Source organism: Flavobacterium sp., assembly GCF_030146175.1.
Classification (GTDB): domain Bacteria; phylum Bacteroidota; class Bacteroidia; order Flavobacteriales; family Flavobacteriaceae; genus Flavobacterium.
On sequence record NZ_JASLCE010000110.1, the window covers coordinates 1 to 46,327 of the forward strand.

The following is a 46,327-nucleotide window of genomic DNA, read 5'->3' on the forward strand; positions in this document are numbered from 1 at the left end:
CGCAACTGAATAGCGCATCTGATTACGGCTCAGAAGGTTACAGGTTTGAATCCTGTCGAGGTCACAACATCAGCTCATCTTTATGATGAGCTTTTTTTTTATTCAAATCAAACTTTTGTTGTGAAATAATGAGTATTTTGCAATTTTTATAATTCATTTATTCACATTTTTTATAAATTTATAAAGTTTTAACACCCATCCCAAAGGCAACTCCAATGAATCTGGATAAAAAAATTACAATTCTCATCAGTTGGTTTTTATCAAGACCAAAAACGACTGGGATATTGGTCTTTACACTCCTCTTTTTAGTTTCGAATTTAATTCTTTTTTTACGCTATCAAATTATAAAAGAAAGCGAGCAACGTGAAATGAGCAGCATCCTAAACGTGGTGCACCAAAACATCGAACAATCGCTAAAAAACAGCCATATCAGCACGCTGACACTAGCCATGACCATTGACGACAATGGAAACCCTAGTAATTTTGACGAAATCGGCAAACAACTGGTAGACTCCAATCCGAATATTGATGCGGTAGAATTGGTTCCAAACGGAGTAATCAAATATGTTTATCCGTTAAAAGGCAACGAACCCGTTGTAAACTTCGACGTCCTAAATTCTCCTAAAGCCCGAAAATCGGCGATGAAAGCCATCAAAAACCGAAAAATATACTATGCCGGACCATTGGAATTAAAACAAGGCGGCAAAGGCATCGTAGGTTGGTTCCCGGTATTCAAGTCCAATAAATTCTGGGGATTCTGTACCGTTGTAATCAAGTTTAATACTTTTTTGGAAACGTCCGGAATTAAAACCTTTTCGACCGACAAATATTATTTTCAGTTTTCCAAAACGAATCCGGAAACCGGAAAAGAAGAATTTTTCCTTCCCAACAAAAAGAACTTCGCAAATAAAACCCATTTAACCGTTTCATTCCCCGACGGCGACTGGAAATTATACCTGATAACCACGAACAACTATTACCTGATCAAACAATTAATTCCGATTGCTATTTTAGCGATTGTGTTGTCACTGATTTGCGGGTTGTTTACCACAAGTTTATTAAAACGACCATCCGAATTACAACGTTTGGTACATTCACAAGCGCTTCGTTTGATGAAGAGCGAAATTAAATTCAAATCCATTTTCGAACAGGCCGCCATCGGAATTGCGCATATCGATTCCAACTCCGGTACTTTTATAGAAGCCAACGAGCGGTTTTGCCAGATGCTTGGTTACGAAACCAACGAAATCAGCAAAATGGATTATATGATGATTACGCATCCGAACGATCTGGAAAACGATTTCAAAAAAATGCGTCTTTTAAAAAGAGGTGTCATCCGCGAATTCGGACTTGAAAAACGTTTCTTCCACAAAGACGGCAATATCGTTTGGGCCAGTGTAACCATTACACCACTATGGTCGGTCGGTGAAAAACCAACGTCACATATCGGAATCATCGAAGACATTACCGACAAAAAAGAGGCGCAGGATCGTATCAAACGAAGTGAAAAACGTTTTAAAAGTTTATTTAACAACTCGCCGATTCCATTATGGGAAGAAGATTTTTCGGAAGTCAAAAAATACCTGACGGAATTAGGTCTGATAGATATGCCGAGAGAAGAAGTCGAAGCCTATCTGAAAAACAACATCGACGTAATCCGCAAATGTTTGTCATTGGTAAAAGTGATTGACGTGAACAACATGTGTCTTGCGTTACATTCGGTAAAAGACAAAAACATTTTAAAAGGCAAACTGAGTACCATTTTCGACGACGAATCCATTCCGATTTTCTCGAAACAACTTATTGCCATTACGCAACGACAAAACCATATTACAGGCGACTCCCAGATCAAATTCATGGACAACCAGTACAAACACATCCATTTCCGTTGGAGTGTGGTTCCGGAATATGAAAAAACACTGGAACGCGTTCTGGTTTCGACCGAAGACATTACGGAGCGTAAAAACTCCGAAGAAGTTATCTTAAAATCACAGCAGAAGATCGAATCTTTGATCAACACCATTGACGGTATTGTTTGGGAAGGCGATCCAAATACGTTTGATTTCACCTTTATCAGCCGAAAAGTTGAAGACATCCTTGGTTATACACCGGAAGAATGGCTCGGAACTCCATCTTTCTGGATCAATCATGTACATCCGGACGACAAAGAATGGGTTATTGCCTTTATGTCGCGTTACACCTACGAAAAAAGACAACACGATTTCGAATACCGTATGATCCGTAAAGATGGAGAAATCGTATGGTTACGCGATATCGTAAGCGTGGTAGTCGAAAACGATATAGCCGTAAACCTACGCGGTATTATGATCGACATCACAAAAGCCAAAATTGCAGAAATCGAACTCAACAACACGCTACACCTGGTAACCGAGCAAAACAAACGTTTGCTGAATTTCTCGTATATCGTTTCCCATAACCTGCGTTCACACACCAGTAACATCCAATCGATTTCCAACCTGATCGAATCGGCCGATACCGACGAAGAACGCGATGAAATGATTCAGTTGCTAAAATCGGTTTCTTCGGTGCTCAACGAAACGATGAACAACCTGAACGAGGTGGTAACCATCCAGACCAACATCAACCTGATTATAGAACCCTTAAATTTAAAAAAATACATTAACAAGACGCTGGACGTACTTCGGGAGCAATTAGTGAAAAACGATGTGATTATTCACAATGACGTCAACAAAGAAATCGAAGTTAAATACAATCCTGCTTATTTAGAAAGTATATTACTTAACTTTATATCGAATGCCATTCGATACGGACATGCCGAGAGGCAAACCGTAATTGATCTGAAATCCTACCAGGAAGACGGTAAAACCGTTTTGGAAATTTCCGATAACGGAATTGGAATTGATTTGGAGAAAAATGGAGAAAAACTATTCGGAATGTACAAAACATTTACCAACCACGCCGATGCAAGAGGAATAGGATTATTCATTTCAAAAAACCAGATCGATGCTATGGGAGGAAAAATAGTCGTTAAAAGTACAATAGACGAAGGAACAACTTTTAAAATATATTTCAGATGAACGCCCCAAAAAGTATCTGTATAATTGATGATGACCCCATTTATCAATTAATTACAAAGAAAATAATTGAGAAAAGTCAATTATTTAGTCAGATTCTGAGTTACAAAAATGGAAAAGTTGCTATCGACTCACTAAAAGCCATTCAAAGCGCCGAGGAATTTCCCGATGTTATCCTACTCGACATCGATATGCCGGAAATGGACGGCTGGGCTTTTATGAATGAGTTACAACGGATAGATTTCGGGTTTGGAAAAAAGCCTGCAATCTATATAGCCAGTTCCTCCATTGCTAACGAAGATCGTGAAAAAGCAAACAGTTTTCCCGAAATTGTAGGCTATTTATGCAAGCCTATCGATCGGGATATACTCGAACGAATTCATTTAGAAAACCCAAAAGACTAGCCCATGAACAAAAACCTACTTAAACACTAAATTTTTAAATGACCCACAGCGATTTTATATTTAACACCCCTTTTACCAACCAGCTTTTTTCCGAAAGCGAAATCAAATACAAAGAATTCGAAGAATGCACTTTTACCGATTGCGATTTTAGCAATTGTAATTTTTCGGGTGTGGTTTTTACCGATTGTATTTTTTACAACTGCAATTTTAAGGAAGCGCAAATCAATTATGTCGGTTTGCGAAATGCTGTTTTTAACCACTGCGATTTTACCGATGTAAATTTTGCCATGACCGATCAGCTGTTATTTGAATTTCACTTTAACGATTGTGTTTTGGATTACGCCAAATTTTATGCTTTAAAGCTCAAAAAAATGACGTTTACCAATTGCAGTATGATCGCAGTTGATTTTATGGCAACCAATTTAACGGAAGTTTTATTCGACAACTGTAATCTGCATCAGGCTGTTTTTACCGACGCTATTGCCGAAAAAGCCGATTTCCTGACCAGCTACAATTTTACCATCGACCCGGAAAAAACCAAACTGCGCAAAGCTCAGTTTTCAAAAGAAGGATTAAAAGGATTATTACAAAAATACGAAATCATTGTCCGGTAAAATCAGTACAATAATTTTACCTCTTTAATATCAAAAGTAGTAATGGAATCGTCCTCAAGGAGTACTTCAAGCTTACCGTTTGAAGTTACTCCCTGGATAATTCCCATAAAATGCGAACCATTATTTGCTTCAAAAGGCATGGGTATCCCCTTTTTAAACAACCTGTTGTCATACGACTGCCATAACAACGCATATTCTTTAGCCTGCAAAAGCGACAGGTTTCGTTTCAGATTTCTCAGTATAGCCAACATGACTGCCTCTTTGTCAAAAACCCTTCCGCAGATCGCGTAGAGCGATGAAGCCTTTGGTAGGTTCTCAAAATGCTCCTGATTTACATTCAATCCGATGCCTACTATCGAAAAAATCTCACCATTTCGTTTGATACTGTTCTCGATAAGTATGCCACTGATCTTTTTACTCTCTGCCAAAATGTCGTTTGGCCATTTAATCGCCAATCCGCCAATAGCAAATTCTTCCAGTCCTTCGATTATGCTAACCGCCACCGCTACATTCAAATGAAAAATAGCCTGAATATCCAATAGCAAATCCCGAACTAAAACACTAAAAGTCAAATTCTTACCCGATTCCACATTCCATTCGGCGCCCATTTGCCCCTTCCCTTTTGTCTGATGTTCTGCCACAACCACGGTAAAGTTTTCTACAAATTGTTTTGTCAGTAAATCTTTTAAAAAATCATTTGTGGAACTTGTGGCACCGAGTTTGATAATATTCATATAAATAAATAACTTTACTATCGCTAATCTTGTGTTAAGGTTCAAAAATAAAGACAAAATTTGATAACTTTGCGAAAATATATAAAATAATAAATGGCAAAAAAGGATAATATTAACAATGATGATCTGTTAGCTAACATCATTAAGGGAGTTGAAGAAGTAAAAGGTAATGATATAGATATTCTGGATCTAAGAGCAATCGAAAATACCGTATGTGATTATTTTGTAATTTGTAACGGTAATTCCAATACACAGGTTAACGCCATTGCCAATTCCGTACAAAAAATTGTTTCCAAGGAACTTAAAGACAAACCTTGGCATGTTGAAGGTGCCGAAAACGGAGAATGGATTCTTATGGACTACGTAACGATCGTGGTACATGTATTCCAGAAACACATCCGTGAGTACTACAACATCGAAAGCCTTTGGGGTGATGCAAAAATCACTTCTATCCAAAACAAATACTAAACATCCACATTTAACATGTCAAAAGATAAAAAACCAAATCCTTCTAAGATCAGAATTAGCCCATGGGTTATTTATGGGGCCGTACTTTTGATTTTAATTGCGATTCAACTTGTTTCAAGCGGAACGAATTTCCAGGAAGTAAAACCTACCTCGTTATCCCGTTTTTACCAATACCTTGACTCCGGTCAGGTCGAAAAAGTCGTTTTCAACAAAAGTACGGCTCAGGTATACTTGAACAAAGAAGCACTTAACAGCAAAACCCACGAAAAAATTGAGAAGAAAAACCTGTTAGGCAAAGACAATACAGGTCCTCATTATACGCTGGACATCGGTACCAACAGTGAACTTTTCCAAAAGAAACTGGAGGAAGCCCGTCTGGAAGGTAAATTAAAAGACTATTCCTCAGAGCCGGAAAGCAATTGGGGCGATATCTTGATCAACTTCCTGCCTATTATTTTGATCATTGCCTTCTGGTTATTTATGTTCCGAAGAATGTCAGGTGGCGGATCCGGAGGTGGTGGCGGACAGATTTTCTCAATCGGAAAATCCAAAGCACGTCTTTTTGACGAGAAAAACGACATCAAGGTAACGTTTAAAGACGTAGCCGGACTGGAAGGAGCCAAAGAAGAAATCCAGGAGATCGTTGAATTCCTTAAAAATCCTGAAAAATACACCAGTATCGGTGGTAAAATCCCGAAAGGAGCCTTATTGGTAGGACCTCCGGGAACCGGTAAAACCCTTTTGGCTAAAGCCGTAGCCGGCGAAGCACAAGTACCGTTCTTCTCATTATCCGGTTCGGATTTCGTAGAAATGTTCGTAGGGGTTGGGGCATCACGTGTACGGGATTTGTTTAAACAGGCTAAAGAAAAATCGCCTTCGATTATTTTTATCGACGAGATTGATGCCGTAGGTAGAGCCCGTGGAAAAAACAATTTCTCCGGATCGAACGACGAACGTGAAAATACCCTAAACCAGTTATTAACCGAAATGGATGGTTTTGGTACGAATACACACGTAATCGTATTGGCTGCAACAAACCGCGCCGACGTACTGGACAAAGCTTTAATGCGTGCCGGACGTTTTGACAGACAGATTTATGTAGACCTTCCGGACATCCGTGAGCGTAAAGAAATATTTGAAGTACACTTAAAACCGTTGAAAAAATCGGAAGAGCTGGATACCGAGTTTCTAGCCAAACAAACACCAGGATTTTCCGGTGCCGATATTGCCAACGTATGTAACGAATCGGCTCTTATTGCTGCCCGAAAAGGGAAAAAAGCAGTCGACAAACAGGACTTTCTGGATGCTGTAGACCGAATTGTAGGTGGACTTGAAAAGAAAAACAAAATCGTTACCCCGGAAGAAAAACGCGCTATTGCGATTCACGAAGCGGGTCACGCTACTGTAAGCTGGATGTTAGAACACGCAGCACCATTGGTAAAAGTAACTATCGTACCAAGAGGTCAGAGTCTTGGAGCGGCCTGGTATTTACCGGAAGAACGTCTGATTGTACGTCCGGAACAAATGCTGGACGAGATGTGTGCTACTATGGGTGGACGTGCTGCTGAAAAAGTAATTTTCAATAAAATTTCGACCGGAGCTTTAAGCGACCTTGAAAAGGTAACCAAACAAGCCCGTGCTATGGTAACCGTATACGGATTAAACGATAAATTAGGAAACATCACCTACTACGATTCATCGGGTCAGAGTGAATATAATTTCTCCAAACCATACTCGGAAGAAACGGCTAAAGTTATAGACAAAGAGATCTCCGATCTGATCGAATCCCAGTACAACAGAGCGATTCAGATCCTGAATGAAAACAAGGAGAAACTAAACCAACTTGCCGACATTCTGATCGAAAAAGAAGTAATTTTCAAAGACGACCTGGAAGCCATATTTGGACAGCGTCCGCATGAAAAAACAGAAAATGAAGTAGTTACTGAATCCTAAGAAAAATAATTATAACATTTTATACAAAAATCTTAATTCGATTGTAAAATTGAATTAAGATTTTTTTATCTTTGATTGATTTCAAGTGCAAAAAACAAAGATCTGACCTACTTTTATGAGTCTTTTTAAAAAACTTTTCGGCAGTGCGAATGATGCTTCAAAAGAGGAGAGAGAACCCGAATTGAGCCAATATCATCCAGAGATTGAGATGCCAATAGATGAGCAATTTACTTTCAATTTCAAAAAAAATGGAGGTAAGTTTTTGTATTGTGAAAATTTAACCGAAGTACACGAACAATTTGAGAATATTTTGGTAGAAAACGATTGGTTTGAAAGCGATGTCATTTGTTTAGAACCAAAACTCTACAGTCTGCTTGACGAAAATAAACTCAACTACAACAGTCCTAAAAATCCCAAGTTTTTATTTGCTTCCTGCGAAAACCTGATTGCCGACGAAGGTTCCATCCTTTTTTCATCCAATCAGTTACGCCAGAACAAACCCAACGATTTACCGTCGAATATCATTATTCTGGCTACAACCAGTCAGATTTTAGCGAATAAAAGCGATGGTCTACGGGAAATCAAACGCAAATACGATAAAGAATACCCAACCAATATCACCACTTTTAAATATTTCGAAAAAGCAAAAGAAGAAGATTTTCTACAGTATGGCAGTTGCCCTAAAAATCTGTATTTATTGCTTTTAGAAGATTTGTAGCATGCGGGAAAGTAGTATCAGGGCCCTTTCGGGGTTTATCTATATCGTCTTATTACTAACAGCTACTCTGTTTTCTGAAGTGAGCTTTACGTTGCTCTTCGGTATATTCTTATTGATTGCGGTAGTCGAATTCTGCAAACTAATCCACCTTAAAAACGGTTTACCAATTGTATTAGGACTTGGCGCCTATATTCTCTTTATTGTATTCCGCATCAATTCCTTTTATACCGATATTGCGATTTGCCTGGCAACACTGTTTGTTTCGGTAAATTTAATGATCGATTTATTCGGATCGGCACAACCGGTTCGCAGCGACAAATCGGCCAAATATGTAAAACTCTTCGGTTATATCATATTGCCGTTTATTTTGTTGATGAAAGCACCTTTTATTACCGGTAGCTTCACGCCCAATATCATTATCGGAATTTTTATCCTGATCTGGACCAATGACACTTTTGCCTATATCGTGGGCAAATCTTTTGGAAAAACCAAACTATTCGAACGCATATCGCCTAAAAAAACGATTGAAGGCTTTGTTGGCGGATTGGTTTTCACCATGATCGGAAGTTATATTATCAGTCAGTTTTTTACATTCTTCTCCCCTGTCACCTGGATCATAACCGGTTTAATCGTAGGCTTTTTCGGCACTATCGGCGATTTGGTTGAATCCAAATTTAAACGCACAGCCGGAGTAAAAGACAGTGGAAAAATTATGCCGGGACACGGTGGTATTTTAGATCGACTGGATAGTGTTATATTTGCAATACCGTTTCTTTATTTGTTTTATCAAATTTTAAATTATGTTTCATAAAGAAGGCTCAAAAATTATCTTAATCACAACCTTTTTGGTTGCTTTGACAGCTGTTTTAGCTGATGAATTTATCAGTATCCTATGGTTACAAAAAGTGGTGCAACTGTTAGGATTGGTTGTATTAGTACTTGTACTGCAATTTTTCAGAAACCCGAAAAGAATTGTAGACATCAACGACAATCACATTATTGCTCCGGTAGACGGAAAAGTAGTGGTTATCGAAGAAGTATACGAGCCGGAATATTTTAAAGACAAACGTCTTATGGTATCGATTTTTATGTCTCCGATTAACGTACACGTAACGCGTTATGCCGTAAACGGAGAAGTAAAATACAGCAAATACCATCCGGGTAAATACCTGGTGGCATGGCATCCGAAAGCCAGTGAAGAAAACGAAAGAACTACCGTTGTAGTAGAAAACCGTATTTTCGGAGAAATCCTGTACCGTCAGATTGCCGGTGCATTGGCACGACGAATTGTAAACTATGCTCAGGAAGGAATGCGCGTCGTTCAGGGAACTGATGCCGGATTTATTAAATTTGGATCGAGGGTGGATTTATACTTACCTTTAGGTACCGAAGTGACTGTAAAATTAAATGAGAAGGCTGTAGGCGGCAAAACGATCATTGCAAAAAAATAATAATGTCCGATTCTAATTTAGATACGCAATTCCAGGAAGCCTTTGAAAAAGCTTCCAATATGACGGAGAATTTACCTCAGGATGTCATGTTGCGTCTCTATGCCTATTACAAACAGGCGCTATCCGGAACCAACAGACTCAAGCAACATCAGGAACCTCAGGATTTAAGGGATGCTTTTAAAATGAATGCCTGGATGCAGGTACGTCATTTATCGCCCGATGATGCTAAAAAATTGTATATAGAAACCGTAAATTCAATAATTAATAAGCCATGAAAAATTCTAAAATCCTTATTGCCGGTTTCCTTTTTTCGACCTTGCTTTTTTCTTGTAAAGATAAAAACAAGCTGGAAGAGGTAGTTGAAATCCCGGATCCGGTAGAACAGACAAAAACGGCAACACCGGTAGGTAATCCTGCGGATGTAAAAGCCGATCCCGGAACGTTCCAAATGAAAGGACTTCCGTATGCATATGATGCCTTAGCACCTTATATCGACGCTAAAACCGTTGAAATACACTATTCCAAACACCATGTTGGGTATGCAAACAACCTGAATAAGGCGATTGCAGGTACCGCACTGGAAAAACAAACCATTGAAGATATCCTGACCAAATTGGATATGGAAAACAAAGCGGTGCGCAACAATGCCGGTGGTTATTACAACCACAACCTGTATTGGGAAATTATGGCTCCAAAAGCCGGCGGTGAACCCAAAGGTGCCATAGCCGATGCGATTACCAAAACGTTCGGTTCGTTCGAAAACTTTAAAACACAATTTTCGGATGCCGGTGCCAAACAATTCGGTTCCGGATGGGCATGGTTGGTTGTAGACAAAGCTGGTAATCTTGTCGTAGGCAGTACGCCAAACCAGGACAATCCTTTAATGCCTAATGTAGGTATTTCCGGAACACCAATTTTAGGAATGGATGTATGGGAACATGCTTACTACCTAAACTATCAAAACAAAAGAGCCGATTATATCACAGCGTTCTTTAACCTGATTAATTGGGATGCCGTTTCAAAAAAATACGACGACGCGCAAGCTAAAATCAAAAAATAAAGTAAAAATCCGCTACACAGCGGATTTTTTAATTCCACACAAAACGGAATCATTCGTATGACAAAATTACCACTGAAATACAGTAACCGGAAAGAAGAAATTACCCTTGAATTTATCAATCAGGTCGATCGTCATATTGATAGCATTCTGGAAGGCCATAGCGACGTTATGTTCGAAATTAAAGACATCGCGTCCCTTATGTGTATTCATCCGGTACATCTTAGCACTACCATCAAACTGCAAACCGGTAAATCGCCCTGTTATTTCTTCGAAAAACGGATCATGGACGAATCCAAACGTTTGTTGGCCATTCCGGATAAAACCATAGCCGAAATTGCCGCACTACTCACCTTTGATCCTTCGAATTTTACCAAGTTTTTTAAACGGTTTGAAAACATCACCCCGTCGCAATACCGCAATACCCTAAAAGCAATCGCACAGGATTAATCGTCGATACCCTTTCCCCTATAGATATTCGGCAGGTATTTTTCAATTCGCGCTTCTCTTGTTTTGGATTGTTTTGCCTGAGAAAAATAAAACAAATAGGCCCGTTGACGTCCCGGAGTTAAGGCCTCAAACGCACTTTTTAAAATCGGATCCTCATCCAGTCGCTGTTGAAATTCTTCCGGTACTGCATAATCCGTTGTTTCTTTTAATACCACCTTTGCACCCGATGCTTCAATTGCAATTGCTTCGTTGATATACGCTACAATTACCGGTTCCAGTTTCCGGATGTCGTCACTATTCGTAAACCGCAACTGTCGTGCCGACTGTACATTTTCGGTTTGCTGAATTAAAATTCCTTTAGGATCCTTAAGCAGTACGCCTTTATGAAACAACAGCGCACAATAGTCCTTAAACTCGTGGATGAGTACTACATTTTTCCCGGACAAGGTATAACACGGATGCATCCATTTATAATCTTCTACAAGGCGATTCGATTCCAGTACGATTTCCCGCAACAACGTCATCTCTTCTTTCCATTTTGTAGCCTTATCTAAAAATTGATCAACTTTTGGGTTCATGGTATAGCGATTTCGTTATGATTGTAAAGAGGCAACAACTTCTTGTAATCGATTGTGTGCCCAGTTTAATCCCTGTGCAAACGGCATTTGTACTAATTGATCCCGAAAGGCCTCCGATTTAAAAACAATTTGCATTGTTAACCGACTGGTTTCGTTTGTTAATGCTTCAAACTCAAAAAACTCCAACTGAACCGGAAAAGTACTGTTTTCCATTTCGAAAGTTCGTGTAATTCTTTCATTTGGAACGAAATCGAGAATGACCCCGTTTGCCCCAAATACCACTTCCCCATTTCGGTTGGTTTCAAACCGCCAGCTACCGTGCTTTCTGTTTTCCAGCTGTATTACGTTTGTTCCCATCCATTGCGCCACAATTTCAGGATCTTCATAGGCTTTAAAAAGCAATGCCACCGGTAATTCAAATTCGCGCGTGATCAGGAGCTCCTGCTTACCCTGTTCGGCCTGGATTTTCGTTTTCAGTTCCATCTTATTTGGTTTTATAGTTTTTCATTATCGTTTCTAATGCGTTAAACCTATCGTCCCACATTTTTCGGAACGGCTCAATAAAATCGGCTATGGCTTTCATTTTTTGAGCGTTTAGGTGATAATAAATCTCTCTTCCATTTTGCTCCGGTCGAAGGAGCTCGCATTCCGTTAATATCTGTAAATGCTTGGAAATCGTAGGTCGTGCCGAATCAAAATTTGACGCTATGGCTCCGGCAGTCATCGACTGTGTGGTTACCAGCATCAAAATTGCCCTACGCGTCGGATCGGCTATAGCCTGAAATACATCTCGTCTTAAATTCATCATGAAGTCATTTGACTACAAATATAAGTGTAGCCACTTAACTACACAAATAAAAATATATTTTTTTTATACAGTTCAAAAAAATTACATTCATTCCGTTAAAAAATACTAGAGCAATAACGAACTGTTATATAACAATTTACGAGTCGATTAAATCCTAAATTCATTAGCAATTTATAACACGGCATAAATTTTATTGTATTTTTTAAAAAAATTGTCACAAACCGAAGCAACCAAATCGAAAAAACAGTGTCTATTAGTTTTACCATACTTTTTACACTGTTATAATTTTAAAAAAATCTGCTGTCTCGGCAGATTTTTTTTATTTAAGATCAAAACAACACTGTTAATTTTGACAAATAATTGGCTTTGTCAAAAAAATAATGGATTTTTGAAAATTAATTGACAACAAATGAGATCAACCTTTACCCTACTTTTACTTTCATTTTTATTAATCGCCTGTAAGAAAGACGAAAATCAAGCCGAAACCGAAGCCGAAATCGTAAACAACTGGAAAGACTTTAAACTTTCCGATAATGTAAAAACCGTAACCGAACAATCCTTTCTTTTGGTAAACGGACAAAAAGCCAAACCCGCAACCGAAAATCCAAACAGTTACAATACCGCTCTGGAATTTAGTGCTGGTGGAAGCCTGATTCACGAAAAGAAAAACCTTATGGATGGCAGTTTATTGGAAGAAACGACCTTTACCAACAAAGACAAAAAACTATTGGTATCGCAATATGTAAGTCCGGGGAAGGCTTTTACAACTAAATATTCATGGGACGACAATGGTAACAATACCATCATAACGCGTAGAAACCCGGAGGGAATGCAGTTGGAAAAAACACTAAACACCTTTATTAAAAACCAACGTGTAGAAGTACGTCGATTTGACGATAAAGACAATCAGATAGACCGAAACACTTATTTATTTGGCACTAACGGTAAAATCCGTGAGGAAAAATCATTTCTTCGTGAAGCAGCCGTACAATATATCACAACCTATACGTACGATAGCAACAACAATTTGCAAACCGAACAGCGTTTGAATTCGGACTATAAAAGACTGTATACGATCAATAATAAATACAACACTAAAAATCTATTGCTTCAAACCGAAACGTTAAACAAAGACAACGCATTGGAATATTCGGAAGTACGTACTTTTGATGCGAAAGGCAACATGACTTCCAACCGAATTTATGATGGTTTTGCAGACGGAAAAATTTTAGAAGAGTTTAAATACGACAAAAACAACAATCTGATCGAACGCAAAGAAATCGTGAACCAGCAAATAACATCACATCAGTTGTTAACCTACGATGATCATAACAATGTGACGTATGAGAAAACAGTTGGCAAAGACGGAAAATTAGTTGTTGATCGTAAAGTACGTTACGAATACGACAAAAATGGAAACTGGATCAAAAAGACCATTACCATAGACAACGAACCAAAATTTGTAGTCGAACGTAAGATAACCTATTATAAATAATTAAAAAGGGAGCTTTAAGCTCCCTTTTTTGTAAAATAAAAGGGAACAATCTGTTCCCTTTATATCTTGAATAAATTTAATTATTCTGCTTTCTTTTTATTTCTCTTTTCTTTGATCAATTCGATGATAGCGCCTCCTAGCCAATATTGCACGAAACCTACCAGGAAAATCATTAACCAAAAACCGATGGTTAAGATACATAAGAAAAGTAAAAAGCCTAAATACTGTTGAAATTCAAACATGTTTTCCGGAATTTTGAATACCCGCCAAAGGTAAGCCGAATAATCGGCTTGTCCAATATTTATCAGAAATTTATTTTAATTCATTTTTTTAAGCTGTCGATATTGTCTATTTTTGAAAGGATTTTAAAACACCGTACACGGTTACACACAGGACCGTTTTTATGGTTTTAAATCGACAGTAACAACTTATACACAACAATAAAATGGAATACAGAATAGAAAAAGACACCATGGGTGAAGTGAAAGTTCCGGCAGACAAATACTGGGGAGCTCAGACAGAACGTTCTAGAAACAACTTCAAAATCGGTCCTTCGGGTTCGATGCCAAAAGAAATCGTGGAAGGTTTTGCCTATCTTAAAAAAGCGGCAGCCTATGCCAATCACGATTTAGGGGTGTTAGCAGTAGAAAAAAGAGACGCTATTGCAGCCGTTTGCGATGAGATTTTAGCCGGAAAATTAGACGGTGAATTCCCATTGGTAATCTGGCAAACCGGATCGGGTACGCAAAGTAACATGAACGTAAACGAAGTGATCGCAAACCGTGCTCAGGTATTGGCCGGATTTAAGATCGGAGAAGGTGAAGCTGTTATCAAAGCAAACGACGACGTAAACAAATCACAGTCATCTAACGACACCTATCCTACGGGAATGCATATCGCAGCCTACAAAGCCGTAGTGGAAGTAACCATTCCGGGTGTTGAGAAATTAAGAGATACACTACATGCGAAAGCACAGGAATTTAAAACCGTAGTAAAAATTGGCCGTACGCACTTAATGGATGCTACGCCATTAACCTTAGGTCAGGAGATTTCCGGTTATGTAGCGCAGTTAAATCACGGTTTAAGAGCGGTAAAAAATACACTTGCACACTTATCGGAAGTAGCCTTAGGCGGAACTGCTGTTGGAACAGGATTAAACACTCCGGAAGGATATGACGTAAAAGTAGCCGAGTACATTGCTAAATTTACCGGTCATCCGTTTGTAACAGCCGAAAATAAATTTGAAGCTTTAGCAGCACACGATGCAATTGTAGAAACACATGGCGCTTTAAAACAATTGGCTGTATCGTTAAATAAAATTGCTAACGATATCCGTATGCTGGCATCAGGTCCGCGTTCCGGTATTGGTGAAATTTTCATTCCGGAAAACGAACCGGGATCGTCTATCATGCCAGGAAAAGTAAACCCTACACAATGTGAGGCTTTAACCATGGTATGTGCTCAGGTAATGGGTAACGACGTAGCCATCACAATTGGTGGTACTCAGGGACACTACGAATTAAACGTTTTCAAACCGTTAATGGCGGCTAACTTCCTGCAATCGGCACGTTTATTAGGAGATGCCTGTGTTTCGTTTGACGAGCATTGTGCACAGGGAATTGAGCCAAACCACAAACGAATTAAAGAATTGGTAGACAATTCCTTAATGTTGGTAACGGCTTTAAACACCAAAATCGGATATTACAAAGCGGCTGAAATCGCGCAAACAGCTCATAAAAACGGAACTACTTTAAAAGAAGAAGCGGTACGTTTGGGATATGTGACACCAGAAGATTTCGACGCCTGGGTAAAACCGGAAGACATGGTGGGAAGTTTAAAATAATTATTTCTCAATAGTAAATAAAACCTGTAGTTGTTTCGACACTACAGGTTTTATCATTTCAACCCGATCATATATGTTATTTGAAGATCAACTTTTTGAAAAAGTCAACGTATTGGAAAAAGCCGAATACGACAATTGCCAGTTTATCAATTGTCAGTTTGGGAATGCCTTTTTAAATAATTTTTCATTTTTGGATTGCACCTTTACCGGTTGTGATTTCAGTATGGCAAACGTAAGCGGTACTTCCTTTAAGGATGTCACCTTTACCGATTGTAAATTGCTCGGTGTTAATTTTAACGACTGTAATCCGTTTTTACTACAACTAACGCTTACTCGCTGTAATGTAAAATTGGGCTCTTTTTACGGTTTAAAACTTAAAAGCTCCCGTTTTTCCGATTGTATCCTCGAGGATGTCGATTTTACCGATGCCGATCTGTCCGGGATTCGTTTTCCAAACTGTGATTTCCGTGAAGCCATATTCAACCAGACGATGCTTGAAAAAGCCGATTTCCGCACGGCCGTAAATTATTCGATTGATCCGGGTCGGAATACCATTACCCGCGCCAAATTTGCATATCCGGCGGTTTTGGGATTACTGGACACGTATAAAATCGAAGTCCAATAACCTTACTTTTTATTTTCCATCTTATGAATGATATCATTCATCATGTCGATTTGAATCTTCTGGATTTCCAACATCGACTGTTCCTGATGTAAAATCAGATGGTCAATTTTTTCGTGTAACATGCGTATTTCCAACTCCGACTTTAAATTGATCATGTAATCGTTTTTAGCGCGTTCCCGGTCTTTTTCCTCCTGTCGGTTCTGACTCATCATAATCACCGGTGCCTGTAAAGCTGCGATACAGGAAAGAATCAGATTTAACAATATAAACGGATACGGATCAAAACCTTTATTGGCCAGTAAAAACATATTCAATCCGATCCAGGCGACCAGAAAGAACATAAAGGAAATAATAAACGTCCAGCTACCGCCAAATTCCGCTACCTTATCGGCTATCCGTTGTCCAAAAGTGTACCCTTGCCCCTCTTCTTCCGGTTTATTGAGCACCATCTTTTTGTCTTTCAGCGCATGTAAAACTGTTTTTTCTAATTCGGAAATTTCGCCGACCTCCTTAATCAAAAAGTCCGAAATATATTTTTCCCGGTAGTAATTTAGCTCCCCAACCGACAAATACTGTTCCCGCGAAAACTCCGGATGCTCTTTTAGTATAAAATTCATAATGGAAGCCCGGATGGTTTTCCCGGAAACTTTTTCGGCTGCCGGAAATTCCTTTCCCGAAATGGCGCTTATAAATGTTTTCATATCTTATCGTATCATTGCTTTAAAACCACTTTTTTCTTTTAAAATACGTCACCATCAAAATGGCCAGTATCGCCATAATACCCAGAACCGCAAAATAACCGTTATCCGTTTTTAACTCCGGCATGTTTTCAAAATTCATCCCATAAACCCCTACAATAAACGTCAACGGCATAAAAATAACGGACACCACCGTGAGCACTTTCATAATTTCGTTCATCCGCTGACTTTGGGCCGAAAAATAAAAGTGTGAGGCACTATCCAGTGAATTGGTATCGTAGTCGATCTGCTCCAAAAGTTCGAGACATTTCTGATGCAAACGGGCAAAAAACGTATAATTGGACTGTTCGATTCCATCGTATTGATCATCGTCCTGAAAACTTTTCAGACTATATAACGCATCGCGCAACGGGATAATGGAACGTTTTAGAAAATTCAGATTTTCCCGGTTTTTTTCAATTCGTATCAGCACATCCTGTCGGTAGTTGGTTTTGGATTCGATCATCAACGCCTCAATCCGGTCTTCATAATTTTCGATGGTGATGTAGAAATTTTCGATAATCGCATCCAGCATCAGATACAACAGGTAATCGTTTTTCTTTTTGCGGACAATTCCGGTGGCGGTACGAATACGCTCGCGGATATGGGTAAAAAAGTCACTCCTCTTTTCCTGAAACGAGACGAGCATATTTCCTTTTAGAATAAAACTAATCTGTTCAACACTGATATTGTCCAGATCTTCTCCCGGTAAAATCGATTTGATATTAAAAAACAACATATCGTCCAGTTCTTCGAGCTTGGTTCTTCTCTGGGTATTCAGGATATCGCCCACGAGAAAATTTTGAATTCCAACCAATTCTCCTATCTTCTGAATCAGCCCTACATCGTGTAATCCGTGAATATTAAGCCATTTTACATCATCCTCCTGCAATCTATCGTTGAGTTCTTTTTCAACCTTATTCAGCGTAACTTTTGCATATTCTTCAAAGCGTTTTTCATTGTAAACAAATAACTGCATTCCTACAGGCTCACTGGTGTGAACACCGGTATATTCGTAATAATTGGGCTGAACTTTGCGGACTTTACGATACTTGACTTTTCTCACGGCATAATAATTTTATATAAAGATAGGAGTTTTTAAAATTCCAGTTTATTTTTACAAAAATTATTTAAGCACTTATAAAAGCTGCTCTTTCAAGATAGAATCCTATGAAAATTTTAATCCAGAACATCAAAGAACTACTACAGGTAAGAGAAACACCCGTAGCTAAAGTTTCCGGAGCCGAAATGGCCGTTTTACCCAAAATAGACCATGCTTTCCTATTGATTGAAGACGATCGGATTGCCGATTTTGGTCCGATGGCAGACTGTCCGTCTTCTGAAGGCTGCAAACTGATAGACGCTACCGGTAAAACCGTACTTCCAACGTGGTGCGACAGCCATACGCATATTGTTTATGCCGGCAATCGCGAGCAGGAATTTGTAGATCGGATTAATGGGTTGAGTTATGAAGAGATTGCCAGTCGTGGCGGTGGTATTCTAAATTCGGCTAAAAAGTTACAGGAAACCTCCGAAGAAGAAATTTACAACCAATCGAAAGTACGTTTGGAAGAAGTGATGCGTCAGGGAACCGGAGCGGTAGAAATAAAATCCGGTTACGGACTTACGGTCGAAGCCGAATTAAAAATGCTACGAGTGATCAAACGCTTATCCGAGAACTATCCGATTGCGATCAAAGCGACTTTTTTAGGCGCGCATGCTTTCCCATCCGAATATAAAGAAAACCACGAAGGGTATATCGATTTGATCATTAACGAAATGCTTCCGGCTATTGCCCGCGAAAACCTGGCCGAATATGTCGACGCCTTTCTGGAAACCGGTTATTTTTCGGTAGCCGAAACCGAACGGATTATCGAAGCGGGAAAACAATACGGATTGATCCCAAAAATCCACGTGAATCAATTTACAGCCATTAATGGTATCGAAGCCTGTGTGAAACACGGTGCTTTATCGGTAGACCATTTAGAAATCGTAACCGACGAAGATATCGCTGTTTTAAAAGACAGTATCACGATGCCGGTTGCATTACCAAGCTGTTCCTATTTTATCAGTATTCCGTATACTCCGGCGCGAAAAATGCTACAAGCCGGATTGCCGTTGGCTTTGGCCTCCGATTTTAATCCGGGTACCACGCCATCCGGAAATATGAATTTTGTAGTTGCTACCGCCTGTATCAAAATGAAAATGACACCGGAAGAAGCGATTAATGCAGCGACTATTAACGGCGCTTATGCCATGGGAATTTCCGATACACACGGAAGTATCACCAAAGGAAAAAAAGCGAATATCATCATTACGCAACCGCTTACCTCCTATTACCAGTTGCCATATGCTTTTGGCAGCAACCTGATTGATCAGGTGCTAATCGAAGGTCAGTTTATTCAATAAAAAAAAGAGGAACATAATGTTCCTCTTTTTTGTTGTATTGTCGTTTATCTTTTGTTATTTCAACGTAAAGCTGGTTTTGGATACCAATTCCGCTTTGTCGAAAATATTTACGAAGAATGTTCCGCCTTCGATATTCTCTACCGGTAAATCCTGAGCTACCTGAACGGTTTTGTTTTCATATTTCACCGTTTTAACAAAGCTGTATGTTAATACTTTGTCACCAAAAGTTTCGGTACGTTTTTCTCCCAATACATTGTTTTTGCTGTCAATGATCTGGATATAGTACGTTTTGTCTCCCGATTTGGCTACCTGGTTTTCAGCAATGGTAAAGCTCACTTTCAATACATCAGCTCTACGCGCTTTGTCTGTATCGATTTGTTTTCCGGAACTTCTTTGTTTTACCGCAGTCGTCTGTAAATTCAATACCGTTAATTTAGATGCTTTTTCAACCGTTTTGGCCAACTGGTCGTTTTGTGATACCAATGTATCGTTCACTCTTCTAGCGTCGTTTAATACGGTTTGTGTACTGTCGCGTTGCGTGGTTAAGGCTGCATTTTGTTTTTTCAGCCCATCATTTTCGCGCATCAGATTATCCATTTCACGTTTTAAACGCAGGTAATCGTTTTTAAATTTTGCTAATGAAGCCGCATCGCCCTTTGATTTTTCCAGTTCTTTCTGCAATTGGATCAGTTTTTCTCTTTCTGCCGTCAATTCAGACGAAAGTGAAGTGTTATCCGCTATCGCAGCATCATATTTAGCAATCGCAGCTTGAAGCTCTTCATTTAACTTATCTTTCTCCGACATGATTTTGTTTTCAGAAGTCTGATTATCAGTACTCATCTTGTACATATAGGCCAAACTCCCGATTAACAATAACGACAAAACAACAATAATGGCTTTTAAGCTCGAGTTACTTTTTTGATTTTCCATAGTCACATTTTTTTCAAATTCAATTAGCTATAAAATTATTCATTTCCGTAAAATAACGAAAGTTTTATAGAAAATAGTATTTTTGGATGCAACATTTTTTATATGGAAAAGCTTATCCGATTTACACTAAACGACTTAACGAAAATTACCAATCACCGTAGCGGTGAGATAAAATTCGGAGAAAGGATCCAAACCGTACCCAAGGAAATGGATACGTTGGAATTTCTCCAAACCAGCGATGCCGAATTTGTTTTACTGGGAATTCCGGAAGACATCGGCGTACGTGCCAACCTGGGAAGAGCCGGAACTGCTTCGGCCTGGGAAAGCACTTTAAAAAGCATTGTAAACATCCAGAACAACCGTTTCTGTAAAGGCAGTCAGCTACTGATATTGGGTAGCATTGACGTTTCCGAACAAATGGAAGCCATAAAAACGTTGGACATTACGGACAAAGAAGACCGCAGGCATTTTTTTAAAATGGTCGAAAAAATCGACAAAGAAGTGTCGCATATTGTCTGTCAGATTATCAAAGCCGGAAAAACGCCAATTGTGATTGGTGGCGGACATAATAATGCTTACGGGAACATTAAGGGACTTGCACTGGCAAAAGGAAGAGCCGTTAATGCCATTAATTTTGACGCGCATACCGATTTCCGCGCCTTGGAAGGGCGCCACAGTGGCAACGGGTTTTCGTATGCTTTTGAAGAAGGTTTCCTGAAAAAATATTTTATTTTCGGATTACACGAAAGCTATACTCCAAAAAGCGTACTCGATTCGATTAAAAAAGTAACCGAAAAAATCCGTTATAATACGTACGAACAAATTGCCGTTCGCCGGGAAAAGGACTTTGACGACGAAATGGAAATCGCCTTAAAACATATCGCTACCGATGCTTTTGGTATCGAAATCGATTTGGATGCCCTTCCGGGAATTGCGAGTAGTGCGATGACGCTGAGCGGTTTTTCAGTAGCTGAATTACGCCAGTTTATACACTACTTCGGTCAGAGTAGCAATGCTTCCTATCTACACATTTGCGAAGGCGCTCCGGATCTGGATCAGGACAAAAACAACCATCTTGTAGGGAAATTAATCGCCTATTTGATCACCGATTTTATGAAGGCGAAGCATAATATATAAACAAAACCAATATTTTAAAGTATTTTTGCAAACGATAACTACTAACAGTTATCGTTTTTTTATGCAATTTCAAGACTTAGATTTACTTCGCAATATACAACAGGCGCTTACCGAAGAAGGTTATGAAAACCCGACACCCATTCAGGAACAGGCCATTCCGATCATCATGGAAGGCACTGATCTTGTAGGTTGCGCCCAAACCGGAACGGGAAAAACGGCAGCTTTCGCCATCCCGATCCTGAATTTATTACACCGAATTGTCGGATCTTCAAAGAAAGTAAAACACATTCGTACGCTAATTGTGACACCAACTCGCGAACTGGCGATTCAGATCGGGGAAAGTTTTACTACCTACGGAAAATACACCAATATCCGTACACTGGTTATTTTTGGTGGTGTAAACCAAACACCACAGGTGGATCAGCTTAAAAAAGGCGTTGACGTACTAATAGCCACTCCGGGGCGTTTACTGGACTTACACAAACAAGGTTTTATCGACCTCCATCATATGCACCATCTGGTTTTGGACGAAGCCGATCAGATGCTCGATATGGGTTTTATTAACGATGTTAAAAAGATTATCAAACTAACACCGGACAACCGCCAGACATTATTGTTTTCGGCGACGATGCCACTGGCGATACGCGAATTGGCCGATACGTTCCTGACGCAACCGAAATATGTGTCGGTAGCCCCAATTTCCAGTACTGCCGAAACCGTACAGCAAAAAGTATACTTTGTTGAAAAAGAAGACAAGCGAAAATTATTGTATCATATCATCCGTAACGACAAACTTTCCAACGTTTTGGTTTTTGCCCGAACCAAGCACGGTGCCGACAACGTTGTAAAAGCCTTAAAAAAGAACGGTATTAACGCCGAAGCCATTCACGGAGACAAATCACAGTCGGCGCGTCAACGTGTTCTGGACGGCTTTAAAAGCAAAGAAGTTTCCGTTTTGGTTGCCACTGATATTGCCGCCAGAGGAATCGACATCGAGCAATTGCCGTTTGTGATCAATTTTGATTTACCAAATATTCCCGAAACCTACGTACACCGTATCGGACGAACCGGACGTGCCGGAAATACCGGATTGGCCTTATCCTTTTGCGGAAGAGACGAAAAACCGTATTTACAGGATATTGAAAAACTGACCCGTCAGAAAATTAAAGTTGTGGATGATCATCCGTTTCCATGGAAAGAAGGCGAGAAAAAAGAAGAGCAGCCCGGAGCCAAAAAAGACTTCCGCAACAAAAACAAAAACCAGTCAAAATCACGTAAATCACCGGAATCCAAGAAGAATAAAAAACGTTGGTATTAGTATAAAAGAAAAAAGCAGCCCCCCTATGAGCTGCTTTTTTTTTTCAAAAAAACTAAAGATATGCAAATAAAAACTTATGTATAATAAATAAGGTTTTCTAGATAAAAAAATAAAAATGCTGAACTGTTAGCCGCTCAGCATTTTAACCCAAAATTAAAAGAACTTCACTAACTAAAATACACCATAAATGATGTAAAAGAGACCATATTTATTATCAACTTAAAAAGTTTAGGAACACACAGTTAATAAATCAATAAAGGGCAATATGGTCTTTTTTAAACTTACTAAATGAAAAACTCTATTGAGACAAAATTCCACATTCCTGAGCTAAAATGCAATACGTAAAAATACTGATTTTCTATCCGGTAAAACACGTGGTTTTCCCACAAACAGGGGGATTTCACCGTTAATGAAGTTATAATTCGGTTAATTCCTCGATTGAAATCAACTGGTGGCGAAGTGCAAAAAGAATTACACCAATGAAGTTTTTGGAGTTGGTTTTCTCCATAATGCGTTTGCGGTGCGTTTCCACGGTACGCACATTAATATGCAGCTTGTCGGCAATTTCGATACTGCTCAGCTCTTTACAAGCCATACGGATCACATCCATTTCCCGATCGGAAATTGTAATTGACGAAGCGGTAATTTTTGGTTTGTTGTTTTTCTCCCATAAAATCGCTTCCCGCAATACCATTCCCAATTCCTGTCCGAAATAGAAATCCTTATCCCGAATGCTTTTTATGGCATTTTCAAGCTGTTCCGGTTCGGAGTTTTTGGTAAAGAAACCATGTGCGCCCAATTCCATCACCTTATGAATACTTTCTTTGGTGGTGAGTTGTGAGACGATGAGTACTTTCATTTCCGGATAATGCTTACGGATATGTTCACAGGTTTCAAAACCATCCATACCCGGCATTTGAATATCCAATAACAATAAATCCAGTGTATGATCCTGAATCTGATCCAATAGATCGAGCCCGTTCTGGGCTTCCAGAACGACATTGGTATTTTCAAAAGAATTGATCAAAAAGGACAAACTTTTTCTAAAAAGTTTATGATCGTCCACAATACCTACTCTAAGCACTTTTCTTTCTTTAATGTAATGGTGAAACTATTTCCGGTTTCGATTTCATTCTGAACAAAATCGGCACCGACAATCTTTAATCGGGAGTTAATATTTTTAACGCCCGTTCCTTTTGATGTAGCCAAAAGTTGTGTAAAGTTAATCGGAATTCCGTTATCCTGTAGCGTAATTGTAAAAAAAGTGTCAGAAAGTACCATTGTTACGATCGATTCTGTCACTTTTCCATATTTGATCATATTGGTTGTAAACTCCTGAACAATACGAAACAACTCATAGGCAACCGGAGCGGCTATTTTAAATTCCTCCTGATTACTCACCACTTTAAAATCGATTTCCGTTTTCTTTTTCAATCCGTCCAGATAATCCGTAAGTGCTGTAACCAAACCGTATGTTTCCAATAGCGGTGGCATAATATTATAGGAAACTTTACGGGTATTTTCCAGTGCCATTTCGACACCGGAGCGGATTTCGTCAAAAATCTCCTGATTTCCGACAATACTTCCGTTTCGTTGTAAGATTGTTAAGTAATTCCGAATCGCATTCAGATCGCCGGACACACTATCGTGCAAATCGGCTGCGATACGTTTTCGTTCATTTTTTTCGGTTTCCAGAGAGGTTTTCAGTAACAACTCCGTTTCTTTCCGTTTCATTTTGTAGAAATGATTCTGGTAGTACAATACCAGCGATAGTAAACCAAAAGCCAGGAAAAGCATTCCAAGCGTTCCCAACCAAAAAGCAATTTTTATTTCTTCTGAATTCTCCATATCCCTACCATTAAAAATATATTTTTGATGATATTCAAGATTAGATTAAAAACCCAAAAATCCTCGAACACGAGGGTTGGAGTTTGATCAATAATATCACCCATCAAAAATAGAAATAAGGTACCGGAAAAGTAGAAAATAAAACCCGATATATAGTAAAAAAGTGGAAAATTCCACAGGTATTGTTCGGACAGATTATGGAAGACGTCTTTAAACCACAGAATAACAAAAGTATAGACGAATATCGCTTCGATAAGCGACAGGTAGGAATCGCCCTTTAAATGACTCCATTTGTTCCAAACAAAGAGCAAGCCGATAAAGGTGAGCAGAAAAACGGTACCGAAAAAGTAGAAAAGTGGCCGGTATCGCTTTTTAAAAACCTTCCAAAAGAAATAAAAAAGCACAAAAAACTCCGGTAATAGATAGGCTCGGAACCAAATATCGGAATTCAATTTAAGGATTAGCGTACAAATGAGCTCATAGGCACTGGCTATAAAAGTGAGCCAGACAAAAGGAGCTATATAGGCAGCCTGTGGAGGCAATTGCCGCTGTCGTTTCCGGATAAGGAATAGAATCAGGGGAATAAAGCCTACGAATGTTGACGTTACCGCTATAGCATATACTGGTCTCAAAATAGGTCCGATTGAGGTTTTTGAAATTACGCAAATATATAAACTAAAACCTGTCGGATTTCCCAACAGGTTTAAAAATTAGATTTTAAAACAGAATAGCTAACTATCCCTGGAATAACGGACTGGCAATATCGCACATATCCGGGCAACGTACCCCTCTGTCGAATATTTTACCATCCACCATATCGCTACCTTCGGCATTTACGCCAACCACAACAATATTCGGGCAGTCTTCTTCTTCGTTATAACCGTTATAGATTCGGATTCCTACACATCCCTCCTGATTTAGAACATCCTGTACATGCTCAGCTCCAAAAGCAAATGCTTTCACTCCTTTTGGAAACCTTGCGTTGTGTGCTTTCACATAGGTCATTGCTTGTTCTAAACTAATCGCTTCTCCTAAACTTTTACTAAATTCCATTTTGATTATATTAAAATTCTCCGCGAAATTAGGGATCGCTACTTTTTATGAAAATACCTGTAAACACGTAAATTTGTACGTATAAATACGTAACGGCAACCTTTTTTTATCCCTACTTTCCCGGATAAAAGGTCTGCAATCAAAATAATTTGGGCAATTTTACGGATTAATCAACAGTTGAAACAGGGTGTTTATACCTGTTTTTTCGCACTTTTTTAGCTACCTCCGGAGCATCGCATTACAATATTTATTAGTAATTTTACAGCACCAAATGCAATGAAGATGAATCTGAACCAATACCCCGAAAGTCCCTTTAAAATCAAAGTATCCTTTCATAAAGTATTAGAGACCCTGGAACACATTGCCCACTCGGATGATACCGATTATCGTTCCAACTATGCCAAAGCCTTATTGAAAGAAGCTGCTACGGTTCCGGAATTACGGGACGGGATTACCTCATATGATCAGATTCAGCAACAGGAAAAGCTAATTCACAATTTACTGGCCGACCTTTTCCCTACGGCCTTAACCCATAACGAAATCAAAGCGGTTACGGTTCCTTTTCAAAACATTACGTTTAATTATACCGAACGCTTTAAAAAAATACTAAAAGAAGCCGGAAAAGACTTCGATATGACCATCCGGGATTTTGATCAACATCAGTTTTATATTCTGAACTGCTGTCTGATTTTAAACTCCTTTTACAATCGGGATTTTGATTTTAGTCGACCGCTTTTCTACGATATTCCGGACAAAGACGGAATTATCCGCCATTATCGGATTATGTATAACGCCGATTTTATGGAAATTATTCCAACGGAAAAATCGGTAAAACTTACCGAAGAAGACATCGATTTATTGATTGACAACTTCGATAACATTGCTTTGTGGAAAGAAAAATTCCCACAGGAAAGTTGGATTTTAAAAGGATTCGGTATTGTGATTCTCTTTGATGCGACGATAGAAAATTCGGTTTCCAACCTAAAAAGTAATTTACTGAAACCGGACAAACAGAAACTAAACGACGACAATAGTACAGAGACAATTTTCCGTTCCATCTATAAAATACCGGATTTACGGATTGGTTTTACGCCCTATAACAGCGAAGAACAAAAATTTGAGCTGGTTCCCAATCGGAAATTCACCAGTTTTATCCTCACACACGAATGCAAAAATGCGTTGTGTAGTAGTTCGTTTGAAACCCTTATCCGCGAAAAGAAATATTTTGCAATATCCGATACCATGCGTTTTGTGGAATGTTCGGAAGACAAATCTTTAGGCAAACATCTGTTGGCGCAAAACATCAGAAGCTGTATTTTGGCTCCGGTTGTAAAAGACGACAAAATACTTGGGATTATCGAACTCGCTTCGTCTTATCCACAAAAACTGAACAGTTTAAATGCTAACAAACTTGAGTTGATCATGCCATTTTTGGTCGATACGGTCGATCGGTACCATTCTGAATGGCAAAACCATATCGAAGCGGTTATTCAAAAAGAATATACCGCCATTCACCCGAGTGTATACTGGAAATTCAAGATCGAAGCCGAAAACTATTTAACCGAAAGCAGTCAGGAAAAAGAATATATTTTCAAAGAGATTGTCTTTAAAAACGTATACCCGCTCTACGGTCAGATTGACATTAAAGGATCGTCGGATGCCCGAAATAAAACGGTACAAGAGGATTTAAAAAATCAATTGGAAATGATCATCTCCATTCTGGAACAGCTGAAATCCGGAGTAAACCTGATGTTACTGGAACAACGTAAATTTGAAATTGAATCCTTATTAAAAGAATTGGCCGCTTCATTAAAAGCCGATACCGAACAACAGATTCAGATTTATATTCAGAATGAGATCCATCCGATCCTGAAAAATGCGAAAAGTAACCATTTGGAAGAAGAGCTTATTGATGCTTATTTCGAAAAACTGGATGAAAAAACCGGAACCTTTTATGATTCCCGTAGAAAATTTGATCTCGCTTTATCACTTACCAATAAAAAAATGGCTTCCATTCTCGATGCCAAACAGGTAGAAGCACAAACGATTTTCCCGCATTATTACGAGCGTTTCAAAACCGATGGTGTGGAACACAACCTCTATATCGGGGCTTCCATCGCGCCACAACGGAATTTTGATCTGATGTTTTTACAGAACCTTCGTTTATGGCAGTTACAAGCCTTATGCGAAATGGAAATCGAACACGAGAAACTTAAATTATCATTACCTTTCCAATTGGAAGTGACTTCGTTGGTACTTGTTTTCAGTTCGCCTATTGCGATTCGTTTCCGTATGGATGAAAAACGTTTTGACATAGACGGTACTTATAATGCCCGTTATGAAGTGGTTAAAAAGCGAATTGACAAAGCCCATATCCGCGGAACGGACGAACGCATCACCGAACAGGGTAAAATCACGATTGTTTATTCGCATCTTGCCGAAGAAACCGAATACAAAAAGTACATTCAGTTCCTGCAATTCAAAGGCATTCTGGAGCCAAATATCGAAAGTTTTGACGTCGAAAGCCTACAAGGTGTTTCCGGCTTAAAAGCCCTTCGCGTAAAAGTGAATTACAAATCGCAAAAAGGGACAACCCGAACGTATAGCTATCAGGAATTACTGGACGAACTGAAATAAGATCAAACGCCCAGTGAACGGAATGCGATTACGAATACAATTACCGAAAAGATAATCCCGATCATAAAGATCGTATAGGTGATGCGCAATAATTTGTATTTGCGATCCAATACCAATCCGAGGTAATATAGATCCTTGATCATGGAATTATACAAATAATCCCGGTCTTTCATCATGACGTTCATCGCCCATTGGTATTCGTCGATTGGCATTTTGTAAAAATTCCCAAAAAAGAGCAGATTCACTTTTTTATCTTCGATATCCTTACGGGTAAAGGTTCCGCTGGTTACTTTGGGACGGGTTGACAATATGGCAAAAATGATCGACAATACGCTAAACATAATCATCGTAAACGTTGGTATGATCAAATGCGAATTACTCGGACTGTCCAATTTAGGTACCAAAGTCGATAGTGCGATGGAAATGATAATCGCATTAACCGATAAAAGAATATTCGCCTTACTGTCGGCAATATCGCTCAATCGCGTATGATTGCTTAGCGTCACACGAAACATCGTATCAATACCGCGTTCGGGACGTTCCAGTTTTTCCAGTTTCTTTTTTTTGATATTCGATTTCGAATCGGCTCTATCTTCCGTTAATTTCTGGATGATTCGCTGGCACTCGATCGTATTTTTTTCTTTTTTCGGTTGCCAGTTGGTTTTGGCAAAATCGGTATAATAACGGTGACATTGTACCATCATGGCCCGGTTTCCCATAGCCCATTCCAGATCGGTATAATTCTTTTGTTGCGTTAGTTTCCATTCTTCGCGCAAAAGTTCGCTCAGCTCACTATAATTATCGGCTGCAAAATGAAAATAATCGGCATCCTTGATAATCTTTTGCGCCAGATTTTCCGGTTCCCGATCGATTTTCGTAGCCCGGATAATTTCTTTTACTTCTTCAATATACGCCTCGGATTTCTCTTGCCCCCGAAGGAATTTTTCTACAATATGCGTTCCACATTCTTCGTGTTCGGTACAACCTTCCGTATAACCGGTATCGTGAAACCAGGCCGCTATCATAATTTTCTCAGCCGTATCGGGATCAACTTTTTCATTTTCAACAAGTTGTTTGGCCGCAGACACCACCCGTACAGTATGATTAAAATTATGGTAAGTATATGAAATAGAAAGTTTATCTTTGAGTAAGGCGAAAACGTAATTTTCAGCTTGTTCTATAATATTCATAAGCCAATTTTTATCCCTCTAAATTATGAAATTGTTTTGGTTAAGTATTGATAAGAAACGTAATTATATACTATTTCAGTATGTATTGTTTATTTTATTATTCCAATCCTGTGCCACCCATACCATCCAGACGGGTAAAAATCTTACCGATACAATTGACAACCAAGCGATAAGCAAAAGTCCGGAGTACCAATTATATTTGGTGGGCGATGCCGGAAATTCGGATGAAAGCAACGGTCAGCAAACACTTAAATCGATGGAAACCCAATTAAAAAACGCAGGGAAAAACACCACCTTACTGTTTTTGGGTGATAATATTTATCCGTACGGTTTTCCGGATTCCAAAAACGAAGCCGCACAACAACTGGCCCGACAAAAACTAGACAATCAGATACAAATGGGGAAATCATTTCCCGGTAAAACTATTTTTATTCCGGGGAATCATGACTGGTACAGTGGCGTAAAAGGACTGGAACGTCAGGAAAAATATGTGATTGATCAATTAAAAGACAAAAAAGCATTTTTACCCCGAAAAGGTTGTGCTATTGACGATATCAAGCTGAGCGACCGTATCACTATGATCACAATTGATAGTGAGTGGTACCTTGAAAACTGGGATCAACATCCCACGATAAACGACAATTGCAACATCAAAACCCGGGACGATTTTTTTGAGGAACTCGAAAGTTTGATCAACAAAAATCAGGACAAAACCATTGTTCTGGCTATTCACCATCCGCTGATGAGCAATGGCTCACACGGAGGCCAGTTTTCACTTCGAAAAGAACTGTTTCCACTGGAAAAAGACATCCCCTTGCCTTTTGTTGGTTCGTTGATCAACCTGATCCGGAAAACCTCCGGAATTAGTCCGCAGGATATCCAAAACAAACAATATACTGCCTTAACCAAAAGAATCAAAACCCTGATTCAGGGCAAAGACAATATCGTAGTCGTTTCCGGCCACGATCATAATTTGCAATATATCGAACACAACAACATCAAACAGGTGATTAGTGGTTCCGGATCGAAAAGAGAAGCCGCAAGAAGCATCTTTCCAAACGACTTCTCCTCTGGCGACAACGGTTATGCCCGACTGGATTTTGACGCAGACGGTTCGGTAGCATTGACCTTTTTCGATAAAAATAATACGACTCTATACCAGCAAACTATTATTAAACCAGAAACCGAAACGCACCCGGCTTCCTATCCCGATACTTTTCCGGCCATTACCAAAGCTTCTATTTATTCGAAAAAAATGACCTCCAAAAGTGGTTTTTACCGTTTTTTATGGGGCGAACACTACCGTAAGTATTATAGTATGCCGATAATGGTGCAAACGGCGACACTCGACACCCTTATGGGCGGATTAAAACCCGTGCGTGCCGGCGGTGGTCATCAGTCAAAATCCCTGCGATTAAAAGACGAAAATGGCAAAGAATTCGTCATGCGTGCCTTAAAAAAGAGTGCCTCCCGATTTTTGCAATCGGTAGCTTTTAAAGATCAGTTTGTCGAAAATGAGTTTGAAAACACTTTTGCAGAGAATTTCCTATTGGATTTTTATACCTCATCCCACCCCTATATTCCCTTTATGGTGGGCAATCTGGCCCAGCCTATAGGTGTAAGCGCGACCAATCCGAAACTGTATTACATTCCAAAACAGGCGGCATTAGGCGCTTTTAATGACCGTTTTGGTGACGAATTGTATATGATTGAAGAACGTCCGAGCGACAGTCATGCGGAACACGAAAGCTTTGGTGAAGCGGATGCCATAGTGGGTACCGACGATGTGTTGAAAAACCTAAAAAAGGACGAAAAATACAAAATCAACGAGAGCGAATATATCAAAGCGCGCTTGTTTGACATGCTGATAGGCGACTGGGATCGTCACAGTGATCAATGGCGATGGGCCGAAAACAAAGAAGGAAACACTATCGTATACCGTCCGATTCCAAGAGACCGCGATCAGGCTTTTAGCAAATATGACGGTGCCTTGCTTTCTCCATTGATGCGCGTTCCGGCCTTACGTCATATGCAGGGTTTTGGCGAAAACATCCGCAGTGTCAAATGGTTTAATATGGAACCCTACCCTATGGATCTTGCTTTTGCCGCCAATGCTACCGAAAACGACTGGATCGCACAAGCCCGATATATCCACGACAATCTAACCGATGCGCTAATTGACAATGCTTTTTTTAACCTACCGGAAGAAGTAAACGATGCTACGATCGAAGACATCAAAAAGAAATTAAAAATCCGTAAGACACATTTGGAACAATATGCTTCCGAATATTACAAAGTGTTGCACAAAACCGTACTGATTGTCGGTACGGATAAAAAAGACAAATTTATAATCGACCGAACCAACAACGGCTCCGTAACGGTTTCCAACATCCGCTTAAAAAATAGCGGTGAAGAATTGATCAACTCCAAAACCTATCCCGATAGCGAAACAAAAGAAATCTGGATTTACGGGCTAAATGATGATGATCAGTTTGAAGTAAAAGGCGACGGGAAATCCAAAATCAAAATCCGACTGCTTGGTGGTCAGAATCACGATACGTATACCGTTGAAAATGGCAAAAAAGTAATTGTGTACGATTTTAAATCCAAAGAGAACACCTATTCGCTGGACGGTAAAACCCGTAAATTCCTAACCGACGATTACGAAATCAACTCCTACGATTACAAAAAACCGAAGTACAACGCTTTTAACAGTCTGCCGACAATCGGTTATAACCCGGACGACGGTTTTAAACTCGGAATGGTTGGTTCCTACACCGTTAATGGATTTAATCGTGCGCCGTATTCGAGTATGCACGGCTTTAAAGCCAACTATTATTTTGCGACCCACGGTTTTGAATTAACCTATAATGCGGTAGTAACAAAAGTAATTGGTGACTGGCAGTTTGAATTTGAAGCACGCTTTACAAGTCCGAATTTTGCGATCAATCATTTCGGATATGGAAACGAAACCGAAAACCAGGACGAAACACTCGGAATGGATTACAATCGGGTTCGCATCCAATCGTATAAAGCGGCTCCAGCACTACGAAAAATAGGCCGAAACGGCAGCGATATGCAAATCGAAGCGACTTTTGAGAATATCGAGGTGGAAGATACCCAAAACCGTTATATCAATATTCCAGGTGTGATTAATCCGAAAGTATTCGAAAACCTGCAATTTGCCGGACTGAACTTTAAATACGGCTTTGAAAATTACGATAATCCGTCGCTTCCCACTATGGGTATGGGCTTTTCGATCCTGGGAAGCTGGAAGATGAATCTATCCGACACCAATCGCAATTTCCCGTATATCGAAAGCAAACTGAACTTCAATCATAAAATTGATCCGGAAGGAAAACTGGTACTGGCTACGATTTTAAAGGGGAAATTTTTACTCAACAACAATTTCGAGTTTTATCAGGGCGCTACCATTGGCGGCGACCATGATATCCGCGGTTTCCGAAACGAACGCTTTTTAGGGAAACAGGCTTTTTACCAAAGTTCCGATTTGCGCCTTACACTCGGAAAAATCCGTAAAAGTATTATCCCGATGACTTTCGGAATGATTGGCGGATTTGATTACGGTCGCGTATGGCTAGACGGTCAGGATTCCCAAAAATGGCACAACTCCTATGGTGGCGGTTTATGGCTAAACGGATTAAATGTGATCACCGCACGGGTGACTTATTTCAGAAGTAACGAAGACGGTCGGATTGCATTTGGATTAGGATTTGGTTTTTAAGGTTTTTATAGCAACCTCATAGACCTTACCCCCATTTTTTTTGACTTTTTCATCCGCAATAATCAACGTGTCCTTATCGGTAAAGGTAATGGCTTCTTTTTGCGACATATGATTCAGTTCCAGTCGGGTTACTTTTCCGTTAAAGAAATCGTCGTTTTTAAAATCTTCGAACAACCATACTTTCGTATGACTTAACAGTACCATCTGTTTGCCATCTGGGCTAATTGCCGCACTGGTAACCGCGCAATGGTTATAGATATCGCAGGTTTTAAACGATCCCAATAATTCGGCTTTATGATTTCCGGCTTTATTGGGCACGCGATATAACAAGGTTGTTCCGTCGAATCCTTTGCTACGGTTTTTAGTAAATAGGTAGAAATTGTCTTTCCAGATAAAAAAACCTTCTACATCATACCATAATTCTGTTTTTTTAGGTGGAAAAGCTTTTTGTTCCGGATAAGAAAAATGAATACTCGCACTGGAATTGGCTTCCGGTTGCGCTAAATCGGCCGCATTGACTTTATAAATCACCAAATCCTTACGCGTATTATCGTTATTTCCGAAATCGCCTATATACATATTTTTATGTTCATCCATCGTGAGATCTTCCCAATCGGTATTGGTTGCATTCCCAACCGTTACCGTATGTTGAATCGCTCCTTCCCGATCCAATTGGTACAGTTTATTTTCATTACCGCTATCCTCGATCACCCACAAACTTTTACCGGTATCGGAAGTTGTGATTCCCGATACTTCTTTTAATTTTTTAGGAAGTTGAAACAAAACCGGTAATTCTTTTTTGGTTGTACAACAAAAAAGTACAGTAAGACTAAGCAGGAAAAAAGTCGTTTTGATCGTTTTCATAACAGCGTGAATTCTTATTTCTTTCAAAGATAGTACAGTTCCGTCATAAAAAACAAAAGTCAGGCGTATTCCTAACCAAAGGTAAAAACGATTATTTTGCTGTACAATTCTATCAGATCGATTCTATTGTGATTTCTTTTAATTACTTTTAGCGGACTTAAGCCAATATGAATTTTAAATATGATGATCAAAAAAAGCTTTTAAACGAACCCATAAATGTTATTCACTTCCATTCATTTTGCTATTTTCCTTCCTGTCATTTTTATTTTATACTGGTTTGTATTTTACAAGAATCTAAGAACACAGAATTGTTTATTACTCGTTGCGAGCTATTATTTTTATGGCTGTTGGGATTGGCGTTTTTTGTTTTTGTTATTATTTTCGACACTTCTGGATTATTATACCGGAATAAAAATTCAGGAATCACAAAATAGTCATTCCCGGAAATTCTGGTTATGGTTGAGTATTGGTATTAACCTTGGGTTTTTAGGTATTTTTAAATACTATAATTTTTTTATTGAATCCTTTACTGCGGCTCTTACTCATTTTGGAGTTCAGGTCAATCCGCATTTCTTAACACTAGTACTTCCCGTTGGGATTTCGTTTTATACCTTCCATGGTTTGTCATATGTAATCGACATTTATAAAGGTCGTATCCAATCGGAACGGAATTTTATCGAGTATGCTGTGTTTGTTAGTTTTTTTCCATTATTGGTAGCCGGGCCAATTGAACGCGCCACGCATTTGCTTCCTCAGATCAAAAAAGAACGTCATTTTGATTATAGCAAGGCTGTCGACGGATTGCGTCAGATTTTATGGGGCTTTTTTAAAAAGGTGGTTATCGCCGATAATTGCGCGTTCTATGTTAACGAATTTTTTAATACCCCGGATGCCTATTCCGGAAGCACTTTACTTTTAGGCGCCCTATTATTCTCGTTTCAGATTTATGGTGATTTCTCCGGATATACCGATATTGCATTAGGAACAGCGCGTTTATTCGGAATTGAACTACTTCAAAATTTTGCATTTCCCTACTTTTCAAGAGACATTGCCGAATTCTGGCGTCGCTGGCATATTTCGCTTTCGTCCTGGTTCCGGGATTATGTTTATATTCCACTGGGAGGAAGTAAAAGCAGTTTTTGGATAAAAATACGCAACATCTTTATCATCTTTATTCTAAGCGGATTCTGGCATGGTGCGAACGGGACTTTTATCGTTTGGGGAATTCTAAATGCGTTTTATTTTCTTCCTTTATTTATAACTGGAAAAAACCGAAATCACCTTGAAATTGTAGGATTGCAAACAAAAGTAACCTTAAGAGATATCCTTAACATATTCGTTACATTTGGTTTAACAACTTTAGCCTGGGTCTTTTTCCGTGCCGAAAGTATTCCGGCAGCCATAACCTATTTATCGGGTATTTTTTCTCCGTCGCTATTCTCCAATTTAAACAATTACCATTCTAAGGATCTTATTATTTTAATTCTATTTTTTATGACAATTGAATGGTTTGGCCGAAAAGATCAATATGCCATTCAAACCATGGGATTGCAATGGAAAAGACAATATCGCTATGCCTTTTATTCCGTATTAATCCTTCTCGTCATTTGGTATTCGGGTAATGATCAGACCTTTATTTATTTTCAATTTTAATTATAATGAAACGATTTATTTGCAAACTGTTCTATTTTACCGGACCATTATTCCTAATCGTCGTTCTTATAGAATTCGGGTTACGATACGCAATACCGAACGATTATAAATATAAAAAAGCCTGTCTCGACGCTAATGCTTCCCGGATTACAACTTTGATTCTTGGAAGTTCGCATGCGTATTTTGGTTTAAATCCGGAATATTTTGATTCCGAAACCTATAATGCTGCTCATACATCACAGACAATATACTACGATTATGCTATTTATAAAAAGTACGAAAAGCAATTAACACAACTTAAGACAGTAATTTTTCCGATATCGTCCTTTACGTTCTACTTTGATATTAAAAAGGAAAAACAACAGCCTTTTCTAAAAAACTATTCCCTCTATTACGATTTTGACAAAACCTCTTTTTTAAGGTATTTTGAAATTACCAATAATAGATCGCCTTTAGACTTAAAAAAAATAACGGCTCTACTATCTTCAACAGATTCCGGTACTCTTTGCTCCACATCCGGTTGGGGATATATTAATAAATGGGGAAAAACTCCTACTGATCATTTACTTTTTTTAAAGAATTCCGGAAAAATAGCTGCTAAAAAACACACCCGGGACATTTGTTCAAAACCCGTACAAGAGCTTTATACCTATAACCTCAGCTTACTTGAGATGTTGATTACCGATTGCAAACGGCATAATATAACAATCTTATTTTTTACGCCACCGGCTTTCCAAACGTATCGCGATAATCTGGATAAAAAACAATTACAGCATACCATTAAAACAATAGAAAACCTCGTTGCAAAACACGAACACTGTCGTTATATCAATCTGTTGGACGATCCCCGATTTACAGCGAACGATTTCTATGATACCGATCATTTAAATGCAAGCGGAGCCAAAAAACTATCGACATACCTTAATAAACGCACTAATAATACTCTAAACTAGAAACTGTAATCGCATTTTTAATAGCAACTTAACAAACAGAGAATTCAAAAACAGGCTTTATGTGATTTTTTTATGTACTTTCAATTGAACAAAAATAATCCCAAAAAAGAATAGTTATGCGTACAACAAAGCAACAAGACCCTACATGCGAACAGAAAGTTAAACCGGCTGGTATAGTAATAAATGACGTAAAAGTGAATCGGTTGGAAGCACAAATCGACTTCCCGAATCCTAGACATGACAAACCATTACCTCCAATTTCTCAGGCAACTCTAAATAAGAATAACGAATTAGAAATCAGTATTGTCGTATTTATTAGTCAAAATACCGAAATCAAAGGAGATGAATTACGTGTTATTCAAGATTTTAGTTATACAAACGACCAAATTCCGTTTGCTAATTTTTACGTTTGCTATGATATCGCACCGGAACCTTGTGCTACGTTCAATATTTTTCAACTGAATTTTATAGCCGATCCGAAAGGTTTTGTTCCCAATGCGACCTTACCAAAAGGCTTACCCATACCGAATCTTCTAGAACTACAGGAAATTGTTACCTTTTTATGGGACGAAGATCCGGTTGGTTCCCGAGGTACGGTTACGACGGTACAATCGGGCGTATAACGGCGAATGGTTAAAAAACAGCGCGTATTTACACGCTGTTTTTTACTTAAATTGCGGTAAAAATCACCAGATGAAAGCCGTTTTTAAAATCGTATTTTTAAGTTTTTTGTGCTGTTTCCAATTCGCATTAGCGCAACAAAATTATAGCCCTTTTGAAAAAGAAATCATAGCCAAAAGCAAGCCTCTTCTTGGTGATCCCGATTTTGCCAAAGCACAGGGCTTTTTTTTACAAAAAGAATGGGACTCCTGTTTTGTTTATACCCTGAAACAACTAAGTATCGAAAATCAAAAAAAAGAGATTCAAAACTTTTGCCATTTCTTTAGAGGTTTCGGTTTTAAAGCGAAAAAACTGTTTAAAGAAAGTAAGAAAGAATTTCAATTCATTAGCAATGATTTTCCATTCCACAATCACATTAAAATGTTTCTAGGCGAAATAGCTTTAGAAGAAAAACAATTTAATACGGCTATCCACTATTTCAACGCAATCGAACAACTCCATCCCGATTTGCTTTTGGGAATCAAAAAAAGTAGTGTCAAACACAACCTGGGATTGTGTTATTTGCATTTGGAAAAATACGATAAAGCCGAACACTATTTACTGGAAGAGTTACAACTGGAAGAAGCACAAAACGATACGGCTGTCCTTGTGGGTTCTTATGGCGATATTGCCACATTGTATTATGATCAATATAAAGACAAGCTCGCGATTCCCTATTTTGAAAAAGCCTATCATCTTTCGAAAAAAGTAAACAATTACCAATTAAAACAAAATGCCGCCTTGAATATGGCTGTGGTTGAAGAGAATCGGAAAGATTACATCAAAGCGCTGACCTATCGAAAGGAGTATGAACAGTGGAAAGACTCCCTAAACGATCAGAATAAAGTATGGGAAGTTGCCCAACTTGAAAAACAATTTACGGTAAAACAAAAACAAAAGGAAGTCAGTCTGCTGAAAGCCGAAAATAAAATTAAAATCGCAGAGCGAAACGGACTCTTATATTCGGCCATCATTCTGTTATTGTTATTGGGTACAGCCGTTTATTTTTACCGCGAAAAAACAAAAAATAACAAAATTATATTGGCTCAAAAAGAGGCCCTTTCCGAGTTAAATGCCACAAAAGACAAACTATTTTCCATCGTGAGTCATGATTTACGTTCCGCTGTCAATGCCTTGAAAATCAGCAATGCCAAATTATTGGAAAATCTAGCCGCCAAAAACCTCGACGAGCTGGATTCACTGTTACAGCGCAATAGCGCCATTGCAAATGGTACCTATAACTTATTGGATAATTTATTGCATTGGGCATTATTACAAACCAAGCAATCGTACTTTGAAATAACAGCAATCCGTTTGTATCATTGCATCGAACAAATGGCTTATAATTATCAGCCTTTGATGCTTGAAAAGAATCTTGTTTTTGAAAATACCGTTTCCAAAAATGATTTTGTTTGTGCCGATCAGGAATCTTTAAAAATAATACTTCGGAATTTTATCGACAATGCGATTAAGTTTTCAAATGAAAATGGATTTATAAAAATATATACCCAAAATACCGATGAAAAGTATTGTACTTTAATCATCGAAGATAACGGAATTGGTATGGATGCGGCGCTACAAACAGCTTTATTAAACGAGACAACACTATTGTCGAAAACAGAAAATGAAGCCATAGTCGGCACGGGTCTGGGAATGCAATTGTGTAAATCATTGATTCAAAAAAACAACGGAAAATTAGACTTAAAAAGTGACGTTGGGAAAGGGACAAAAATCATTGTATCTTTGATTAAAAAGCAATCCAATGGATAATGTAAACATACTTATTATTGAAGACACCCCTTTAGAGAGCGAGGCGTTAATAAAAGTATTGAAAGCACATAATTATACAATCACGGGCGTCGCTACCAATCATAAAGAGGCCTTAACGCTTTTTTACAATCATAAAGTCGATATCGTTATCATTGACATTTTTTTAAATGGTTTACCCGACGGGCTTGCTTTTGCCGAAACTATCAGCGTTGTTCCCAATGCTGCCAGGCCTTTTGTTTTTTTGACGAGTTCGACAGACCGACAACTATTTGAACGGGCAAAACTCACAAATCCATTCAGTTATCTGATCAAACCCTTTAACGAGCTGGAACTTTTATATGCTCTTGAACTCGCTGTTGAAAAATTCTACAATCAAAATGATGTGTTTCTTGGCGAAGAAGAAAACACGATTATCAGTCAGGATTATTTATTTATTAAAAAAGGAAAGTCCCTTAAAAAAGTGGAAATCCGTGATATTATCTATATTGAAGTCGAAGAAAAATACTGTAGCATTGTCACCGAAACCGAAAAATTTGTCATTCTGATATCCTTAACCAAAATTTTGGAGTTGTTCGATAGTCAAGTATTTTGTAGAACACATCGCAATTTTATCGTGAATACTAAAAAGATAACCGAGATCATTCCGATAGACAATTTGGTGCTACTGAAAGGGGACCATAAAGTAATCCTCAGCGACAAATACAAAGACAGTATTACCCAGCGTTATATTTTAAAGTAATCCTTCCCGCTTTTCCCAAAACCGATTCATCATAATCCTTTTTATGATTATGGTAAATGAAGTTTTAATTTGTACTTCCGATTGGGAATCTTATGCCTAAAAAGCACTGTCTCGTTCCATTTTTTTAAATCACGGTGGCTTGTTATGCTACTTTTATGAAACTAAATCAGTTCATAACTTTTAAAAAACAATATTATGGCAACATTAACAGTAAATTTTAAGAACAACAGCGGGTTACCGGATAACCTGGTATCAATTGGTTTTGTTTCAGGAAGTACTAGCGCTCCATTTAGCATAAGCTACCCTGATCCCAATCTGACACAACCATTGGAATTGGAAATACAACCTTTAAATCAAACAAAAGGCGCTGGAAATTGGTACTCCTTAACCGATTTAAGCAATGGCATTTCCATTTCAAATTTCAGTGGTCGAATTTATGTCGCTTATGGTCAGACGTGGTCTGTTTTGAATGCCGGATATGAGCCGGCTCAAAATATTACCGATGTCAATTTCTTTCTTCGCTATGACAAAATGGAGTTGACTTTTAACGGAAATCCGGCAGATGTAGCCGATTTAACCAGCATTGATTATTGGAGTATTCCGATGCAACTGGAAACTTTCCTGAATGGAGTTAGCGTTCAAACAGATAATGGCATCAAAACCGGAAAAACGGCTGAGATGATTTATGCGCAATTAAAAGCCATTACAACACCACCGCAATCGGGTTTACAAAATGCTATTTCAGCGGTTGTTCCGGGTAGCTTTCAACAGGCGCCTACACAGCCGGGAACCGGTTTTGCCCGTATAATCGGACCTTCTTCGTATCCGCCAATCGGAGGCGTTCCGATTATCCCCTATGTTCTTTTTGACAATTATATCGGCTACTTAATCAAAGACTTTGGGCCAGGTACTACTGTAGGGCAAGTAATCCCCGGATTAGGAAACGGAACGATTGCCACCATTGCAGGTCATTTTAATGGCGTTGGACCGAATGTACCCACAACCGGACCACAAAGTGCTCAAAGTTATAGTTTTACGGCTTCAGTAGCTAATTCGGGCGATATCACGTTAACCGGAACTGTAGGTAGCGTGACCGGAACGACGACAATCGTGTATAAAAAAAGTGATTTGATCAGCCCAAGTGGTATTTATGGTGCCAATGCTCCTTTTTCGATTAATGGAGGAGCGTCTCAAAATCCGGCCAACGATGTTTATGGTTGGATAACCGGTGATTTATTAGCCGGATTTAATATTGGAGCCATTGCTTCGGCAACCAAAATAAACAGCGTACAAGTCGGTACAATGGAAAGCTCGAAGTGGTTTACGTTACCCGACACGTCTTTATTTAATAATTTGCAGCAAAATTCGCTATATTACAATCAATATGCCGCTGCATTACAACAGTTGTCGGATGCGTATAATTTTGCCTATTCCGATCGCTTTTCTCCGGTATTAGTGTCATTAGATCCTTCAACAGTTAATACATTGCAAATTTCACTGTTTAATGTGACCACAAGCAGCTAATTGCTACCTCGCAATACCATATATATCAATGAGCTCAATAATTATTGGGCTCATTTTGTATCCTATACCCTTTCGTTATTTTTTTGGATTAAAATCGATGATCCATTCGATTCCATATTTGTCTCTAAACATTCCAAAATAGGAACCCCACGGGCTATCCGAAATGGGCATTTCAATTGCTCCACCAGCAGAAAGACTATGAAATAATTGACTGGCTTCCTCTTTACTTTCAGCGCTAATTGAAATTTTACTTCTGTTTTCATTTTCATTGACTCTTCCTAAAAACTCCGGAACATCATTTCCGATTAGCACATTACTTTTCCCAATCGGTAATGCAATATGCATAATCTTATTTTCTTCATTTTTACTTATTTGGAATTCCGGGTTTTTAAAATCTTTAAATCGGACAATTTTTGAAAATTCTCCGCCAAAAGCAGCTTTATAAAATTCAAATGCTTCTTCTGCATTACCATTAAAGTTGATATGAGGATTGATCAGTGCCATAATTGTAGTTGTTTTGGATTAATGACGTTTTTACAATGCTAATCGGGATTATATCTTAATCCCCTAATTATGTTAAAGATAGCGATTTTAAACGAGGATAAAATACAAGATGATCAAATAATATGTTATTTGATTGGATGGTTATGAAGCGACTGATTAATGATATCTTCCACATCTTTTTGTGTCGTTACGTTTTTTCCGGCATCGGTAAACTCGTAGCGCTGCTGTTCTTTCGAAATCTCTTTGATCAATCCGTTATCGATTAAAAATATAAAACACCGAACTACTTCAAGCTCTTTACAACCACTTTTATTGACTTCATAAATGCTGCGCGCTACGTTTTTTATAACCTTTTGACCATAGTCCGATTGATACCACAATTCCCGGATTAATAGAAACATTGTTTCCGCGCTCAGTTTTCCGTTTTCTAGGTTTTGCATTTTGTTTTAATTATTGATTCCGATGGTGCAGATTTACTTTATCAATCATATAAAAAACATCTGTATTCTGTACAATGGTCTATATCGATTTACTTGGATTACAAATCCGAGCGATCTGGACAAACTGATATTACATGAAGTATTATTGAACTTTCACTTTCCCTTTAGTATCAAAGAGTGGCTGTCCATTAATATATATTTTGATAATATCAATTGGGAACTGTACATCTTCAATAATTTTGAATTCGCCTGAAATAAATAAATCTAATAAATCTATAAGCTCCCTAACAAACGTTTTATTAATTGGATTGATAAAAACAGATATTGGATGATCAGGATACCTTCCTATGAAGGTATTTCCTTTTGGATAAACTCCTAGATCTTTTTTTGCTAGAAGTTCTTCGAGTTCCATTGCAACTTTATGTCTTTGTGTATTTCCTGACTCAATTTCTATGATTGTATTTGGCGCTTTCGGATATTTTATGGATAGTGCCTCGAGTTTTTCTATGATAGTTTGCTTTGTATTCTCATTAATTGCTTTGTACTCGTTTTGAAAATAGTTGATTGTGTTTGTCCCTCCACTTTGATTATTTGTCACAATCATGGCTGATGGTGCATTGATTTCTTCTTTATTCATTTCAATCACTTTGCTTCCTTGTACCAAATCTCCTTTAATGTTGTAAGTCGTTTGGGTATTAGAGTTAGACTCTTTACCTTTCGAACTATCAATTTGTTTTTGCATTTCTTTTTTCTCCCCAAAATGATAGGCGCCATATCCGGAAATTGCTGCAAGTATTGTAAAAAGGGCTATTCCAAACTGACACAACGTCTGTAATGTTTGATATTTTTCCATTATTATATATAATATTAAATATTTCGTACAATATTCCACAGCTTGATGTCAGTCAACAACCACAATTTAACAATGTTACAATAGAACCGAGAATTGAAATTCCCGAAGACACACAATAGAAATATAAACCGAACTATTATTTCAAACCGCTATTATAGGCAGTTTTTTATTTTTTTCTAAATAAATTTTTGAAATATGGCCTAAAAGTTTTGTTAGCTGGTATTTCGGTAAAATTTACTGCATAATTACACGCATTGATAAGCTTTTTATTTGCGAAGCTTTTGTTGTATTTATTTTCATAGTCAAAATAAAATAATAAAACTCTTTTACCTTGTTTCATTAATGCTCTTACAAGTGGAATAAAATCACCATCTCCTGTTATTAAAACAGCAATATCTATTTTATCATCTAATGCAATTTGTAAAACTTCCAGAGCCATTTTCACATCAACTCCTTTTTCATTCTGTTCGTGATTATTATGAGTGAATTTAAGTTCAATACCGGCATCTATTAAATCTATATGTCTATTCCTTTCTATTTCAAGATGTTTTGTTTCTGTTTGTTTTGTGTGTTTTAGTCCTTGAAACCACGATGCATAAACAACTTTATAAGAATTAAATCCTTGCTCTTTTTCTGCAATAACTTGTTCAATTAATTCATGCAATGGCTCAAAAACAATCCAACCATTTTCCTGTATAGTGTTATAATGAAGCTGTGCATAAGTAAAATAACTTCCGTCATAAAAAACCCCTATTCGTAATAAACCTTTGTTTGTCATTTGTCAATAATTATTTAACGATTATTTTTATAAGATTACTATTACATCGCTCTTACAAAGCTTTTCACCAATTACTTTTGTAAAGAAGGTGATATACTCCTATTTCATAAACCCGTAAGAAACTAATTTACACACAACAAAACAATACGTGTTTTTACCTAATTTAGAACGCTCCTATTAAATCAATATCAAAAAATCACTTACTTTTAGACGTTTTTTACAGCTGCATATGTTAGAGATTATTTATCAGGACGATTATTTAGTTGCCATCAATAAACCACACGGTCTTTTAGTGCATCAATCTCCTATTGCAAGAGATGCATCCGAATTTGCCATTCAGTTGTTGCGGGATCAAATTGGTAAAAAAGTATATCCGGTTCACCGAATTGATCGCAAAACTTCGGGAATATTGCTTTTTGCATTGGACAAAGAAGTGAATAAAAATCTTACGGAACAGTTAACGCTAAAAACCGTTGAAAAAAAGTATTGGGCCATTGTAAGAGGTTATACTCCCGATGAGCAACTTATAGATTATGCTTTATACAAGGATAATGGCACTTTACAGGAAGCACAAACAATGATTACGACTTTAGCCAAAGTAGAAATCGACATTCCCTCGGGCAAACACAGTACTTCCCGATATTCGTTTGTGGAAGCTTTCCCGCTAACAGGCAGAATGCATCAGATTCGCAAGCATATGGCTCATATTTTACATCCAATTATTGGTGACCGTCCTCACGGATGCAACAAGCAAAATAAAATATGGCTGGAAAAATTTGAAATGAATACCATGTTACTCCATGCTCAGAAATTGGTTTTCACACATCCTGTAAGCAATGAAAAAGTGGTACTTACCGCACGTCCACAAGAAGAGTTTATACGGGCATCGGGAATTATGGGCTTTCATATCGATGAAAAAAATTGCGTTAGTAATAGCCTGTTCTCACGATAGCGCGGAATTTAAAATCATGGCTTTTGTAAAGTTGTGAATTGAAAGATATCACAATCGAACACCTGATGCCGCTTTTGTTGTATTTTAATAAGGTTGAGATCATTTAAATTTAATAGTGCTATATGGCTTAATTATTTATAACGTTTTACGGCTTGGTGTCATTTGCGACTGACGGCAAGCTGCTTTTCTGATTAGGAAAAACTGTGATAGAAAAAAATTGCTTTCAATCCATTGGATTGAAGCAATTCTACCAAACCGCTGTTGGCAGTAGTTATTTTTTCAAAGGCTTAATTCCAAATTCAAACAATTTGTCGCCAATATTTGTCAACCTGAAACCGTGAAACCAAGAAGAAATTTCTACAGCAAATCCACTGCTTGTTATAAGTGATTCGAGTTCAAAATCTCTTTCGCCAACTTCTTCGTGATTTTGCTCTGTAATTATAAAATTATGCTTTTCCAGTTTGAAGAAACCATTAAAAGTAGTTGGGTTTAGTTTATCTAGAGATATGAGTATATCACAAAGCTCTTCATAAGTAATTTCTTTACTGACATATGCGCCAAATAAGTTTGAAGTAATTTTTGTTTGAGTAATTTCTATGTTTCTATCAATGAAAATCATAAGCCTTTCGGCTACTTTTTTTCCAAACTTTGGGTCAGCTTCAAGTTTCTGCTTGTAATTGCTGATTTTTTCAGAGTCTATTTTGCCAGAATTAAATTCTTGGATAAAAGTCAAAAGTTTTTTAGCAAACCAAAATTGATTGATTGAGATTCCTCCACGAATGACACCTATAACAGATTTTACTATCGGAATTTCTTTCAACGTTTCATTTTCAATTAAATCATCAATGTAAATTTCTGAATAGTCAATTGACAAATCGAGAGACGGATTAAAAAGTTCATCCAATAACGTTTTGCTTATGTTTGAACTTGTTCCAATTTCGCTTCTTTGAGTTACTTCCTTCATTGTAGAGAGTGGTTAATAATTACTGCCAACATCGTTTTACACGAAACTTCCTCCTTATTTATTTCGTAAAAAAACACTATAACTGTATTTCGTAATACCGAAAGAAAGTAATTTATACACAACAAAGCAATACGTGTTTTTACCTAATTTATAGGCAATGAGATTTTAAAGTGCCGTATTAACGAAATTACGGGACTTTCCAAATGTTTACTTTTAATAGTTGTATTTTGATTTTGAGAGAATTAAGTTATCGTTATAAAAAGTTTACTATTTTTTAGTCATAAAGGTTTGCAGATATGAAAAAGCTTGTTATATTTGCAACCGCAATCAGGAAATGGTTGTAACATATTGGAGAAATGGCAGAGTGGTCGATTGCGGCAGTCTTGAAAACTGTTGACTGTAACAGGTCCGGGGG

Annotated in this window: 45 protein-coding genes; 26 read left to right on the forward strand and 19 right to left on the reverse strand. The window is 38.2% G+C overall.

Annotated features, from left to right (window positions below):
• Positions 1-215: 215 nt before the first annotated feature.
• From Q1R07_RS12655 to Q1R07_RS12665, 3 genes are read left to right on the forward strand one after another with little or no spacing between them, the layout of a single operon-like run.
• Positions 216-3,059, forward strand: a complete 2,844-nt coding sequence (locus Q1R07_RS12655) for a PAS domain S-box protein (protein WP_300490821.1) — start codon at positions 216-218, stop codon at positions 3,057-3,059.
• Positions 3,056-3,460, forward strand: coding sequence for a response regulator (locus Q1R07_RS12660; protein WP_300490824.1), 405 nt, complete (start codon positions 3,056-3,058; stop codon positions 3,458-3,460). Before Q1R07_RS12655 ends, Q1R07_RS12660 begins: the two co-directional genes overlap by 4 nt.
• Positions 3,461-3,498: 38 nt before the next feature.
• Positions 3,499-4,074, forward strand: coding sequence for a pentapeptide repeat-containing protein (locus tag Q1R07_RS12665; RefSeq protein ID WP_300490827.1), 576 nt, complete (start codon positions 3,499-3,501; stop codon positions 4,072-4,074).
• A 2-nt stretch (positions 4,075-4,076) separates the two neighbouring features.
• On the opposite strand, the gene Q1R07_RS12670 is transcribed toward Q1R07_RS12665, so the two are convergent.
• A complete protein-coding gene (locus Q1R07_RS12670; protein WP_300490830.1) occupies positions 4,077-4,808 on the reverse strand; it encodes a biotin--[acetyl-CoA-carboxylase] ligase in 732 nt (243 codons plus the stop codon).
• 93 nt (positions 4,809-4,901) lie between these two features.
• Between Q1R07_RS12670 and rsfS the strand changes: the two genes are divergently transcribed.
• The 8 genes from rsfS (at position 4,902) to Q1R07_RS12710 (ending at position 10,905) form a co-directional block, all read left to right on the forward strand.
• The gene (gene rsfS / locus Q1R07_RS12675) at positions 4,902-5,276 is read left to right on the forward strand and encodes a ribosome silencing factor (protein ID WP_136401933.1); all 375 of its coding nucleotides are present in this window, start codon (positions 4,902-4,904) and stop codon (positions 5,274-5,276) included.
• 15 nt (positions 5,277-5,291) lie between these two features.
• Positions 5,292-7,229, forward strand: coding sequence for an ATP-dependent zinc metalloprotease FtsH (gene ftsH / locus Q1R07_RS12680; RefSeq protein WP_300490835.1), 1,938 nt, complete (start codon positions 5,292-5,294; stop codon positions 7,227-7,229).
• Positions 7,230-7,344: 115 nt separating this feature from the next.
• Positions 7,345-7,947 carry a lactate utilization protein B/C gene (locus Q1R07_RS12685; RefSeq protein ID WP_300490839.1) on the forward strand — a complete coding sequence of 201 codons (603 nt, stop codon included), beginning with the start codon at positions 7,345-7,347 and terminating at the stop codon, positions 7,945-7,947.
• 1 nt (position 7,948) lies between these two features.
• Complete coding sequence (locus tag Q1R07_RS12690; protein ID WP_300490842.1) at positions 7,949-8,758, forward strand: phosphatidate cytidylyltransferase; 810 nt, start codon at positions 7,949-7,951, stop codon at positions 8,756-8,758.
• On the forward strand, positions 8,748-9,398 hold the full coding sequence (locus tag Q1R07_RS12695) for a phosphatidylserine decarboxylase family protein (protein WP_300490845.1): 651 nt from the start codon (positions 8,748-8,750) through the stop codon (positions 9,396-9,398). Before Q1R07_RS12690 ends, Q1R07_RS12695 begins: the two co-directional genes overlap by 11 nt.
• A gap of 2 nt (positions 9,399-9,400) precedes the next feature.
• Positions 9,401-9,673 carry an acyl-CoA-binding protein gene (locus Q1R07_RS12700; RefSeq protein ID WP_300490848.1) on the forward strand — a complete coding sequence of 91 codons (273 nt, stop codon included), beginning with the start codon at positions 9,401-9,403 and terminating at the stop codon, positions 9,671-9,673.
• Positions 9,670-10,458, forward strand: coding sequence for a superoxide dismutase (locus tag Q1R07_RS12705; RefSeq protein ID WP_136401939.1), 789 nt, complete (start codon positions 9,670-9,672; stop codon positions 10,456-10,458). The genes Q1R07_RS12700 and Q1R07_RS12705 overlap by 4 nt, the downstream gene beginning before the upstream one ends.
• A gap of 57 nt (positions 10,459-10,515) precedes the next feature.
• Complete coding sequence (locus tag Q1R07_RS12710; RefSeq protein ID WP_300490851.1) at positions 10,516-10,905, forward strand: AraC family transcriptional regulator; 390 nt, start codon at positions 10,516-10,518, stop codon at positions 10,903-10,905.
• On the opposite strand, the gene Q1R07_RS12715 is transcribed toward Q1R07_RS12710, so the two are convergent.
• The 3 genes from Q1R07_RS12715 to Q1R07_RS12725 are packed head-to-tail and all read right to left on the reverse strand — an operon-like array spanning position 10,902 to position 12,288.
• On the reverse strand, positions 10,902-11,483 hold the full coding sequence (locus tag Q1R07_RS12715; RefSeq protein WP_300490854.1) for a YdeI family protein: 582 nt from the start codon (positions 11,481-11,483) through the stop codon (positions 10,902-10,904). The two genes, Q1R07_RS12710 and Q1R07_RS12715, sit on opposite strands and share 4 nt — an antisense overlap.
• 15 nt (positions 11,484-11,498) lie before the next feature.
• Positions 11,499-11,966 carry an SRPBCC domain-containing protein gene (locus tag Q1R07_RS12720; protein WP_300490857.1) on the reverse strand — a complete coding sequence of 156 codons (468 nt, stop codon included), beginning with the start codon at positions 11,964-11,966 and terminating at the stop codon, positions 11,499-11,501.
• Between the two features lies 1 nt (position 11,967).
• Entirely contained in the window at positions 11,968-12,288 is a 321-nt protein-coding gene (locus Q1R07_RS12725; RefSeq protein ID WP_300490947.1) for a metalloregulator ArsR/SmtB family transcription factor, read from the reverse strand.
• A gap of 412 nt (positions 12,289-12,700) precedes the next feature.
• On the opposite strand from Q1R07_RS12725, the gene Q1R07_RS12730 reads away from it, so the two are divergent.
• A complete protein-coding gene (locus tag Q1R07_RS12730; protein ID WP_300490860.1) occupies positions 12,701-13,786 on the forward strand; it encodes a hypothetical protein in 1,086 nt (361 codons plus the stop codon).
• Between the two features lie 80 nt (positions 13,787-13,866).
• Here the strand turns inward: Q1R07_RS12730 and Q1R07_RS12735 are convergent, their stop codons facing one another.
• Positions 13,867-14,028, reverse strand: coding sequence for a hypothetical protein (locus Q1R07_RS12735; RefSeq protein WP_300490863.1), 162 nt, complete (start codon positions 14,026-14,028; stop codon positions 13,867-13,869).
• A 203-nt stretch (positions 14,029-14,231) separates the two neighbouring features.
• Between Q1R07_RS12735 and fumC the strand changes: the two genes are divergently transcribed.
• The gene (fumC, locus tag Q1R07_RS12740; protein ID WP_300490866.1) at positions 14,232-15,629 is read left to right on the forward strand and encodes a class II fumarate hydratase; all 1,398 of its coding nucleotides are present in this window, start codon (positions 14,232-14,234) and stop codon (positions 15,627-15,629) included.
• A 73-nt stretch (positions 15,630-15,702) separates the two neighbouring features.
• Positions 15,703-16,254 carry a pentapeptide repeat-containing protein gene (locus tag Q1R07_RS12745; RefSeq protein WP_300490869.1) on the forward strand — a complete coding sequence of 184 codons (552 nt, stop codon included), beginning with the start codon at positions 15,703-15,705 and terminating at the stop codon, positions 16,252-16,254.
• Between the two features lie 2 nt (positions 16,255-16,256).
• On the opposite strand, the gene Q1R07_RS12750 is transcribed toward Q1R07_RS12745, so the two are convergent.
• Positions 16,257-16,955 (reverse strand): DUF1003 domain-containing protein, encoded by a 699-nt coding sequence (locus Q1R07_RS12750; RefSeq protein ID WP_300490872.1) that lies wholly within the window; start codon positions 16,953-16,955, stop codon positions 16,257-16,259.
• Between the two features lie 19 nt (positions 16,956-16,974).
• Entirely contained in the window at positions 16,975-18,057 is a 1,083-nt protein-coding gene (gene corA / locus Q1R07_RS12755; RefSeq protein ID WP_300490875.1) for a magnesium/cobalt transporter CorA, read from the reverse strand.
• 104 nt (positions 18,058-18,161) lie between these two features.
• Here corA and hutI point away from each other — a divergent pair, with 104 nt between their 5' ends.
• Positions 18,162-19,400, forward strand: coding sequence for an imidazolonepropionase (gene hutI, locus Q1R07_RS12760; protein ID WP_300490877.1), 1,239 nt, complete (start codon positions 18,162-18,164; stop codon positions 19,398-19,400).
• Between the two features lie 54 nt (positions 19,401-19,454).
• On the opposite strand, the gene Q1R07_RS12765 is transcribed toward hutI, so the two are convergent.
• Positions 19,455-20,330 (reverse strand): hypothetical protein, encoded by an 876-nt coding sequence (locus Q1R07_RS12765; protein ID WP_300490880.1) that lies wholly within the window; start codon positions 20,328-20,330, stop codon positions 19,455-19,457.
• A 102-nt stretch (positions 20,331-20,432) separates the two neighbouring features.
• Between Q1R07_RS12765 and Q1R07_RS12770 the strand changes: the two genes are divergently transcribed.
• Together Q1R07_RS12770 and Q1R07_RS12775 are read left to right on the forward strand one after the other, a co-directional pair.
• Positions 20,433-21,467, forward strand: a complete 1,035-nt coding sequence (locus Q1R07_RS12770) for a formimidoylglutamase (protein ID WP_300490883.1) — start codon at positions 20,433-20,435, stop codon at positions 21,465-21,467.
• Positions 21,468-21,528: 61 nt separating this feature from the next.
• Positions 21,529-22,785 carry a DEAD/DEAH box helicase gene (locus Q1R07_RS12775; RefSeq protein ID WP_300490886.1) on the forward strand — a complete coding sequence of 419 codons (1,257 nt, stop codon included), beginning with the start codon at positions 21,529-21,531 and terminating at the stop codon, positions 22,783-22,785.
• A 415-nt stretch (positions 22,786-23,200) separates the two neighbouring features.
• Here Q1R07_RS12775 and Q1R07_RS12780 read toward each other — a convergent pair whose 3' ends face one another.
• The 4 genes from Q1R07_RS12780 to Q1R07_RS12795 all read right to left on the reverse strand — a co-directional run bounded on the left by Q1R07_RS12780 (position 23,201) and on the right by Q1R07_RS12795 (position 25,686).
• The gene (locus Q1R07_RS12780) at positions 23,201-23,869 is read right to left on the reverse strand and encodes a response regulator transcription factor (protein WP_300490889.1); all 669 of its coding nucleotides are present in this window, start codon (positions 23,867-23,869) and stop codon (positions 23,201-23,203) included.
• On the reverse strand, positions 23,857-24,633 hold the full coding sequence (locus tag Q1R07_RS12785; protein WP_300490893.1) for a histidine kinase: 777 nt from the start codon (positions 24,631-24,633) through the stop codon (positions 23,857-23,859). The genes Q1R07_RS12780 and Q1R07_RS12785 overlap by 13 nt, the downstream gene beginning before the upstream one ends.
• A complete protein-coding gene (locus Q1R07_RS12790) occupies positions 24,612-25,265 on the reverse strand; it encodes a hypothetical protein (protein WP_300490896.1) in 654 nt (217 codons plus the stop codon). The genes Q1R07_RS12785 and Q1R07_RS12790 overlap by 22 nt, the downstream gene beginning before the upstream one ends.
• Positions 25,266-25,368: 103 nt before the next feature.
• Positions 25,369-25,686, reverse strand: a complete 318-nt coding sequence (locus Q1R07_RS12795; protein WP_300490899.1) for a hypothetical protein — start codon at positions 25,684-25,686, stop codon at positions 25,369-25,371.
• A 282-nt stretch (positions 25,687-25,968) separates the two neighbouring features.
• On the opposite strand from Q1R07_RS12795, the gene Q1R07_RS12800 reads away from it, so the two are divergent.
• Positions 25,969-28,323, forward strand: coding sequence for a GAF domain-containing protein (locus Q1R07_RS12800; protein WP_300490902.1), 2,355 nt, complete (start codon positions 25,969-25,971; stop codon positions 28,321-28,323).
• 2 nt (positions 28,324-28,325) lie between these two features.
• Here the strand turns inward: Q1R07_RS12800 and Q1R07_RS12805 are convergent, their stop codons facing one another.
• Entirely contained in the window at positions 28,326-29,513 is a 1,188-nt protein-coding gene (locus Q1R07_RS12805) for a Pycsar system effector family protein (protein ID WP_300490905.1), read from the reverse strand.
• 25 nt (positions 29,514-29,538) lie between these two features.
• Between Q1R07_RS12805 and Q1R07_RS12810 the strand changes: the two genes are divergently transcribed.
• Positions 29,539-33,258 carry a metallophosphoesterase gene (locus Q1R07_RS12810; protein WP_300490908.1) on the forward strand — a complete coding sequence of 1,240 codons (3,720 nt, stop codon included), beginning with the start codon at positions 29,539-29,541 and terminating at the stop codon, positions 33,256-33,258.
• On the opposite strand, the gene Q1R07_RS12815 is transcribed toward Q1R07_RS12810, so the two are convergent.
• The gene (locus tag Q1R07_RS12815; protein ID WP_300490911.1) at positions 33,241-34,122 is read right to left on the reverse strand and encodes a hypothetical protein; all 882 of its coding nucleotides are present in this window, start codon (positions 34,120-34,122) and stop codon (positions 33,241-33,243) included. The genes Q1R07_RS12810 and Q1R07_RS12815 overlap by 18 nt on opposite strands.
• 216 nt (positions 34,123-34,338) lie before the next feature.
• On the opposite strand from Q1R07_RS12815, the gene Q1R07_RS12820 reads away from it, so the two are divergent.
• From Q1R07_RS12820 to Q1R07_RS12845, 6 genes are all read left to right on the forward strand, one after another.
• Positions 34,339-35,775, forward strand: a complete 1,437-nt coding sequence (locus Q1R07_RS12820; protein WP_300490914.1) for an MBOAT family O-acyltransferase — start codon at positions 34,339-34,341, stop codon at positions 35,773-35,775.
• 5 nt (positions 35,776-35,780) lie between these two features.
• Positions 35,781-36,728 carry a hypothetical protein gene (locus Q1R07_RS12825; protein WP_300490916.1) on the forward strand — a complete coding sequence of 316 codons (948 nt, stop codon included), beginning with the start codon at positions 35,781-35,783 and terminating at the stop codon, positions 36,726-36,728.
• 116 nt (positions 36,729-36,844) lie between these two features.
• The gene (locus Q1R07_RS12830; RefSeq protein ID WP_300490919.1) at positions 36,845-37,351 is read left to right on the forward strand and encodes a hypothetical protein; all 507 of its coding nucleotides are present in this window, start codon (positions 36,845-36,847) and stop codon (positions 37,349-37,351) included.
• A 70-nt stretch (positions 37,352-37,421) separates the two neighbouring features.
• Positions 37,422-39,158 (forward strand): HAMP domain-containing sensor histidine kinase, encoded by a 1,737-nt coding sequence (locus Q1R07_RS12835; RefSeq protein ID WP_300490922.1) that lies wholly within the window; start codon positions 37,422-37,424, stop codon positions 39,156-39,158.
• A complete protein-coding gene (locus Q1R07_RS12840; protein ID WP_300490925.1) occupies positions 39,151-39,897 on the forward strand; it encodes a response regulator transcription factor in 747 nt (248 codons plus the stop codon). Before Q1R07_RS12835 ends, Q1R07_RS12840 begins: the two co-directional genes overlap by 8 nt.
• Positions 39,898-40,092: 195 nt before the next feature.
• Positions 40,093-41,421 carry a beta-1,3-glucanase family protein gene (locus tag Q1R07_RS12845; RefSeq protein ID WP_300490928.1) on the forward strand — a complete coding sequence of 443 codons (1,329 nt, stop codon included), beginning with the start codon at positions 40,093-40,095 and terminating at the stop codon, positions 41,419-41,421.
• A 75-nt stretch (positions 41,422-41,496) separates the two neighbouring features.
• On the opposite strand, the gene Q1R07_RS12850 is transcribed toward Q1R07_RS12845, so the two are convergent.
• From Q1R07_RS12850 to Q1R07_RS12865, 4 genes are all read right to left on the reverse strand, one after another.
• A complete protein-coding gene (locus Q1R07_RS12850) occupies positions 41,497-41,925 on the reverse strand; it encodes a VOC family protein (RefSeq protein WP_300490931.1) in 429 nt (142 codons plus the stop codon).
• 125 nt (positions 41,926-42,050) lie between these two features.
• A complete protein-coding gene (locus Q1R07_RS12855) occupies positions 42,051-42,365 on the reverse strand; it encodes a hypothetical protein (RefSeq protein WP_300490934.1) in 315 nt (104 codons plus the stop codon).
• Positions 42,366-42,507: 142 nt separating this feature from the next.
• Positions 42,508-43,218 carry a hypothetical protein gene (locus tag Q1R07_RS12860; protein ID WP_300490936.1) on the reverse strand — a complete coding sequence of 237 codons (711 nt, stop codon included), beginning with the start codon at positions 43,216-43,218 and terminating at the stop codon, positions 42,508-42,510.
• A 166-nt stretch (positions 43,219-43,384) separates the two neighbouring features.
• Positions 43,385-43,996: an NYN domain-containing protein gene (locus Q1R07_RS12865; RefSeq protein WP_300490938.1), complete on the reverse strand. Its 612-nt coding sequence runs from the start codon at positions 43,994-43,996 to the stop codon at positions 43,385-43,387.
• Positions 43,997-44,225: 229 nt separating this feature from the next.
• Here Q1R07_RS12865 and Q1R07_RS12870 point away from each other — a divergent pair, with 229 nt between their 5' ends.
• Entirely contained in the window at positions 44,226-44,948 is a 723-nt protein-coding gene (locus tag Q1R07_RS12870) for a pseudouridine synthase (protein WP_300490941.1), read from the forward strand.
• Positions 44,949-45,219: 271 nt separating this feature from the next.
• Here Q1R07_RS12870 and Q1R07_RS12875 read toward each other — a convergent pair whose 3' ends face one another.
• Positions 45,220-45,912, reverse strand: coding sequence for a hypothetical protein (locus tag Q1R07_RS12875; RefSeq protein WP_300490944.1), 693 nt, complete (start codon positions 45,910-45,912; stop codon positions 45,220-45,222).
• Between the last annotated feature and the right edge of the window lie 415 nt (positions 45,913-46,327).

What these genes read in the sequence shown, in the direction of transcription:
- Q1R07_RS12670 (WP_300490830.1), bottom strand. Translation starts at nt 4,808, where the DNA reads ATGAATATTATCAAACTCGGTGCCACAAGTTCCACAAATGATTTTTTA.
- Q1R07_RS12725 (WP_300490947.1), bottom strand. Translation starts at nt 12,288, where the DNA reads ATGAATTTAAGACGAGATGTATTTCAGGCTATAGCCGATCCGACGCGT.
- Q1R07_RS12820 (WP_300490914.1), top strand. Translation starts at nt 34,339, where the DNA reads ATGTTATTCACTTCCATTCATTTTGCTATTTTCCTTCCTGTCATTTTT.
- rsfS (WP_136401933.1), top strand. Translation starts at nt 4,902, where the DNA reads ATGGCAAAAAAGGATAATATTAACAATGATGATCTGTTAGCTAACATC.
- Q1R07_RS12730 (WP_300490860.1), top strand. Translation starts at nt 12,701, where the DNA reads ATGAGATCAACCTTTACCCTACTTTTACTTTCATTTTTATTAATCGCC.
- Q1R07_RS12665 (WP_300490827.1), top strand. Translation starts at nt 3,499, where the DNA reads ATGACCCACAGCGATTTTATATTTAACACCCCTTTTACCAACCAGCTT.
- Q1R07_RS12715 (WP_300490854.1), bottom strand. Translation starts at nt 11,483, where the DNA reads ATGAACCCAAAAGTTGATCAATTTTTAGATAAGGCTACAAAATGGAAA.
- Q1R07_RS12695 (WP_300490845.1), top strand. Translation starts at nt 8,748, where the DNA reads ATGTTTCATAAAGAAGGCTCAAAAATTATCTTAATCACAACCTTTTTG.
- Q1R07_RS12855 (WP_300490934.1), bottom strand. Translation starts at nt 42,365, where the DNA reads ATGCAAAACCTAGAAAACGGAAAACTGAGCGCGGAAACAATGTTTCTA.
- Q1R07_RS12815 (WP_300490911.1), bottom strand. Translation starts at nt 34,122, where the DNA reads ATGAAAACGATCAAAACGACTTTTTTCCTGCTTAGTCTTACTGTACTT.
- Q1R07_RS12720 (WP_300490857.1), bottom strand. Translation starts at nt 11,966, where the DNA reads ATGGAACTGAAAACGAAAATCCAGGCCGAACAGGGTAAGCAGGAGCTC.
- Q1R07_RS12770 (WP_300490883.1), top strand. Translation starts at nt 20,433, where the DNA reads ATGGAAAAGCTTATCCGATTTACACTAAACGACTTAACGAAAATTACC.
- Q1R07_RS12765 (WP_300490880.1), bottom strand. Translation starts at nt 20,330, where the DNA reads ATGGAAAATCAAAAAAGTAACTCGAGCTTAAAAGCCATTATTGTTGTT.
- Q1R07_RS12875 (WP_300490944.1), bottom strand. Translation starts at nt 45,912, where the DNA reads ATGAAGGAAGTAACTCAAAGAAGCGAAATTGGAACAAGTTCAAACATA.
- Q1R07_RS12825 (WP_300490916.1), top strand. Translation starts at nt 35,781, where the DNA reads ATGAAACGATTTATTTGCAAACTGTTCTATTTTACCGGACCATTATTC.
- Q1R07_RS12830 (WP_300490919.1), top strand. Translation starts at nt 36,845, where the DNA reads ATGCGTACAACAAAGCAACAAGACCCTACATGCGAACAGAAAGTTAAA.
- Q1R07_RS12775 (WP_300490886.1), top strand. Translation starts at nt 21,529, where the DNA reads ATGCAATTTCAAGACTTAGATTTACTTCGCAATATACAACAGGCGCTT.
- Q1R07_RS12710 (WP_300490851.1), top strand. Translation starts at nt 10,516, where the DNA reads ATGACAAAATTACCACTGAAATACAGTAACCGGAAAGAAGAAATTACC.
- Q1R07_RS12685 (WP_300490839.1), top strand. Translation starts at nt 7,345, where the DNA reads ATGAGTCTTTTTAAAAAACTTTTCGGCAGTGCGAATGATGCTTCAAAA.
- Q1R07_RS12785 (WP_300490893.1), bottom strand. Translation starts at nt 24,633, where the DNA reads ATGGAGAATTCAGAAGAAATAAAAATTGCTTTTTGGTTGGGAACGCTT.
- Q1R07_RS12690 (WP_300490842.1), top strand. Translation starts at nt 7,949, where the DNA reads ATGCGGGAAAGTAGTATCAGGGCCCTTTCGGGGTTTATCTATATCGTC.
- Q1R07_RS12800 (WP_300490902.1), top strand. Translation starts at nt 25,969, where the DNA reads ATGAATCTGAACCAATACCCCGAAAGTCCCTTTAAAATCAAAGTATCC.
- Q1R07_RS12660 (WP_300490824.1), top strand. Translation starts at nt 3,056, where the DNA reads ATGAACGCCCCAAAAAGTATCTGTATAATTGATGATGACCCCATTTAT.
- Q1R07_RS12705 (WP_136401939.1), top strand. Translation starts at nt 9,670, where the DNA reads ATGAAAAATTCTAAAATCCTTATTGCCGGTTTCCTTTTTTCGACCTTG.
- Q1R07_RS12845 (WP_300490928.1), top strand. Translation starts at nt 40,093, where the DNA reads ATGGCAACATTAACAGTAAATTTTAAGAACAACAGCGGGTTACCGGAT.
- Q1R07_RS12860 (WP_300490936.1), bottom strand. Translation starts at nt 43,218, where the DNA reads ATGGAAAAATATCAAACATTACAGACGTTGTGTCAGTTTGGAATAGCC.
- Q1R07_RS12700 (WP_300490848.1), top strand. Translation starts at nt 9,401, where the DNA reads ATGTCCGATTCTAATTTAGATACGCAATTCCAGGAAGCCTTTGAAAAA.
- Q1R07_RS12735 (WP_300490863.1), bottom strand. Translation starts at nt 14,028, where the DNA reads ATGTTTGAATTTCAACAGTATTTAGGCTTTTTACTTTTCTTATGTATC.
- Q1R07_RS12795 (WP_300490899.1), bottom strand. Translation starts at nt 25,686, where the DNA reads ATGGAATTTAGTAAAAGTTTAGGAGAAGCGATTAGTTTAGAACAAGCA.
- ftsH (WP_300490835.1), top strand. Translation starts at nt 5,292, where the DNA reads ATGTCAAAAGATAAAAAACCAAATCCTTCTAAGATCAGAATTAGCCCA.
- Q1R07_RS12840 (WP_300490925.1), top strand. Translation starts at nt 39,151, where the DNA reads ATGGATAATGTAAACATACTTATTATTGAAGACACCCCTTTAGAGAGC.
- Q1R07_RS12865 (WP_300490938.1), bottom strand. Translation starts at nt 43,996, where the DNA reads ATGACAAACAAAGGTTTATTACGAATAGGGGTTTTTTATGACGGAAGT.
- Q1R07_RS12745 (WP_300490869.1), top strand. Translation starts at nt 15,703, where the DNA reads ATGTTATTTGAAGATCAACTTTTTGAAAAAGTCAACGTATTGGAAAAA.
- hutI (WP_300490877.1), top strand. Translation starts at nt 18,162, where the DNA reads ATGAAAATTTTAATCCAGAACATCAAAGAACTACTACAGGTAAGAGAA.
- Q1R07_RS12805 (WP_300490905.1), bottom strand. Translation starts at nt 29,513, where the DNA reads ATGAATATTATAGAACAAGCTGAAAATTACGTTTTCGCCTTACTCAAA.
- Q1R07_RS12850 (WP_300490931.1), bottom strand. Translation starts at nt 41,925, where the DNA reads ATGGCACTGATCAATCCTCATATCAACTTTAATGGTAATGCAGAAGAA.
- Q1R07_RS12655 (WP_300490821.1), top strand. Translation starts at nt 216, where the DNA reads ATGAATCTGGATAAAAAAATTACAATTCTCATCAGTTGGTTTTTATCA.
- Q1R07_RS12810 (WP_300490908.1), top strand. Translation starts at nt 29,539, where the DNA reads ATGAAATTGTTTTGGTTAAGTATTGATAAGAAACGTAATTATATACTA.
- Q1R07_RS12870 (WP_300490941.1), top strand. Translation starts at nt 44,226, where the DNA reads ATGTTAGAGATTATTTATCAGGACGATTATTTAGTTGCCATCAATAAA.
- Q1R07_RS12835 (WP_300490922.1), top strand. Translation starts at nt 37,422, where the DNA reads ATGAAAGCCGTTTTTAAAATCGTATTTTTAAGTTTTTTGTGCTGTTTC.
- fumC (WP_300490866.1), top strand. Translation starts at nt 14,232, where the DNA reads ATGGAATACAGAATAGAAAAAGACACCATGGGTGAAGTGAAAGTTCCG.
- Q1R07_RS12750 (WP_300490872.1), bottom strand. Translation starts at nt 16,955, where the DNA reads ATGAAAACATTTATAAGCGCCATTTCGGGAAAGGAATTTCCGGCAGCC.